The 57,671-nt window shown below is 51.3% G+C and carries 55 protein-coding genes and 1 tRNA gene (1 of these 56 only partly in view); 25 read left to right on the forward strand and 31 right to left on the reverse strand.

Annotation, left to right across the window (positions count from 1 at the left end):
* Positions 1-343: 343 nt before the first annotated feature.
* From AC5E51_RS02960 to AC5E51_RS03010, 11 genes are all read right to left on the reverse strand, one after another.
* Entirely contained in the window at positions 344-634 is a 291-nt protein-coding gene (locus AC5E51_RS02960; protein ID WP_491778100.1) for a hypothetical protein, read from the reverse strand.
* The gene (locus AC5E51_RS02965) at positions 631-1,731 is read right to left on the reverse strand and encodes a flagellar basal body P-ring protein FlgI (protein WP_301181575.1); all 1,101 of its coding nucleotides are present in this window, start codon (positions 1,729-1,731) and stop codon (positions 631-633) included. Before AC5E51_RS02965 ends, AC5E51_RS02960 begins: the two co-directional genes overlap by 4 nt.
* 182 nt (positions 1,732-1,913) lie before the next feature.
* Complete coding sequence (gene flgH / locus AC5E51_RS02970) at positions 1,914-2,609, reverse strand: flagellar basal body L-ring protein FlgH (protein ID WP_491228264.1); 696 nt, start codon at positions 2,607-2,609, stop codon at positions 1,914-1,916.
* A gap of 12 nt (positions 2,610-2,621) precedes the next feature.
* Entirely contained in the window at positions 2,622-3,407 is a 786-nt protein-coding gene (gene flgG / locus AC5E51_RS02975) for a flagellar basal-body rod protein FlgG (RefSeq protein ID WP_068438825.1), read from the reverse strand.
* Positions 3,408-3,419: 12 nt separating this feature from the next.
* Complete coding sequence (locus tag AC5E51_RS02980) at positions 3,420-4,166, reverse strand: flagellar basal body rod protein FlgF (protein WP_068438827.1); 747 nt, start codon at positions 4,164-4,166, stop codon at positions 3,420-3,422.
* 286 nt (positions 4,167-4,452) lie between these two features.
* Complete coding sequence (locus AC5E51_RS02985) at positions 4,453-8,082, reverse strand: flagellar hook-basal body complex protein (RefSeq protein WP_491778101.1); 3,630 nt, start codon at positions 8,080-8,082, stop codon at positions 4,453-4,455.
* Between the two features lie 21 nt (positions 8,083-8,103).
* Complete coding sequence (locus AC5E51_RS02990) at positions 8,104-8,892, reverse strand: flagellar hook assembly protein FlgD (protein WP_301388111.1); 789 nt, start codon at positions 8,890-8,892, stop codon at positions 8,104-8,106.
* An 11-nt stretch (positions 8,893-8,903) separates the two neighbouring features.
* Entirely contained in the window at positions 8,904-9,353 is a 450-nt protein-coding gene (gene flgC / locus AC5E51_RS02995) for a flagellar basal body rod protein FlgC (protein WP_068441483.1), read from the reverse strand.
* A gap of 2 nt (positions 9,354-9,355) precedes the next feature.
* Positions 9,356-9,757, reverse strand: coding sequence for a flagellar basal body rod protein FlgB (gene flgB, locus AC5E51_RS03000; RefSeq protein WP_068441480.1), 402 nt, complete (start codon positions 9,755-9,757; stop codon positions 9,356-9,358).
* A 172-nt stretch (positions 9,758-9,929) separates the two neighbouring features.
* Complete coding sequence (locus tag AC5E51_RS03005; protein ID WP_068441491.1) at positions 9,930-10,763, reverse strand: CheR family methyltransferase; 834 nt, start codon at positions 10,761-10,763, stop codon at positions 9,930-9,932.
* Between the two features lie 5 nt (positions 10,764-10,768).
* Entirely contained in the window at positions 10,769-11,692 is a 924-nt protein-coding gene (locus tag AC5E51_RS03010; protein WP_068441477.1) for a chemotaxis protein CheV, read from the reverse strand.
* A 76-nt stretch (positions 11,693-11,768) separates the two neighbouring features.
* On the opposite strand from AC5E51_RS03010, the gene flgA reads away from it, so the two are divergent.
* The 7 genes from flgA to AC5E51_RS03045 all read left to right on the forward strand — a co-directional run bounded on the left by flgA (position 11,769) and on the right by AC5E51_RS03045 (position 15,002).
* Positions 11,769-12,491: a flagellar basal body P-ring formation chaperone FlgA gene (gene flgA / locus AC5E51_RS03015; RefSeq protein ID WP_491778102.1), complete on the forward strand. Its 723-nt coding sequence runs from the start codon at positions 11,769-11,771 to the stop codon at positions 12,489-12,491.
* A gap of 77 nt (positions 12,492-12,568) precedes the next feature.
* Positions 12,569-12,898, forward strand: coding sequence for a flagellar biosynthesis anti-sigma factor FlgM (flgM, locus tag AC5E51_RS03020; protein WP_245820069.1), 330 nt, complete (start codon positions 12,569-12,571; stop codon positions 12,896-12,898).
* A gap of 11 nt (positions 12,899-12,909) precedes the next feature.
* Positions 12,910-13,380 carry a flagellar export chaperone FlgN gene (gene flgN, locus AC5E51_RS03025; RefSeq protein WP_308790148.1) on the forward strand — a complete coding sequence of 157 codons (471 nt, stop codon included), beginning with the start codon at positions 12,910-12,912 and terminating at the stop codon, positions 13,378-13,380.
* 13 nt (positions 13,381-13,393) lie between these two features.
* A complete protein-coding gene (locus AC5E51_RS03030) occupies positions 13,394-14,146 on the forward strand; it encodes a flagellar brake protein (protein WP_488045596.1) in 753 nt (250 codons plus the stop codon).
* Between the two features lie 60 nt (positions 14,147-14,206).
* Positions 14,207-14,282 (forward strand) — tRNA-Arg (locus AC5E51_RS03035).
* Between the two features lie 247 nt (positions 14,283-14,529).
* Positions 14,530-14,718 carry a helix-turn-helix transcriptional regulator gene (locus AC5E51_RS03040; protein WP_068441009.1) on the forward strand — a complete coding sequence of 63 codons (189 nt, stop codon included), beginning with the start codon at positions 14,530-14,532 and terminating at the stop codon, positions 14,716-14,718.
* Complete coding sequence (locus AC5E51_RS03045; RefSeq protein ID WP_491778103.1) at positions 14,715-15,002, forward strand: winged helix domain-containing protein; 288 nt, start codon at positions 14,715-14,717, stop codon at positions 15,000-15,002. The genes AC5E51_RS03040 and AC5E51_RS03045 overlap by 4 nt, the downstream gene beginning before the upstream one ends.
* A 58-nt stretch (positions 15,003-15,060) precedes the next feature.
* Here the strand turns inward: AC5E51_RS03045 and AC5E51_RS03050 are convergent, their stop codons facing one another.
* Positions 15,061-15,495, reverse strand: coding sequence for a hypothetical protein (locus tag AC5E51_RS03050; protein ID WP_068441003.1), 435 nt, complete (start codon positions 15,493-15,495; stop codon positions 15,061-15,063).
* Position 15,496: 1 nt separating this feature from the next.
* On the reverse strand, positions 15,497-16,090 hold the full coding sequence (locus AC5E51_RS03055; protein WP_068441466.1) for a DUF6036 family nucleotidyltransferase: 594 nt from the start codon (positions 16,088-16,090) through the stop codon (positions 15,497-15,499).
* 114 nt (positions 16,091-16,204) lie between these two features.
* Between AC5E51_RS03055 and AC5E51_RS03060 the strand changes: the two genes are divergently transcribed.
* The 4 genes from AC5E51_RS03060 (at position 16,205) to AC5E51_RS03075 (ending at position 21,974) form a co-directional block, all read left to right on the forward strand.
* Complete coding sequence (locus tag AC5E51_RS03060; RefSeq protein ID WP_068441463.1) at positions 16,205-17,305, forward strand: endonuclease NucS domain-containing protein; 1,101 nt, start codon at positions 16,205-16,207, stop codon at positions 17,303-17,305.
* Between the two features lie 263 nt (positions 17,306-17,568).
* Positions 17,569-18,774 (forward strand): MFS transporter, encoded by a 1,206-nt coding sequence (locus AC5E51_RS03065; RefSeq protein WP_491778104.1) that lies wholly within the window; start codon positions 17,569-17,571, stop codon positions 18,772-18,774.
* 178 nt (positions 18,775-18,952) lie between these two features.
* On the forward strand, positions 18,953-21,133 hold the full coding sequence (katG, locus tag AC5E51_RS03070; protein ID WP_491778105.1) for a catalase/peroxidase HPI: 2,181 nt from the start codon (positions 18,953-18,955) through the stop codon (positions 21,131-21,133).
* Between the two features lie 175 nt (positions 21,134-21,308).
* The gene (locus AC5E51_RS03075; RefSeq protein ID WP_068441456.1) at positions 21,309-21,974 is read left to right on the forward strand and encodes a hypothetical protein; all 666 of its coding nucleotides are present in this window, start codon (positions 21,309-21,311) and stop codon (positions 21,972-21,974) included.
* 29 nt (positions 21,975-22,003) lie between these two features.
* On the opposite strand, the gene AC5E51_RS03080 is transcribed toward AC5E51_RS03075, so the two are convergent.
* From AC5E51_RS03080 to AC5E51_RS03090, 3 genes are all read right to left on the reverse strand, one after another.
* Positions 22,004-22,411, reverse strand: a complete 408-nt coding sequence (locus AC5E51_RS03080; protein WP_301387699.1) for a hypothetical protein — start codon at positions 22,409-22,411, stop codon at positions 22,004-22,006.
* A 72-nt stretch (positions 22,412-22,483) separates the two neighbouring features.
* Positions 22,484-23,152 (reverse strand): hypothetical protein, encoded by a 669-nt coding sequence (locus AC5E51_RS03085; protein WP_491778106.1) that lies wholly within the window; start codon positions 23,150-23,152, stop codon positions 22,484-22,486.
* Between the two features lie 395 nt (positions 23,153-23,547).
* On the reverse strand, positions 23,548-25,710 hold the full coding sequence (locus tag AC5E51_RS03090) for a membrane dipeptidase (RefSeq protein ID WP_491778107.1): 2,163 nt from the start codon (positions 25,708-25,710) through the stop codon (positions 23,548-23,550).
* A 194-nt stretch (positions 25,711-25,904) separates the two neighbouring features.
* Between AC5E51_RS03090 and AC5E51_RS03095 the strand changes: the two genes are divergently transcribed.
* Positions 25,905-26,762 carry an LEA/WHy family protein gene (locus AC5E51_RS03095; RefSeq protein WP_491778108.1) on the forward strand — a complete coding sequence of 286 codons (858 nt, stop codon included), beginning with the start codon at positions 25,905-25,907 and terminating at the stop codon, positions 26,760-26,762.
* Positions 26,763-26,771: 9 nt separating this feature from the next.
* Here AC5E51_RS03095 and AC5E51_RS03100 read toward each other — a convergent pair whose 3' ends face one another.
* Genes AC5E51_RS03100 through AC5E51_RS03110 form a run of 3 tightly spaced genes read right to left on the reverse strand, consistent with a single transcriptional unit; the run spans position 26,772 to position 29,187 of the window.
* Complete coding sequence (locus tag AC5E51_RS03100; RefSeq protein WP_068441445.1) at positions 26,772-27,230, reverse strand: hypothetical protein; 459 nt, start codon at positions 27,228-27,230, stop codon at positions 26,772-26,774.
* Positions 27,227-27,943 carry an OmpA family protein gene (locus tag AC5E51_RS03105; protein ID WP_491778109.1) on the reverse strand — a complete coding sequence of 239 codons (717 nt, stop codon included), beginning with the start codon at positions 27,941-27,943 and terminating at the stop codon, positions 27,227-27,229. The genes AC5E51_RS03100 and AC5E51_RS03105 overlap by 4 nt, the downstream gene beginning before the upstream one ends.
* Before the next feature lie 2 nt (positions 27,944-27,945).
* Positions 27,946-29,187 carry a hypothetical protein gene (locus tag AC5E51_RS03110; RefSeq protein WP_491226626.1) on the reverse strand — a complete coding sequence of 414 codons (1,242 nt, stop codon included), beginning with the start codon at positions 29,185-29,187 and terminating at the stop codon, positions 27,946-27,948.
* Positions 29,188-29,537: 350 nt separating this feature from the next.
* On the opposite strand from AC5E51_RS03110, the gene AC5E51_RS03115 reads away from it, so the two are divergent.
* The 4 genes from AC5E51_RS03115 (at position 29,538) to AC5E51_RS03130 (ending at position 33,765) form a co-directional block, all read left to right on the forward strand.
* Complete coding sequence (locus AC5E51_RS03115; protein ID WP_491226625.1) at positions 29,538-32,036, forward strand: acyl-CoA dehydrogenase; 2,499 nt, start codon at positions 29,538-29,540, stop codon at positions 32,034-32,036.
* A gap of 92 nt (positions 32,037-32,128) precedes the next feature.
* Positions 32,129-32,449, forward strand: a complete 321-nt coding sequence (locus AC5E51_RS03120; protein WP_068434926.1) for a YbjQ family protein — start codon at positions 32,129-32,131, stop codon at positions 32,447-32,449.
* Positions 32,449-32,916, forward strand: coding sequence for a YbjQ family protein (locus AC5E51_RS03125; protein ID WP_491226624.1), 468 nt, complete (start codon positions 32,449-32,451; stop codon positions 32,914-32,916). Before AC5E51_RS03120 ends, AC5E51_RS03125 begins: the two co-directional genes overlap by 1 nt.
* 3 nt (positions 32,917-32,919) lie before the next feature.
* Positions 32,920-33,765 (forward strand): M48 family metallopeptidase, encoded by an 846-nt coding sequence (locus tag AC5E51_RS03130; RefSeq protein WP_491226623.1) that lies wholly within the window; start codon positions 32,920-32,922, stop codon positions 33,763-33,765.
* 10 nt (positions 33,766-33,775) lie between these two features.
* On the opposite strand, the gene trxB is transcribed toward AC5E51_RS03130, so the two are convergent.
* Entirely contained in the window at positions 33,776-34,726 is a 951-nt protein-coding gene (trxB, locus tag AC5E51_RS03135; protein WP_297530302.1) for a thioredoxin-disulfide reductase, read from the reverse strand.
* Positions 34,727-35,009: 283 nt separating this feature from the next.
* Between trxB and AC5E51_RS03140 the strand changes: the two genes are divergently transcribed.
* The 3 genes from AC5E51_RS03140 to AC5E51_RS03150 all read left to right on the forward strand — a co-directional run bounded on the left by AC5E51_RS03140 (position 35,010) and on the right by AC5E51_RS03150 (position 37,186).
* Positions 35,010-35,732 carry a cyclic di-GMP-binding domain-containing protein, MshE-related gene (locus tag AC5E51_RS03140; RefSeq protein ID WP_491778110.1) on the forward strand — a complete coding sequence of 241 codons (723 nt, stop codon included), beginning with the start codon at positions 35,010-35,012 and terminating at the stop codon, positions 35,730-35,732.
* 347 nt (positions 35,733-36,079) lie between these two features.
* Positions 36,080-36,472 (forward strand): hypothetical protein, encoded by a 393-nt coding sequence (locus AC5E51_RS03145; protein ID WP_491778111.1) that lies wholly within the window; start codon positions 36,080-36,082, stop codon positions 36,470-36,472.
* 246 nt (positions 36,473-36,718) lie between these two features.
* Positions 36,719-37,186, forward strand: coding sequence for a hypothetical protein (locus AC5E51_RS03150; RefSeq protein WP_068434910.1), 468 nt, complete (start codon positions 36,719-36,721; stop codon positions 37,184-37,186).
* An 84-nt stretch (positions 37,187-37,270) separates the two neighbouring features.
* Here the strand turns inward: AC5E51_RS03150 and AC5E51_RS03155 are convergent, their stop codons facing one another.
* From AC5E51_RS03155 to AC5E51_RS03165, 3 genes are all read right to left on the reverse strand, one after another.
* Entirely contained in the window at positions 37,271-39,397 is a 2,127-nt protein-coding gene (locus AC5E51_RS03155; RefSeq protein WP_068434908.1) for a TRAP transporter large permease subunit, read from the reverse strand.
* A gap of 112 nt (positions 39,398-39,509) precedes the next feature.
* Positions 39,510-40,499 (reverse strand): putative solute-binding protein, encoded by a 990-nt coding sequence (locus tag AC5E51_RS03160; RefSeq protein ID WP_068434906.1) that lies wholly within the window; start codon positions 40,497-40,499, stop codon positions 39,510-39,512.
* A 9-nt stretch (positions 40,500-40,508) separates the two neighbouring features.
* Complete coding sequence (locus tag AC5E51_RS03165; protein ID WP_301378109.1) at positions 40,509-41,522, reverse strand: hypothetical protein; 1,014 nt, start codon at positions 41,520-41,522, stop codon at positions 40,509-40,511.
* A 753-nt stretch (positions 41,523-42,275) separates the two neighbouring features.
* Here AC5E51_RS03165 and AC5E51_RS03170 point away from each other — a divergent pair.
* Positions 42,276-43,655: a PhoH family protein gene (locus tag AC5E51_RS03170; protein WP_491778112.1), complete on the forward strand. Its 1,380-nt coding sequence runs from the start codon at positions 42,276-42,278 to the stop codon at positions 43,653-43,655.
* A 123-nt stretch (positions 43,656-43,778) separates the two neighbouring features.
* The gene (locus tag AC5E51_RS03175; protein WP_491778113.1) at positions 43,779-44,165 is read left to right on the forward strand and encodes a hypothetical protein; all 387 of its coding nucleotides are present in this window, start codon (positions 43,779-43,781) and stop codon (positions 44,163-44,165) included.
* 63 nt (positions 44,166-44,228) lie between these two features.
* Here AC5E51_RS03175 and AC5E51_RS03180 read toward each other — a convergent pair whose 3' ends face one another.
* The 3 genes from AC5E51_RS03180 to AC5E51_RS03190 form a co-directional block, all read right to left on the reverse strand.
* Positions 44,229-44,474, reverse strand: a complete 246-nt coding sequence (locus AC5E51_RS03180; protein ID WP_068434898.1) for a hypothetical protein — start codon at positions 44,472-44,474, stop codon at positions 44,229-44,231.
* Between the two features lie 160 nt (positions 44,475-44,634).
* Complete coding sequence (locus tag AC5E51_RS03185) at positions 44,635-46,200, reverse strand: cation:proton antiporter domain-containing protein (RefSeq protein WP_491778114.1); 1,566 nt, start codon at positions 46,198-46,200, stop codon at positions 44,635-44,637.
* Between the two features lie 38 nt (positions 46,201-46,238).
* A complete protein-coding gene (locus AC5E51_RS03190) occupies positions 46,239-49,022 on the reverse strand; it encodes a hypothetical protein (protein WP_491778115.1) in 2,784 nt (927 codons plus the stop codon).
* 117 nt (positions 49,023-49,139) lie between these two features.
* Here AC5E51_RS03190 and AC5E51_RS03195 point away from each other — a divergent pair, with 117 nt between their 5' ends.
* The gene (locus AC5E51_RS03195; protein WP_491778116.1) at positions 49,140-49,952 is read left to right on the forward strand and encodes a pseudouridine synthase; all 813 of its coding nucleotides are present in this window, start codon (positions 49,140-49,142) and stop codon (positions 49,950-49,952) included.
* A 783-nt stretch (positions 49,953-50,735) separates the two neighbouring features.
* Here the strand turns inward: AC5E51_RS03195 and AC5E51_RS03200 are convergent.
* The 5 genes from AC5E51_RS03200 to rpsP all read right to left on the reverse strand — a co-directional run bounded on the left by AC5E51_RS03200 (position 50,736) and on the right by rpsP (position 53,679).
* Positions 50,736-51,593: a DsbC family protein gene (locus AC5E51_RS03200; protein ID WP_491778117.1), complete on the reverse strand. Its 858-nt coding sequence runs from the start codon at positions 51,591-51,593 to the stop codon at positions 50,736-50,738.
* A gap of 130 nt (positions 51,594-51,723) precedes the next feature.
* Entirely contained in the window at positions 51,724-52,077 is a 354-nt protein-coding gene (gene rplS, locus AC5E51_RS03205; protein WP_301180663.1) for a 50S ribosomal protein L19, read from the reverse strand.
* A gap of 10 nt (positions 52,078-52,087) precedes the next feature.
* The gene (trmD, locus tag AC5E51_RS03210; RefSeq protein WP_491778118.1) at positions 52,088-52,846 is read right to left on the reverse strand and encodes a tRNA (guanosine(37)-N1)-methyltransferase TrmD; all 759 of its coding nucleotides are present in this window, start codon (positions 52,844-52,846) and stop codon (positions 52,088-52,090) included.
* 36 nt (positions 52,847-52,882) lie between these two features.
* Complete coding sequence (rimM, locus tag AC5E51_RS03215) at positions 52,883-53,404, reverse strand: ribosome maturation factor RimM (protein WP_068434883.1); 522 nt, start codon at positions 53,402-53,404, stop codon at positions 52,883-52,885.
* 23 nt (positions 53,405-53,427) lie between these two features.
* Positions 53,428-53,679: a 30S ribosomal protein S16 gene (gene rpsP / locus AC5E51_RS03220; protein ID WP_068434880.1), complete on the reverse strand. Its 252-nt coding sequence runs from the start codon at positions 53,677-53,679 to the stop codon at positions 53,428-53,430.
* A gap of 283 nt (positions 53,680-53,962) precedes the next feature.
* On the opposite strand from rpsP, the gene AC5E51_RS03225 reads away from it, so the two are divergent.
* From AC5E51_RS03225 to AC5E51_RS03235, 3 genes are all read left to right on the forward strand, one after another.
* Complete coding sequence (locus tag AC5E51_RS03225) at positions 53,963-54,787, forward strand: ion transporter (protein WP_068434879.1); 825 nt, start codon at positions 53,963-53,965, stop codon at positions 54,785-54,787.
* Between the two features lie 127 nt (positions 54,788-54,914).
* Positions 54,915-56,639 (forward strand): Na/Pi cotransporter family protein, encoded by a 1,725-nt coding sequence (locus AC5E51_RS03230; protein WP_491778119.1) that lies wholly within the window; start codon positions 54,915-54,917, stop codon positions 56,637-56,639.
* Positions 56,640-56,749: 110 nt separating this feature from the next.
* Positions 56,750-57,671, forward strand: the 5' portion of a protein-coding gene (locus AC5E51_RS03235) for an alkene reductase (RefSeq protein ID WP_068434878.1). It continues 173 nt past the right edge of the window; the window shows 922 of its 1,095 coding nt (coding positions 1-922); its start codon is at positions 56,750-56,752; its stop codon lies off the right edge, out of view.

The following is a 57,671-nucleotide window of genomic DNA, read 5'->3' on the forward strand; positions in this document are numbered from 1 at the left end:
GTCATTTTCCATGTAGGAGCTATTCAGCCAGCTTGCCTGGCTAATAGCGATGGGGGTATCGCGAATAGCCTTCGGCTGATTCGCTCCCACAGGGTAAAAAAGCTGATTTGCTCCCACAGAGTAAAGAGCTGGTTTGCTCCGGCAAGATTAGATGAAGCGACTCACTTCCACGACACGGTGGTCATTTTCCATGTAGGAGCTATTCAGCCAGCTTGCCTGGCTAATAGCGATGGGGTTTATCGCGAATAGCCTTCGGCTGATTCGCTCCCACGGGGGGGGTAAAAAAGCTGATTTGCTCACACAAGGTTAGATGAAGCGCCCCCTCCTACAAAACCCAGCAACTTCACATCAAATACTTTTTGACGTTCTTCTGGCCTTGCTGTTGTGAGCCCACTTGCTTCTGCTCAGCTTTTAATTGCTCAAGCAATTCCTGTTCTTCTTTCAACAGGTCTTCAAGAAACACTTGCTGTTCGTTAGTCAGGTCGATGAGGTCACTGACTTGAGAAAACCACTCACGCATCAGTTCGTTTCGTTTTTGAATGCGTTCTTCGACGCCTTCTTTTACGCCCTGGCGTATCAGTGAGCGAAGTTCGAGCGAGAGGTTTTTTACCTGGCTAAATAGGTCGTTATTCATATGACGATTAATTCTGCTTTGAGGGCACCGGCTTGTTTCATGGCTTCGAGTATTGCCATGAGGTCTCCGGGGGCGGCGCCAATTTCATTTACGGCTTTGACGATGTCGTCGAGCGTGACGCCAGGGCCGAACTTAAACATGCGGCTGTCGCCGCCATCATCGATGTTGATGTTAGTTTGCGGAACCACAACCGTCTCACCTTCAGCCAGCGCGTTGGGTTGTGCCACTTCGAAATCTTCGGTGATGGTGACGGTCAGACTACCGTGTGTCACGGCCACTGGTTCTATCTGTACTTTTTGCCCCATGACTATGGTGCCGGTACGGGAATTAATAATAATTTTCGCGCGCTCGGTGCCGGTTTCTATTTCAAGATTTTCGATCACCGACAGGTATGCGACGCGCTGACTTGTGTCTCGCGGAGCACTGACCCGGATACTGGTAGCGTCGAGTGCTTCGGCGGTGCCCGGCCCCAGTAGTTCGTTGATTTTATCGGTCATTGAGCGTGCTGTAGTAAAGTCGGGCTGGTCCAGGTTGAAGATCAGGCTGTCGCCACGACCGAAGCTGCTCGGTACTGCTTGTTCTACCGTTGCGCCGTTGGGGATACGGCCAACACTGGGAACGTTGACGGTAATACTTGAGCCGTCGTTGCCTTCGGCACCAAAACCACCGACGACGAGGTTACCCTGCGCAACCGCGTAAATGCCGCCATCAGCGCCTTTTAATGGGGTAAATAACAGTGAGCCGCCGCGCAGGCTTTTGGCATTGCCCAGTGACGATACTGTAACGTCGACCCGCTGGCCGGGTTTGGAGAACGGCGGCAGTTCAGCGGTAACGGATACCGCGGCGACGTTTTTCAGTTTCGGGTCGGTGCCTTGCGGTAAGGTGATCCCGAATTCGTTCATCATGTTGCGGAAGGTCTGTGTAGTAAACGGGGCTTTATCGCCCGTCCCGTCGAGACCAACCACCAGCCCGTAACCGATCAGTTGGTTTGAGCGCACGCCTGATATGCTGGTGATGTCTTTGATTCGCTCCGCGTGGGCCAGAGCTGGAATCGTGCTGACCAGCATTATGACGAGTAATTGACGCCAGTTTTTCATCATTTAATCCGTAGTTGCGCAGTTTTTGCCGTTACAGGAGCGTTTGGAAGGGAATGATGCGAAGGGTGTGCCAATTGGTTTGAAAGCTGTAGGAGGGAAGCTTCTTCCCGACACCGTTGAAGCCTGGAAGATATTCGGGGATATGATCCCCTCCTACAAACAGTTGTTCATCCCATCAAATGTCAAAACGGCCAGAGCGGTGACATAAAGATGCGGTCAGCCCAACCTTGCTTGGTGCTGTTGTTGAGGTTGCCTCGGCCACCGAATGAGATGCGGGCATCTGCGACTTTGCTTGAGGCTATGGTGTTTTCTGGTGTGATGTCTTGCGGACGGACCAGCCCCATGATGCGGATATATTCGTCGCCTTCGCTCAGGGTCAGCCATTTCTCACCGCGTATCTGTAGCACGCCATTGGGCAGTATATCTGAGACCGTCACACTGATCTGACCTGTCAGGCTGTTTGAGCGGTCAGCCTCACCTTTGCCCGAGAACTGACGGTCGTTGGTGGTTTCTGAATCCATGGTCAGGTTTTTCCAGCCGGGGACTGTCCCCATCAGGGACGGTACAGCCATGTTATTGTTCGATGACTTATCGGCCACGGTTTCCGCTGATTTCGACGATTGATATTCCTCGTCGAATATCACGGTAATGATGTCGCCGATCCGGTTAGCTTGCTGGTCGGTATATAGCCCTACGCTGTATCTTGGTTGAAACAGCGAACCGTCGTTGGTCGGCGGTGCTTCAAGGCTTTGTGCCGATACAGGAGCGTAGGCCGGATCATCCGGGAATACGTCGCGCTCTTGTTGAATACTGCTGCATGCGCTCAACAGACCAGTGCTTGTAAGTGCGATTAATGCGTTAACTAACAGGCGTTTCATATCACACCTCCATCAGGTGTTCTGTGTCAGGAACTGCAGCATCTGATCGGCTGCTGACACGACTTTTGAGTTCATTTCGTAGGCGCGCTGAACGGTGATCATTTTCACCAGCTCTTCAACCACTTCGACGTTGGAGTTTTCGAGTGCGCCCTGCACTACCCGACCAAAACCATCTTCACCCGGAACTCCACCCTGAGGAGCACCACTGGCTGCAGTTTCCAGGAAGAGGTTGCCACCGGCTGCCTGAAGGCCTGCTGGGTTAATAAAGTCGACCGTCTCAATCTGGCCTAGCTGCTGCGGATTCGGGTCACCGAACATGGTCGCCTGGACAATACCGTCTTCACTGATGGTAAGGTTGTTGGTCTGCTCAGGGATAACAATCTGCGGCTCCAACGGATAGCCATTGACGTTTACGACGGTGCCTTCGTTATTGATGTGGAAGGTACCGTCACGCGTATAACCGATATTGCCGTCAGGCATCTGAATCTGGAAAAAACCGCGACCGTTAACCGCGATATCCAGCGGCTGATCGGTAATTTCGAGCGAGCCGGTGGTAAATACTTTCTGGGTACCTGCGGTACGTACACCGGTACCGAGTTGCAAACCAGACGGCAGGCGACTGTCAGCTGAGCTGTTGGCCCCAGGCTGACGTTGAATCTGGTAGATCAGATCTTCGAATACCGGACGGTCTTTTTTAAAGCCGGTGGTCGCTACGTTGGCGAGGTTGTTTGATACGGTGGTCAGCGCGAGGTCTTGTGCTTCGAGCCCGGTCTTACTGACCCAGAGTGCGTTCATCATAGTGCTGACTCCTTATTGATTCGACATGATCTGTGTCGTGGCGGCTGCCAGCTCGTCGACACGTTTCATCATTTTCACCTGCATTTCATACTGACGGTTCAGCTGAATCAGGCTGGTAAGTTCGGTGACGGCATTGACGTTACTGCTTTCAGTAAAGCCACCAACAACGCTGACATTAAGGTCTGGCTGAGCCGGTGGGGTGCCCTCTTCACGAAAACGGAAAAGACCATCCTCGCCTTTTTCTAACGTTTCAGGATCTGGATTCACCAGCTTCAGCTGCACTGGTTCGGCGACGCCCGCAGGCACTTCACCGAGAGGCTGGATCGTAATAATTCCGGCCTTTGAGATATCGATTTTTTCGAATTCGGGTAATACCACAGGGCCGCCGTCACCAATGAGCTGACGACCACTGCCATTCACCAGTCGGCCCAGTGGATCAACACTGAGGTCTCCGGCGCGGGTATAGGCTTCCTGACCATCCGGGCCGACGACCGCAAACCAGCCTTTCCCTTCAATCGCGAGGTCCATGTTGCGACCCGTCTCGACCAGTGAGCCCATGCTCATATCGCTGGCGGGACGTTCGGTCATGGCGTACGCACGCGATGGGAAGTGTTCGCCGAACACGCCTTGCGCCCGGCTTTGGGTGTAATCAGAGCGGAAACCTGTGGTCGCAACATTGGCCAGGTTGTTGGCGTGTGCGGTTTGCCCGTAGGTGTTCTGTTTGGCCCCGGACATGGCGATGTAGAGTGCGCGGTCCATAGTGGTTGCCTTTCAATAGTTCAGTTACATGAAGTATTGCGAAGGCTGTGCCAACTCTGATTTTTCATTTTAAATCAATCAGTTAGATAAATTTCGGACGGATTTTGAGTGTCGATATGCCGGTGGTTGGGTGTGGAAACGGCAAGCGGTTGCCAGGGTGGCAACGATAGAAAGGAAATAATTTTGTTGTAGGAGCGCAACGCGGAGCTTGCGCGAAAGAAGCCCAAGCAGCATTCGCGCATAGCCAGACAAGCTGGCTGAAGCGCTCCTACAGGGTTACACGTTATCAGATATTCAGAATCGCCTGCGTTATCTGGTCGGTGGTTTCAATGGTCTTGGCGCTCGCCTGGAAGTTACGCTGGGCGATGATCAGGCCCACCAGCTCTTCTGACAGATCGACGTTTGAGTCTTCTAATGCAGATGACCGTATCTGGCCAAACGACGCCGTTCGCGGTGAGCCAATGGTCGGAATACCTGATTCAAAAGACTCAGCCCAGCCCGTGTCGCCGACTGGTGTCAGGCCTTCCGGGTTACGGAAGTTGGCCATGGCCACCTGCCCCAGTGTCTGTGCCTGACCGTTGGTGAATCGGGCGAAGATGATACCTTCTTCATCCACTTCGAGGCCGGTCAGTCGACCTGTTGCATAGCCGTTCTGGTTTACTTCGTTCACCGAGAACTCGCTACCAAACTGGGTCGAACCATTAAGACTGATCTGGAAGTTTGAGTTTGTGGGTGGATCGCTCAGGGGCAAGCCACCTTCCAGTACGTTTGTTGATGTCAGAGCCCCTGTCGAATCGCCATTTTCGTCCACTGGGTCCCAGTTGGTGATGTAGATATCGCCGGTCGCGACTTCGTCTAATGTCCCGTCCTGGTTGAAGAAGAGTTCAAACCGTGAACGCGTCGGGTCCAGGTTTTCCGGAAATGGCAGTGAAGGATCAGGGTCGCCAATGTCGTTACCATCAATCAAGACGTACATAGCCCAGACGTTCTGCTCGTTCGGACGTGTTGGGTCCAGCGGCTCTTTCACAAAGTACTGAGTCATCACATGGGAGTTACCCAGGCTGTCGTAGATGGTGGTCGATGTTGCGTGGTTGTAGGTTTCCTGATTATCTGGGTCGAATGAGTTCAGAGTGAAGTCTGAGTATTCGTCATCGGTCAATGCACCAAAGATACCCGATATGACTGGCTGAGGATCACGTAATACGTAGTTTTCATTGAGAATGAAATTCACGGTGCCGCCTACCGCTGCAGCCACATCAGCCGCCGTGGTGCCACCCAATACCACTGGGCCAGTTCCGGATGCACCCTGAACTACCAGTGAGTCTGTTACGACAGGACTATCAATCGAGACTTTGATATCACGGCCAATTTCGTTAGTGATGACCAGATCCCCGGCATCACTGACTTCTGCACGGAAGCCCGGCAACGTCGTTGCACGGTAAGCATTGATCTCTTCTGCGAGTTCTTCGAGGCTGGTTGATTCCAGAATTTGACCGTTCAGGGTCAGAGACATGTCATTACCCGGGGTGTTGTAGCCAGAAGATGGAATCGTCATTACCGTTTCAGCGGAGGCGGTTACCCCTGGCTGCTGATTGAATAGCGAGACGATTTCGTTGGCTTCGGCATGCTCAGGAATAACAATTTCTGTTTCCTGGCCGTCTGGATCAATCAGAGTGACACGTTGCTCTGGGTACTCGTTAGTGACACCTTCGATGCCTGTGGTCAGTAGAGTACCGTCGTCTGGGTTGACCTGAAGAATACCGTAGAGATCAGACTCAGAAACCTCCTGACCACCTGCGGTAATATTCGTGATCGAGATGATCGAGGCTTCGCCCGCTTCTACTGCCGAAAGCTGCAGCTTATATTGCGGTGGTACGGTTTGCGGTTCTACCTCTACAGCGGCCGCCTGCACACCAATGTAATTATCAGCATCCTGACTGTTCAGCTGGCGGTTAATGCTTGCCGCCAGCTGCTGCACAGAGCGGTATTCTTCATCCAGAGTCACCACGACGGAGCCACTGCGCCCCTCATCATCCGGCGCTGGGACAGTCAGATTGATTCGGAAGCTGTTGGTACGATCGACCTCATCCTGACCCGTCACGATGAACATGCTATCGAAGCCAAGTTCCCCTAACGCTTGAGACTCAGCGACAGTCGGCGTCAGCGAAATGCCTTCACCTGCACCAACTAGAGTGTTGGTAAACACCAGCTGACCACCTACGGCGTCGACGTTCACTTTACCAGCCAGGCCACCCGCACCAATATAGATATCAATCTGTTGTTGAATGGCGACTGCCAGAGCCTCGAGATTGGCATAGTTTGCAGGTGGGATCGTGATAGTAAATGGACCACCCGCGTTACCGGTAGAACTGGTCACTTCAAGGTTGAACTCGTTATTGGCCAGTACAGGCTCGACACCTCCATCAATCCGGTTGTTACTTAGGAAGCCCAGATTAATCAAGTCATAATTGACCGAGCTGGTGGGGTTATCAGCAATTTGTACGAAATCACCACGTGATGCAGGAGCCTGTACCTGAAACTCAATTCTGCCGCCGTTATTCACCGCCAGAACTTCTTCGTTACCGGCGCCGGCGGTCGCGGTTATCTGAGCATTAATTTCTGCCACGATTTCAGTCGTCGATACGGCCGCGTAGCTGGTCGGTGCTGCACCAACCCAAGCTGCCTCACTCAGATTTATGGGGTAGCTCGCTCCCCCCTCAGTAACAACCCGGAAAGCTAAAACGTTATCTACAGCTGGAGCGACTTTGTCTTCAAGATCGAGGGCACTGTAGGTGTTGTTTGCCGTAAGTACGGCGAACTCGCCCGGATCACTCGCTACAATATTCAGAGGCGGAGTTGCTGTTGTCCGCGTAGTCGTTTGAGTACCGGGGATAGAACGAAAATCGGCGGTAACCGGGCTAGCACCAACAAAGAGCTGCTGACCAGCAACACCCGCAGATACTGCACCCGCTACACCAAACACACCATCCCAACCCGGTGTGGTAGTGATGGAGAATGAAGTACCGTTCGTCGCATTGTACCCTGCGCGCTCGATAATCAGGTTACCCGTACCTGGATCTTCAACTGCGCGTAATTGTTGAGAACCGAATGTCGCATCCAAGGCGGATTGTATGTCGTTAAGCACCTCCTGAACGGTGGCACCTGCGGCAACACCGGCCAAGGTAATGGTCTGACTGCCATTACCGTCACCGATATCAAAGTCCATCGACTCAGTACCGTAGCCCGCCGCCGCGACTGCCGCGACTGTATTCGGGAACAATACCTGTGCAGGAATGCCTGCATCCGTTGGCTGACCCGCTGAATCCAGTACGGTTTTGGTGGATTCAAGAATGCCCGCGTCTGCCGCACCAACAGACAAACCGTTGGTGGTTATTTGCAGACCCTGCTCCTGCAGAACCTGCTCACCGGCATCCAGGTTTACGATGGCGGTGGCAAGAGTCGTCAGGCGTGGCGGCTGGTTAGCAATCTGAATATTGATGTCGCCCAGCACACCGCTGACCACACCGTTTTCGTTGGCTTCATAACCCTGCAGACGTGAGCCGTTGTTTGCCACGACAAATCCGTTTTTGTCGAGCGAGAATATCCCTGATCGGGTGTAAGACACACTGCCACGGTCATCCAGTACGAAGAAACCGTTTCCGTCGATAGCAAGGTCGAGGGCATTTTCAGTTCCACTGATGTTACCCTGCGAAAATTCCTGACGGACGTTATCAACCAGTACACCACTACCGACCGGCTTTAAGCCTGTGCCGAGAAGTGTGCTGGTGTAGACATCGGCAAATTCTGCACGGGATTCTTTGAAGCCAACGGTACTGGCATTTGCCACGTTATTACCTGTGACTTCCAGATCCGTAGAGGCTGCACGGATACCACTTAAACCAATATTAAAAGCCATATTTGTACTCCTCTCGCCGGATCAGGCGTCAAGAATCTGTTTAATCTGATCAAGGTTGGCGCGTTCGCCACCGGTTAAGTTCAGGGTCACTTCGCCACCTGCACTCATGGTGACGCTGTCGACACGTGAACTCATCTGCATATCCAGTTGTTCACTCTCACCGGCAATCGTGCCGCTGAGTTTGAAAACGTATTGACCTGGTGGGTAGACGTTTTCAATAGGATCTCCGTTATCGTCCAGTACGATCTCGCCATTTTCATCGCGGAGGTACTGGTCAAGATTCATCTTGCTGCGGTCGAGGTTGACGATGTCACCATCGACCATCAGGTTGTAGCCATCCCAGCGCACAGACATGGCGCCCGCGTCATGTGAACCGAGTGAAATCTGCTCCAGAGTCTGACCATTTTTGTTTTCGATGGTCAGCATCATGTCGCCTGTCGCCGCAGGTACCTCAGTGAAGCCGCTGACCACACCGCCGTTCGTGAGCAGGCCTGTGGTATTACCATCAACAATCACACTCTGACCGACGAGACTTGACGCCTGTAAAGCGGCATTGGAGGTAAACTGTGCCGCCATGCTCTCTGCCGTATCGTTGAGGTTGTCGATCCCTTCAACCGATGAGAACTGAGCCAGCTGAGCAACGAACGCCTGGTTATCTGTCGGCTCCAGTGGGTTCTGATTATTCAGCTGCGCGACCATGAGTTCGAGGAAGGCATTACGACCCAGTTCGTTTTCTTTGGCTTCGGTCTGCGTCGGCGTACGGTACTGATCCAGTACGGCGGCGTTGTTGTTTACTTCGTTAATCGCCATTTATCGCCCCCTTACTGGCCAAGTGTGAGTGTGCGTTGCAGCATCTGCTTCGCGGTTTTAAGAACTTCAACGTTCATTTGATAGCTGCGCGATGAAGACATCATGTCGGTCATTTCTTCAACGATGTTCACGTTCGGGTAGTACACGTAGCCGTCGTCGTTCGCCATTGGATGATCTGGCTGGAAACGTGCCTGTAGCGGTGAATCTTTTTCGACGATGCCGTCGATTTTTACGCCAGCACCCATGGCCGCATCGGTATCCATAAAACCGTTCACATCCCGGCTTTTTGAATTCACTTCGCTTTCGAGCACGGAAAACCAGGGCTTGCGTGCGCGGTAGGTTTCATCCACAGAGCTTGAAGCGCTGTCGGCGTTGGCAATGTTACTGGCGGTGGTATTCAGTCGGACTGACTGGGCAGTCATACCGCTTCCGGCAATGTTAAGTACGCTGGTCAGTGACATAATTATTCTCCCCGGATCGCGTTACGCATGCCTTTGAACTTACCGCTCAAAAATTCGAAGCTGGCGTTGTAGTCCATGCTGTTGCGGGCAAATAAGGCTTGTTCGGTCTGGGCGTCGACCGTGTTGCCGTCGATGGAAGGCTGCAGAGGGTTACGATATTTCAATTCGTCATCGGCAAAGCCGCTGGTACCGCTCAGGTGAGCAGAATGCGTCGCTGACATACCGAATGAGTTATTACTGTGAGTTTCTGCTTCGAGGATGGCTTTAAAATCAAAATCACGGGCCTTGAATCCTGGGGTGTCTGCATTGGCAAGGTTGTTTGCCAGTACTTCAGCGCGTTGCGCACGAAGCTGCATTGCGTTGTCGTGGATTCCGAGTGCGTTGGTAAAGTTGATTGCGCCCATTCTGTACCTGCCTGTTTGCCATATGTGTTCGTCTGCAGAGATACAGCAAGAGCTGGGCCAATTTATTTTTTACTTATTTTTCAATAAGTTATAAAAACAGAGGGCATTTAAAGGAGAGTTTCGCAGAGGGGAACGGCAAGCCCTTACCTACCAGCGGCAAGGGCTAAAACGATTACTTTTTCCGGTAAAGGATACCGGGGTTACAACTGACCATTTCATAGTGATCCGGCATACCGCTCAAGGCTTCCGATGCCCCCAGGATCAGATAACCACCGGGCTTAAGTGCGCCGTGCATCTTCAGCAGGATCTCGCGCTTGCGTTCGGCGCTGAAATAAATCAGTACATTGCGGCAGAAGATAATATCGAAGGTGCCGAGACGCGAGTAGCTGTCGTTCAAGTTAAAGTTTCTGAACTCCACGCCCTGGCGCAGTTCTTTGCCGACGTGCCAGGCATCGTCTCCGGTTTTTTCAAAGTACTTCGCCAGCTGGTCTTCTGGCATGCCACGCCGTATCGCCATCCATGGGTACGTCCCTTCTTTGGCGGCGCTCAAAGCACTTTCTGATAAATCGGTAGCCAACACTGACACAGCAGGCAGACGTTTCGAGCTCGTTCGGCGGAATTCCAGTTCAGTCAGTTTGATAGAGTAAGGTTCCTGCCCTGTTGAGCAGGCCGAAGACCAGATACGTATGGGCGATGATTGTTCAGCGAGCGCAGGGAACACGCGGTTTCGGAGTATTTCAAAAGGATGACTGTCACGCAGCCAGAGTGTTTCGTTGGTCGTCATGGCATCAATGACGTTATTTTTGAACTGACGGTCACGCTCCATGCAGTACATCAGCTCGGTCAGACTGGGTAAATTGCGGTCGGCCATGAGCTTTCGCAAACGGCTGGCGACCAGGTATTCTTTGCCATCCCCCAGCAGAATGCCGGAGAGTCCCTCAAGGTAGTCGCGGAACTGGTTATACTCCGCAGCAGTTACCACGACTTCCTTCTTGTTATGCGTCATCAATTTCAACCGTGGTTAATTCGGCTCACAATATTGTCGGCCAGTACGTCGGGGTCAAACTTTGCAATAAAGTCATTAGCACCCACTTTTTCAACCATTGCCTGGTTAAATACACCACTCAGTGATGAGTGCAGTACTACATAAAATCCCTTCATCGCATCGTTACTACGAATGTGAGTGGTCAGCGTGTAGCCATCCATCTCTGGCATCTCAATATCGGATACCAACATCATGTAACGGTCCTGCGGTCGCTCACCCTCTTCCACGATTCCTTTCAGGTGCTCCCAGGCTTGTCTGCCATCTTCGAGAGCGACAACCTCTACGCCAACGTTCTCCAGACAGCGGGTAATCTGCTTACGCGCAATCTTAGAATCATCCACGATCAGAACTTTCTTTTTACCGGCCTCAGTACGGACGTCGTCACTGACGATGCCTTCACTGATGTCCTCTTTCACCGGCGATACTTCAGCAAGAATCTTCTCTACGTCGATGATCTCGACGATGTGATTCTCAACTTCAGTGACTGCTGTGAGGTAATGCTCGCGGCCCGTGCCCTTGGGCGGTGGATGAATATGTTCCCAGTTCATGTTGATGATTTTGTCGACCGAAGCCACCAGGAAGCCCTGAGTCGCACCGTTGTACTCAGTAATAATCACGAACGAGCCATTCACTTCATCCAGCGGAGGACCACCCGTTGCCAGGCTCATATCGAGAATCGGTGTGGTTCCTGAGCGGATGTGAACAACCCCACGGACAACACGATTGCTGCCAGGCAGGGACGTCAGTCGCGGACACTGTATGATCTCTTTTACTTTGAATACGTTAATGCCGTACAACTGTTCACCGCGGACGCGGAAAAGCAGCAGCTCCAGACGGTTTTCGCCGACCAGCTTGGTACGTTGGTTTACGGACTCAAGAACACCAGCCATGTGTGCCTCTCTTTCAGATCAATTCCGGCATGACCTTTGCTCAACCTGAGGTATGAGTAATAAAAGTGCCGGAATCATGACATCATTTTCGTTAGCTTCATTGAGCATAGTAGAGAACCAGAGAAGCGCAGGCGTTTTATTTGGTTTTTTCATCTGGTCGTTGTCGACCGTTGCTCAGGCCGGAAGCTCTCTGGATGATGTCACCGCTGAACTGAAAAATCGCTGGATTGCACTGGGGGGAGACGCCGGTGTATCGGAGTTTGAGTATCCTTCTGTATCACCGGGATATGAGTTGCCTGACTGCAGCGCTTCGCTAGAGGTGAATGTTATCCGCCACCTGCAACCTGGGCGCAACGGTGTTGAGGTCAGCTGTGCAGCGCCCTTCTGGCGCCAATCGTTCGCGGTTGAACTGAAGGTGTTCGCAGATGTCGTCACCGCTGATACCGATATACGCCGGGATACTGTTATCAATGCAGGTCAACTCAGAATCAGTCGCCTTGACACCTCTGATCTGCACAAAGGGTATTTCAGTAATATTGACGCCGTCAGCGGAATGCTGAGCAAACGAACTCTGCGACAAGGAACACCTGTCACACCTGACATGGTCGACTTACCCGACCTTGTTCAACGCGGGCAACTGCTGAAAATCCGATTGGTCAGGCCGGGCATACAGGTCGAAATGAAGGGCGAAGCTCTGGCCCGTGGTCACTTAGGTGAACATATACGGGTCAGGAATACTCAGTCTGGAGCCACCCTGTTTGCTGAGGTCATCGGCGATGGCTTAGTACAGGTCCAGTGAGTTTTCAAAAAAACTGACACTTTTTCCTAAAGTAATGAAATCTGCTGCCGTTAACTACAATGAAGAGGTACATCTGAATGAAGCTCGGAGAAATGATGATGAACATCAGTAAATTCACTAACGGCAACAGTGTCGACACGAATCGTAGTCGTACTGAACCCGTTAAGGCCCCAGAGACGAATGCTGAAGGCAAAGCCAGGGAGTCCGCGCCACTGACCGACCAGGTCAAGCTTAGCGCGAGCAGCAAAAGCATTCAGCAGATAGAAGCTGAGATTAAAGAGATGAAGGACGTCGACGACGCAACCGTTGAGCGCATCCGTAGCGCCATTGATAACGGCGAATACAAAATCGATTACGACAGACTGGCAGGGAAAATGCTTGATTTTGAGGACCGATTCAACTTCTGAGGTCCTCAGGTATGCTTTTAGATACCTCTCCCCTTGCCCGGCTGATGTCATCCGAGCTCGACGCCAGCCGGCAGCTCTTCACCCTGCTAGAGCAGGAACTGGAGGCCGTGAGCCACCACCGTACGTCTGAACTGGATACTCTGAACCCTGCCAAAGAACATCAGGTTAAGTTGCTGAAGCAGCAAGCAGGCACGCGTTTAGAGTGGATGAAAGACCACCAATTACCGCTCAGTGCAGAATGTCTTCAGCACGAAGCTATCCAGAGCAATCCCGAAATTCACCCCTTGTGGCAGCAGCTTGCCGCTCAGTATGAGGCCAACCGGCAAATCTCTGAGCGCTTGAGTGAAATGGTTCTGGCGTTGCGATTCCGCGCCGAGCAGAAGCTTCGTATCTTGCATGCCCGACAGAATGATCCACACTTATATAATGAATATGGAAAAACTTCCGGAGCGAATCCGGGACTTAATAGTATCGAAGCGTAGTGGATCGTCAGACATGCCAGAGGCAAGTATCAATCAGGAATTTCTGCTGAACACCCCAGAAGACGTATACGGCGCTCTGCGCAAGGTTGTGCTTCTGGAAACCCCTGTGACCCTGCGTATAGACGGCGACGACACCGAATACAAATCGGCAATTACGGAAACCAGCTTCAAGTCCCGCAGCTTCTTTATGGACCGGGTTATCCCGATGCAGGGCAACGATCTGATCAGGAGCGGTAAGCGATTTTCAGTGGAGTGCGACACCCAGGGGGTGCGCATTGAATTCCGAATGACGGGTCGCCTGCGCTATCAGCCGGATCAGGAGCAGTATCGCGCCGAATTTCCCGAAGAAGTTCTCTATCTGCAGCGTCGCACTGCCTACCGTGTCATGGTGCCACCTGCACACCAGATCTTAGTAACACTGCGCTTCGAAGACGATGATGAAGACAGCGATGGACTCACAGGGCGCCTGGTAGATCTGTCTTCGAGTGGTTTTAAGGCCAAGTTCAAAGGCGACATCACTGACATACTGCACAACCACAAGGACATCCCTATGGCCCGGGTTCGCTTTAACCGCGATAACTCGATGGATTGCAGCCTGGAAGCCCGCCATATTCAGCTGAGTGACAACGGCAATACACAATGTGGCTTCTCCTTCACCACGATCTCACCTCAAGGCCAACGCTTCATTGACCGACTGATCACGGAGTTTCAGTGGGAAGAACGTCGCCTGAAGGAACAACAGAAAAACGAATTAGACAACATCTGAGTGCGCAGCCCCTGCCGGGGCTGACAATCACGACACCAACCGTTAGAATCCTCAGCCTTCCTCCCTATAGCTCAACAGGATAGAGCTTCCGCCTCCTAAGCGGACGATTGGGGTTCGAGTCCCTATGGGGAGGCCATTCCTTCTTTCAAAGTCTTCCAATACCAACAAATTCCTCGCCACAAGCCTCGTAAATACTGGGTTTTCGTTCCAACAACATCCAAAGACATCCATTTATATCGCAGATAGTTCTGGGGTAACTTTCGGGGTAACTGAGTTCGGGTGGGTAAAAGTTACCCCAGGAGATAGGAATGCCTCTGTCAGCGGTAGCGGTATAGAACGCACAACCCAAGGCCAAGAACACCCAACCTCAACAATCACGTCTACTGCGCTGGAAAGACGTTCAACCACGCGTAGGTATCTGCCGCTCTCAGGCACACGCCATGATCAACGAGGGCACCTTCCCTGCTCCGGTTAAGCTCGGTGCCCGTGCTTCAGCCTGGGTCGAATCTGAAATCAACGACTGGATCGAAAGCAGGATTAGCGCCTCTCGCAACGAAGGAGGTGCAGCATGAAGAAATTCAAGAAGAAGGAATACATCATCTGCCATCTGCTGACAGTCGGACATATCTCCAGCTTTGAGGCTATCAGCAAATACAGACACGCACGCCTCTCTACCGTCATCCATGAGCTGCGCACTGCTGGCGCAGCTATTCGAACGGTCGATGAGCCTCACGTCGGCGGCACCCATGCGCGCTACCACGTCATCGACAAGCAAACAGTCCTCAACACTCTTACGCCTGAGATGTTGACAAATGCTGACCTCCTGATGAACGCAGTAAACGACCCGGAGTACTGAGTTATGGGTCAGCGAGCAGACAAAGCAGGGAAGCTTAGCTCTGGAGAGGACTCGCGAGCTATCCAGCCTGGCGATTAACTCGCCGCTGCAAATCCAGCAAACCCTTTACTTTTTTGGGGTGGAATCCTGCACTAAAGCCCCATTTGCGCGACAGAGCGTCGCGGTTAGTTAGCGGTGGAGTTTCGGCTTGGTAAAACGGTTCAGCCTGCCAAGGCATAGCCATAAGCTGTGATTGCAGACTCGATAAGCACTGACGCAGGCGCTTGCTACGCTCTGCTGGCATGGCTGCATTCATAGCAAAGAAATCGAACAGATAGGCTGCTTTGCGACATTCGTCCAGATCGAAGCCATCCAGAGCAAAGCCGTCCAGATCAGGTTCCCACCCTTTGTTCCAGGCAGCATCGGCAAGTAGGCACAAACCGTCAGCAGCGCTCTCTAATGAGGCGCTGCGTACAACCTGCAGTAATACTTGCCGATACTCTTGATCTGTCATTTCAACTCTCCAGCTCCTGCAGCTGGTTTACCATAAACTCAATATTACCCTTGAGTCTTCGCTCATTGCCAACGGCGCCAATCAGGGCTTCTTCTGCGTGCTTACGCAGCTCTTCTGCAGTGAACTTACCCGCCTGATGAAGCGATATTATGTCAGCCTGGTCGTCAACTGCCAATCGATCCAACTTACTTACAGCCAGGTCAAGTGCTGTTACTACATACGCAACCAGAGGGTCAGAATCAGAGCCAAAAAGCGGTATGGCATCATCCTGATAGTACTCAGGTAGTAAACCAGAAATGGTCGGAGAGAAGGTATCATCCACAATTAGGGCCTTCTCAAGCCCATCATCGTCTGTATAAATAATGGTAATATCATCCAGCTCGAGCGCCTGTGCAGCCTGTATCTCAACATCAATATCGCTTGAACCACGAGCATTTGTATGGATATGCAGAGCAGCACCACCAAAGATGTAAGCCCTATAAGTTCCTGGCTCAGCATCTGCCACTTGCTCAGATATTGCAGCGTTCACCTCCAACATGGCGTCTATAATGGCGCGCCCCATTGGAGTATTGGTGAACAGTTTTTCCTTACTCATAGCACGGCTCTTTCCGACGTTATGTAGACCACTATAACAACCTTAAAAGCAGCCCCCCAACCTGTTATATCCCGAATCTATCCGATATATTTATCAAAAATAGCAGGGATGAGTATGGCGATCCAACAAGGCATCTGGCGCATTAACGCCGGCAACAGTACCACCAGTACACCACTGCGGCTCCAAACTGCCCGCCTGGACGATGAAAACCAGCTGGAAGAGTTGATTGTGCAGGATGTGTCGATCATCAACTCCGACTGGCTGCTGATCGGCCGGCAAGTGCGCACCAGTTTTGATAAGCGCATAGACTTGATGGCGCTGGATGCCAATGGCAGCGTCATCATAATTGAACTTAAGCGGGATAAGACTCCCCGTGATGTGGTGGCGCAGGCCATCGACTACGCCTCGTGGGTGGAAACACTGGAAGACAATCAGCTGGTAGATTGTTACATCGATTTCGCAAGTAAACACAAATTACCAAATCAAAGCCTCGACGTGGCATTCAAGGCTAAGTTTGGCCTGTCGTTAGCCGATGTCACCCTAAACGACTCACATCAGATGGTGATAGTGGCATCTGAACTGGATGCCAGTACTGAGCGCATTATCACCTACCTGAACAACCGCCATGGCGTAGGTATTAACGCAGTGTTTTTTTCCGCGTTCAGCGATGGTAGCAACCGTTACCTGTCCCGCGCCTGGATGATAGACCCACAGGAAACCCAACAGCTCGTAAGCACCCGAGGTGCGCGCGAACCGTGGAATGGCGAGTTCTATGTATCCTTTGGCCATGGCGAATGCCGTAACTGGGAGGATGCTCGCCAGCACGGTTTTGTCGCTGCAGGCGGTGGTCAATGGTATTCCAACACTCTGAATATGTTGGCCGAAGGAGACCGGATTTGGGTGAATATCCCTAAAACCGGTTACGTTGGCGTGGGTATTGTGACCGGAGAACGACAGCGCATCAGTGAATTCTGTATCGCCGGACAACCACTGACCAGCCTACCAACTCAATTGGACTACAGCAGTTTCTCAGCAGCGCCTGACGACAGTGCAGAGTACGTCGTGCCTGTTAAATGGCTACACACCGAAGCCAACAGCAATGCCTTCAGTGAGACCGGGCTATTCGGCAATCAGAATACCGTGTGTAAACCTACGACAACCAAATGGCGTCACACGGTTGAACGACTAAAAGCAATTTGGAAAATCGATAGCTGAGAAATATGTTTTAGCGATAGTTATCACCGGCTCTCAATTCTTTCTACCACCCCAAAAGTAGGGGTAACTATCGGGGTAACCAATTCCGTTAACAATTTAAATATCTATATTTTTCAAATAGTTGAAAATGAAATTCGGCCTCCTATGGGGAGGTCATTTCTGAATATCACTGTTTCACCTCTCACACCTCGCCGATGACGCTAAATATACGATAAGCTCCGTGTTCAGGAACGTCAGGTTCAGGGACTTTAAGGCACTCATCCATGCAACTCAGTGAAGCTCAACAAACCAATAATATCTGGCGTCTGGCAATTGCTCAGGCACTGGCGGGTGCAAACTCGGTCGTGATTTTTGCCACCAGCGCGGTCATAGGTCATCAGGTGGCTCCTGATCCGGCACTGGCGACACTCCCGATTTCTCTGTTTGTTGTAGGCATGGCACTTTGCATTCTGCCCTCGGGGCTCATAGCACAGCGCTATGGGCGCCTGATTGCATTTCAGGCCGGTACTGCTCTGGGGGTACTTTCGGGGGTATCGGCGATGGCTGCAATGATCTACAGTTCATTCACTCTTCTGTGCCTGTCGACAATATTCGGCGGCGCGTATGCTGCGGTGGTTCTGTCCTTTCGTTTTGCGGCGACCGATGGCGTAGCGCCTGACAGGCAGCCACGAGCATTGTCTATGGTGATGGCTGGCGGAATCGCGGCAGGTGTCGTTGGCCCCCAGCTGATTACGCACACGATGAATCTCTCTCTGCCCGGGTTAGATACTCCACCCTTTGCGGCGTCTTTCCTGATTCAGGCGCTTACTGCAGCCCTTGCCGGCGCAGTTCTGTCGGGTGTTAAGTTGCCACGCCCTAGCGTTGAAGAAGTTGCTGGAGGTCGCGCGCTGGGTGACATTATTCGCCAGCCCCTCTTTCTGCCTGCCGTTGTTTGTGGTGCCGTCTCTTACCTGGTGATGAACTTCCTGATGACGGCCGCTCCGCTTGCGATGCATTTTCATGGACACTCGCAGGCCGATGCAAACCTGGGAATTCAATGGCATGTGATTGCCATGTATGGGCCCAGCTTTTTTACCGGGCACCTGATTGCGCGTTTCGGAGCCATCCGTATTTCAGCTCTAGGATTGATACTCACTGCCATTGCAGCCGGAATTTCTCTCCATGGTGTGGATGTACTCCACTTCTGGTCCATGCTGATCGTACTGGGCATAGGCTGGAATTTTGGCTTTCTCGGAGCGTCAGCGCTGATCCTACAGTGCCACCGATCAGAAGAGAAAAACCGTGTGCAATCACTGAATGATTTCATCGTATTCTCGCTGATGGCAATCGGCTCTTTTGCCTCGGGGGGCATACTCAGCTACTGGGGGTGGGATATCGTGCTCTGGGTATCATTTGTTCCTGTCATTGTTGCCTCTGTCATTATGCAGTTGGTTCAATTCAACCGGTCAGCCGCTGTGGCCGAAAGCTGAAGTTTACTGCGGGCAATGCGTTCATACATGCACCCGCACACGCCTGAATAGCAGGTAATCAATTATTACTATCACACCGATATATTTAATATAATTTTAATATCAACCTATCGCGCTACTCTGTATCTTAGTAATCACAAGCAACGCTAATAACGATAGCAATTGATGAGGTGCGACGATGGACAACAACTCTGCGGGCAAATGCCCGGTTATGCACGGCAGTGTCACGCAACACGGAAATTCGAACACCGACTGGTGGCCGAACAACCTGAACCTCGACATTCTGCATCAGCACGACACCAAAACGAATCCACTCGGCGAAGACTTCAACTACGCCGAAGAATTCAAAAAATTGGACCTTGAAGCCGTTAAGAGTGACGTTAAGGCGCTTCTGACAGACAGCCAGGACTGGTGGCCAGCCGACTGGGGCCACTACGGTGGCTTGATGATCCGTATGGCCTGGCACGCTGCGGGTTCATACCGTCTTGCCGATGGTCGTGGTGGTGCGAACACCGGCAACCAGCGCTTCGCGCCGCTGAATAGCTGGCCGGATAACGCGAACCTTGATAAGGCGCGTCGCCTGCTTTGGCCAATCAAGAAAAAATACGGCAACAAGCTCTCGTGGGCAGATCTGATGATTCTGGCCGGTAACCTGTCGTACGAGTCGTTCGGCCTGAAAACCTTTGGTTTCGCCGGTGGTCGTGAAGATATCTGGCACCCTGAAAAAGACACCTACTGGGGCTCAGAGAAAGAATGGCTGGCACCGAGTAACAACGATAACAGCCGTTATTCCGATGATCACGAGATGGAAAACCCACTCGCTGCGGTAATGATGGGCCTGATCTATGTGAATCCGGAAGGCCGCGATGGCAAACCTGACCCACTCAAGTCAGCAGCTGATGTACGCGATACTTTTAAGCGTATGGCGATGAACGATGAAGAAACCGTAGCCCTGACTGCAGGCGGCCACACCGTGGGTAAATGTCACGGTAACGCGAACGCGGATGATCTCGGCCCTGAACCTGAAGCCGCGGACGTGAATGAACAGGGTCTTGGTTGGAACAACCATAAGGGCCGTGGCATTGGTCGCGACACACTGACCGGCGGCCCTGAAGGTGCCTGGACAACCAATCCGACCAAGTGGGATATGGGCTACTTCGATATGCTGCTGAATCACGAATGGGAACTGACCAAAAGTCCTGCGGGTGCGTGGCAGTGGAAGCCGGTGGATATCAAGGAAGAGGATATGCCGGTAGACGTTGAAGACCCGAGCATCCGCACCATGCCGATGATGACAGACGCCGATATGGCGATGAAAATGGACCCGGAATACCGCAAAATCTGCGAACGTTTCCATAAAGACCCTGAGTACTTCTCAGATGTGTTCGCCCGTGCCTGGTTTAAGCTGACCCACCGCGATATGGGGCCGAAGAGCCGTTACCTGGGTGCAGATATACCAGCAGAAGATCTGATCTGGCAGGACCCGATTCCTGCAGTGGATTATGAGCTGAGCGATTCAGAGGTTGGTGACCTGAAAGCGCAGATTCTGGCAACCGACCTGACTGTCGCTGAACTGGTCGCGACTGCTTGGGACAGCGCTCGTACTTTCCGTGGTTCGGATTTTCGTGGTGGTGCGAACGGTGCACGCATCCGCTTAGCGCCTCAGAAAAACTGGGAAGGTAATGAGCCTGAGCGCCTGCAAAAAGTTCTGGCTGTTCTTGAAGGCATTCGTGCTGGCTTCGGTAAGCCCGTCAGTATTGCCGATATGATCGTACTCGGCGGTACGGCTGCGGTAGAGAAAGCAGCGAAAGATGCGGGCGTGGACCTTACTGTCCCATTTGCGCCGGGTCGTGGAGACGCCACTGACGATCAGACCGATGCTGAGTCGTTTGATGTCCTTGAGCCTCTCGCCGACGGCTTCCGCAACTATGCCAAGAAAGAGTACGTCGTTGCGCCAGAGGAAATGCTGCTCGACCGCGCTCAGTTGATGGGTCTGACAGCCCCAGAAATGACGGTTCTGATCGGTGGTATGCGTGTGCTGGGTACCAACTTTGGCGACAGCGAGCACGGCGTATTCACAAATAATGTCGGTGTATTGAGCAACGACTTTTTCGTTACCCTGACCGATATGGCGTACAAATGGGAACCCGCGAGCAAGAGCCACTACAACATTGTTGATCGTAAGAGCGGCGAAACCAAATGGACTGCTACGCGTGTCGACCTGGTATTTGGCTCCAACTCGATTCTGCGCTCATACGCTGAGGTGTATGCTCAGGACGACAACAAAGAGAAGTTCGTTAATGACTTCGTGAAGGCCTTTGTGAAGGTGATGAATGCGGATCGTTTTGATCTGAGCTAATTACTTCGCTGGGTTTCAGGCCCGCATCCGCGCCGGTCACAGCGGCGCGTCGTGCGGGCCTCTTTCGTTCTGCAGCCTCAGAACTCTGTTGATAATCCGGGCAGTTTCTGTACTATCGGGCATAATAATAATTATCAGAAACGGGCGCTGATGCGCTGCGATTACGGAAAACACTATGCCCTCGTTCAAGTCTGCTGTCCTGGCTGCGGCCGTTGCCCTTCCTACTCTGTCATTTGCCGACTCGGCGATAAACTATGATTACGTTCAGGCTAGCTTCGCAAAGAGCAAGCTGGATTCTCCTGCTTCGGGAGAGCCTGAAAAAACAACAGCAACGGTCCTTAAGCTCCAGAAAGATCTTGGATATCAGGTAGTCGCCAGTGTTTCCGCGGGATTTGTTGAGCTGAAAGACCGCTATGAGACAGATGAAGCCAGATATGGTGCCGATGTTGATCAGCGGACATTACGGATTGCTATCGATCGCTACTTCCAGATCACCCCTACCCTGCACTTCATCCCAGGACTGTCGTACAGCGAAATTAAGTCTGATGTAGAAACTAAGTTTCAGCGCACTGATGTGAATTTCTTTTTCAGCGAATCCACGGTGACCTATACCGACAGCTCGGCGCTTAATCTTGAAACCCGCTATCGTCTATCTGAATACTCACCTCTGGAATTATCAGGCACTGTGTCTTATGCGACCGGTGAAGAGGAAGATTCGATTATCGTCGACCTGTCTGCGGAGCTGAATATTTCAGACATTCTGTCTGGTCGTTTTTCTTACCAGAAAGATATTGAGCACTCTGCCCCAACCTACGTTTACGGTATCCGTGTTTACTTCTGATTCATGATCAACGCGTTTATTTCAGACACTCAGCGATATGTGGAACAATCCTGAGTGTCGTCACAAATCGAAAGCCGATTATTGTCCCGCTCGTACGTCCCAGTGTGATTAGAAGAATTACAGCCAGGGTCTCCGCCTGAACTTCCTACCCGATACGTGCACTGCTTAAGAACATAGGAACCTGATGTTTCGTCACCCAGAAACGTCAGACTGCAATCACAACGTGATCCGTCTTCTTCGACAAAGTAATAGGCGAGGTTACTGTTTAGTGCGCCGCCGGTGAGATCAAGAAGGAAACCGCTATCGGTTTCTGTCCACTCACGGAACAGCCCTTCGTCAGTTTCTTCATCTGTACCGCTGCTTAACGTAGTGGCGGGAGAGCCTCCTCCACAGGCGAGGAGAGCGATAGTTAGTAGCAGAATCAGGAAAGGTTTCATTCAACGTCCTTGTCGTTTTTTTTCACTATTCAGGGGCACAATTCCGCTTGCACCCCTGACTATTAATCAGGCTCAATAATACAGGAACATACCCGTACCGAAAGCACGATAGTCAGAATCAAGATACGTCGTCATATCGATATAAGCTTCCATCGTGCCGACTAAACGTGTGCTGACCCGACCACGAAAGTAAGCGTCGTTGGTATCTTCTGTCACAATGACACCGAGCAAGGGCTGAATATCGATGCTGTTGTAGTCATCCAGGAACCAGCGAATACCCGCAGATATGTCCGCAAAGGGCTCAGAGCCTGACTCATCGACCACGGTCGTGGTGGCATCACCATCCACTTTCAGGCTCGAGTATACATCATAAAACGCATATCCAAGCTTGACTGTACCCACCGCATCCGCTTTTGCCGTGAACGGGATATGAGTTCCTAAGCTGACACCCAGATCGATAGAATCCCGCTCGTAGAAGTAGGAATCTCCAGAGTTCATCAACTCGTCATCGGTAAATTCGGTGGTACCGAACGCCTGATAGATGAGCCCTTGCTTCAGCTCTTCGGAGTATATTGCCGTAACCCGATGCCCTTCCAGTTCTTCACTGAAGCCATCAACGCCAATACGCTGGTAATCGTAAGTGATACCCAGATAGTCGTAATTAAACGGTTCGGCGGCAATTGCAGACAAAGCGCAGGTCATTCCTAACAGCGCACTGACTGAAGCGTATATTGGTCTCATTCTTGAGCCTCTCACAGGTTGTTAACTACCCAGGAGTTGTGGTGAATGCCACCTCTGCGGGCAGCTTCGTCAAGATTACCACCGGGTGCTTTTGGCCTGCAAATCCAAGTCTCATTATCTTGATCTGGCGCCATAATTCGATTATCCGGGCTTAGCCCTGAGACTGCGCCAGAAAAGCGCGAAGCCCCCCAAGCACAAACACTCTTGCAGCATTATAGGTTTCAGAAAAGGCCGAGCTCTGAACTTCGCCTCGTGTCACGCTGTTGACCCTGAAGTTGTCCGCAAAGACGCTGAAGTATGTCAATCGGCTGGTACTAGGGGCTCGCTGGTGTTCTGAACAGCAGCGGCATACCCCTGGATTCTTCCCTGGAAAATGTTCTTACCAGATTACGTAATTAATCAATGTCTTTCAGACCAGTCGGTTCATAATGCTCGGTGACACCCGCGGCCGTTGATCGCTCCCAGGTCTGCAGATACGCCTCTGCAGACGTCATGACAGCTTCATAGGTTCGCACTGGCGCCTGTTGACGCAGGTCTTCTATAAAGTCGGCCAGCATGCCGTAATGCGCCATTCCATCCTGATTAAAATCAAAGGTCCGGTTACCTGATACCTGGCGGTTAAACTCGATACCGAACTCCGATATAAATGGATAAAGTAATGGGTTCGTTGCCACATCCGATCTCGGACCCGGCTGTCCACCCAGGCCGCTCATGTCGGTACCAATACCGACACCGTTGAGATATTCGGTATCTGCCAGAATATCCAGATAACGATCAACACGACGAACCATGTCCGTCGCGTCGCTATTATAAGGGGCTACGAATCCGCCCGCTTCGATCAGACGCTCAGTATTACGGTGCACAGCTCCTCCGGGCGCATTAAGCATCCAGCTGTGCGTCGAGAGAACACCGCTGTAACCTCTGGCTTCGGCAATATCCATGACCGCTGTCGCGGTTGCGTCACTCATATGGTCCAGTTCAACCATCATTTTCAGGTCAATCATGCGGTTCACGAGGTAGCTTCCCAGAGGACTCAGGCCGTGTTGATTGCAGTGCGGACGAGATTCGTCGTATTCCGGATTAAGGTGCACGGCATCAAGAATTTCCCGAATAACAGGGATATCTCCGATAAGAGGAAAGCCGGACGTCATTGGCTTACCGTGGGTATGTGCTGCACATTCTTCTGTTTCAAAAAAGCGCCCCGTAGACAGCAGCTGCCCGATATTAATAAAACCACTTTCAACAACAGATCCGGCCAGTTGATTATCGAATTTATGAGTCGGGTACAAAGAGCGAACCCCAAGGTCGTATACTTCCTGAAGTTGAGCCTCTATGGTTTCACGGGTGCAGTAGTCATTCAGTCCGCAGTTAAAGGTTTCCGAGGCTTCAATACCCAGCACCACGGCCATCCGCCCTTCGGCGATTGTTTCACGGGCTTCCTGAGGTGTGGTGACAATATGGAAAAAGCCTTTACCCGGCCCTCCCGCCTGCGCATCGACATACTCTTCGAGTTCACGAAGCCGCTGTGCCTGCAAGCGGATTGAGTCCATAACATTGCAGCTGTTCGGGTTTATCCATGATGCAGGATTGATCCGGCTCTGAGCCCAGCAGAGCACTTCATTTTCAACCAGGTTGGTAACCATAATGCGTAGCCCCGACAGGTAAGCACGCTCCATCCATTTATAGTAGTAGCCCGAGTGACTCATCTGCTGATGGTTTGGCCACCATGGGAAATCTGGCCAGCCACGTGTGTCGTACCGGTTATTGATGTCGTTAAAGGTATATAGATTTCCAATAAGGTCGAGCGATCCATCTTTACCGTGGAGGTGGGCCGAATCCTTCAATGCTTCTTCAACACCGAAGCGATGGAAAGGCTCTCCCGCCATGAATTTTCCGCCCATAAATTCGTAGGACGAAATATGAGTATGGGCATCAATGTAACCGCGCACAGGCAAACCTGGATCACCTTTTAAAGCATCACGGTTCCCTTGTGCATTAACAGCAACCTCAGGAAATTGACGACAGCCGTCCAGCTCAACGAAATTCAGAGCGGTTTCTTTATTCAGAGATAATAAGTCGAGGGCACTGGTGAAGTAGAGTTCACCATTGCGGATACGATGTGCCAGCTGCAAACCGGTTTTCGCATTATAGAGTGCATAACCATCACCACTGGATTCCAACTTCCATTCGGTACGATCATTGGCTGACTCTGTTGCTCTGACTATCGTGGTTACACTTGCGCCCAGGTAGCGGCTGGAGGCATCGCGCAGCAAAAAGTGCTGATGTCGACTGGGTTTCATATAGAAAAGACTGGCACTGGTGACTGATTCGCCAGAGAACGAATAAGACGGCAAGCCATCTGCCCAGCCGGGGCTCTCCTCAAAACGAAGCCACTTGCCCGTTCCCGGAGACTGAATACCTATGCACCTTTGAGCCAGGCTCGCTACACTGCCCTGATAGGGATCATCAAGTTCAGGAGCAGGAGGAGAAGACATCGCAAATGCGTTGGTCGACGACAGCAGAAAACCCACTGCAACCCATGAGCGTAACTCAGACATAACATCACCTTTATTATTTTTATTTTTGCTTCGTATTTTCGTTTTAAGGTTCCAAACTACGTGTAGTGTGCGCCATGGCCAAGGAGTAAATCCGGTTCGGCCCGAAAAGAACCAGATCAGGCCCTCTGGAACCTTCCTTTATCAGGCGGTACAGTAGCGCCTGACTTTTTTACTCTGACATCCAGGCCACACTGATGAATTCACGATCACTTATACGACTGACGAGCACCACTCTGTTTGTTACTTTCCTTGCATCCTGTGCAACCTTAAAAGGTATCGTGGATGTCAAAAAGCCTACCGCAGAGGTTGCGGGCGTTTCTCTGGGTAGCCTGTCCCTGGAACAAGCAACCCTGCTGGTCGATGTTGCCGTCAGTAATCCGAATGGGTTTGCACTGGATGCCGCTGGCTTTGACCTTGATCTGGGCGTCGGAGGATCGCCTCTCGCCTCAGTAAATCAACCCGACGCAACCGTGACTGTACCCGCCAATGGTACTGAATCTGTGCAGCTGCCAGTGACTCTGAAATTCACCGACCTGGCCAACGCGATTGGCGGCCTGAGCGGTAAAAATTCTGTTGATTACACGCTCGACGGCAATGTGCTCATGGATGTTCCAGTCATGGGCAATATCAGTATTCCCGTTAATTTCGCAGGCAACCTGCCGATACCGCAGCTTCCGGAGATTACATTCAGTGATATCAGCCTGTCGGATGTCAGCTGGAGCGGAGCCAAACTGATGCTCAGCCTGGACGTAGAAAACCCAAATGCTTTCGGACTGGATCTCAATTCTTTGGCCTATATCCTTCAGGCTGAAGGAAAGTCACTGGGTAAAGGTGCACTCAGCAGCGTTAAACTCGAGGAAGGCCAATCGCAGAAAATTGATATTCCTCTGGAGGTCAGTCTGACTAACCTGGGAATCAGCCTTTTCCGCATGCTGTCTGGTGGAGAAGCGGTCAAAGTGGGGATCGACGGCAGTGCAGACGTCACGCCTGACATTGGTCTCTGGAAGCCCGAGCCTCTTAAATTCAAGGCGGAGCGTACGCTGAATCCTTAACCGGGCGATTTATACCGGGTAGAAGGGATAATCCTGTCGGAAACGCTCCATAGAGAAGAGTTCGTCCAATTGCTCAGACAAACGACGACTCTTGCGGCCGTCCAGGCCCAGATATTTGAGTTCTGCCAGACAGTCGGGGCATATGCTGAGTGTTTTTTCAGGATCACGTGTGCTGACCTTGATGCTGTCAGCGTCCCGAAGCCGGTGGAGTTCGTGACAAGCAGCGAGGTGAATCTGCCCCTCCCCTTCAATCCATACCCGGGAATTCTTTAGTGCGAGTGTACGGTCAGGGAGGATGCGTAATTGCCCGGGGAGCGCGATCAGTACCCCTCTGGCCAATTGGTCACGTTCGCCGAATGTCAGCTGATGTTCAGGGTCGAATTCGACAAAATGTCCATAGCCATCCGCTCCCATACGATGCTTGAGCGCGTTGAATTCCGACGCCTCAAGAAAGTTGTAGAGTTTCATGGCTGAACCCGGTCGAGTATCGTAGCAATGCGCCCTTCAGCATCGGTACGCACCCGGAACTCAACCCGCCGGGAAGCAGAGCCAAGCTCACTGCCCTCATCATCCCGTACGACCTTGGCAGAAGATAGGCCATTGGCCGTGAGGTGCGCCTTCAACCAGTTTTTATCGCCGGCAACGGGTTTCAGTCCGAGCACATAGGCAAGCGTTGAGCGCGTGCGCTCCTGCGACAGATTCATATTAAGAATATAAGCTTCGTCCTCCGAACGTGCACCAAACCAACCACTGGAGGTATGCCCTTCAATGCGCACTTCGAGAATATCGTCGCGGTACTGCTCCTGAGTGATAATTCGCACATAGCGAGGGAAGAAATCATCAAGGATGGCCTGAAACTCTGGTTTGAGTTCTGCCTCTCCCTTATCGAACAGAACATCGGTGTTATTAAAACGGAAAGCCAGATCTTCATCGAGCTCAGCCCCCCATCGTGGCATGTCGTCAGCGAATTCGGTCTCAAGATCCTTGTACAACTGGGTGCGGAGCTGATCGTACAGGATCGCCACATCACGAATTTTATCGCGCTCAGTTTCGACGTTAATCATAAAGACCACGGAGACCAGCATGAACACCATCATCAAGCCCGCCATTAAGTCAGAAACAGCCACCCAATGACCTTCGTGATCCTGCGAGTCATCCAGCTTCTGAGAGTCATCCAGCATGGTCAGTCCTCAACCTGTCTGGCCATATTCACCAACTCTGTGAGCTTGTCAGTGAGTGGGCTGTAATCAGAGACAAATTTCTCAGACAGTGCCGTTAACTGAAGACCGAATGCACGAAGCGCTTTATTCAGTTCTTCCTCCATGCCCGTATCCAGTTGAGCTACCTGACGCTCCAGGCGCTCACCCAGTTTCTGCATATGCTGCTGACTCTGCTGCTGTTGAGCCAATAGCTGCTCCTGGCTTTCCAGCATCATGCTGTGTAACTGGGACGTGAGTTCTTTTTGTGTCTGGCTCAATTCTTCTGTCGCCCATCTCTGCTGCGACTGGACGGCATCCGACATGCCCTGGGTAAGAACAGACAATCGCTCTTCAAGCTTCGGCAACCCTTCAGCCGCGTTATTTACCATATCCGCCAGGCTGCCGAGCTGGGAGTGAATGTTCATACGCTGAGTTTCGAGGCCTGTCAGAAGCTCTTGCAGGGACTCCGAAATACCGTTGAACGCATTGGCGTTGCGAACCATGTATTCAAACGAGTTGCTCGCCTCTTTCATCAGATTGGATGAGCGTTCCTGCTCTGAAATCAAGTCGTCGAGTTGCGTCCGGTAAGTTTGCTGCCACTCCAGCATAGCCACAACGGATTCATTCAGCTGACGGAAGTTTTCTCCATACTGCTCATTAATCTTGGTATTGAATTCATTCATGACGGCGCGAATGGCTTCAACCAATGCTTTGGCATTCGCATCAGCCATCTTCTGCTGATAATTCGTCAATACATCAACAAGCTGGTCAAAGCGCCGCTGGGAAGATTGGTGTTGCTTCGTCAGTTCAGTGCGAAGGCTCTGTTCAGAGCCATCGTGTAATTGCTTCACCAGCGCCTGGAGAGAAAGATCAAGATCATCAATTGTGGCAGCTCGATGCTGGCTGGCCGCACGACGGCCAGCCTGCTCGACCGCTGCTCGGATCTTAAGGGTCAGGGCGGCGAACAGACCCGCGATCGAAGTCCAGAAGGCCGTTTTCAGACCATCCATCAGTCTAGGGACGCTGCCCTGAATATCTGCTGTATCGAAATGCCAGAGGCCAAGCGCAACGCCAAGAAACGTACCGAAAATACCAATACTGGTCAGAATCGCGGGCGCGACCTCCGCAGTCTTCGAAGAGTATCGGAACAAATGAAAGAAAAGGCCAAGAGCAAGGACACCGCCAATAAGCACTAGCGTCCATACCGAAAATTGTTCCAACACCATAATACGCAGCCTGACAGGTTATTTATTGCATCACACAGAGTCAGTTTAGTCGTTATTTACGCTTTCGCCGGGAAGCTCTTTCGCGACACTTAAGCCGCCATTAAAGGGCATATGCGCCAAACCACCCATAAAACAGCACAGGCTAGCTGGCGAATCAGCGAAATTATTGAAAACAAAGAAAAAATCATACGCCGTCGCACCCTAAGAAATTTACATTTGGGTTTGCGAAGCAGTGATTTTACTGGTTAGAATGCCAGCCTCACGCGCGAGTGAGTAACCGCCTCGTGCGCTGGAAGTATGAAAAAACAGAAATAATAACGGCCCAAGGGCCACCTTATTGAGGTACTGATATGACTACGACAATCTGGAGCCTGCTCCTTGTTGGCGCACTGGTCGCTCTGACTTACAAGCGTAGCTCGCTGAAAGTTGCAGCCGGTGCTATGGCTGCTTTCACAGTAGCTGCTTTCGTTTTCGGCGCAGCAACTGCTGTTACCGTAATCTCTCTGATCGTTGCTGGCGCACTGGGTGTACTGAGCCTTGATGGTTTCCGTACTAACACTGTGACTAAGCCGATCTTCAACTTCTACAAGAAGATTCTGCCACAGATGTCCGACACTGAGCGTGAAGCTCTGGAAGCCGGTACTGTATGGTGGGATGGTGAACTGTTCTCTGGTAAACCTAATTGGCAGATGCTGCTGAACCACCCTAACCCGACTATTCCACAAGAAGAACAGGACTTCCTGGACAACCAGGTTAAGACTCTGTGCTCTATGGTAGACGAGTGGGAAATCAGCCAGAACGGTGACCTCTCTAAGGAAATCTGGGAATACATCAAGAAAGAACGTTTCTTCTCTATGATTATCCCTAAAGAGTACGGTGGCCTTGGCTTCTCTGCTCAGACTCAGTCTGCTGTTCTTCAGGCTCTGACTGTATCAGGTGCGACCTTCTCTACCGTAGGTGTTCCTAACTCTCTTGGCCCAGGTGAACTGCTGCTGAAATACGGTACTCAAGAGCAGAAAGATCACTACCTGCCACGCCTGGCTGATGGTCGTGAGATCCCATGTTTCGGTCTGACTGGCCCACGTGCTGGTTCTGACGCGACCTCTCTGCCTGACGTTGGTGTTGTATGCAAAGGCACTTGGGAAGGTAAAGAAGTTCTGGGTCTGAAACTGAACTTTGAAAAGCGTTACATCACACTGGCTCCAGTTGCGACTGTTGTTGGTCTGGCGTTCCGTATGTTTGACCCAGAAGGTCTGCTGGGCGACAAGAAAGACGTTGGTATTACCGTAGCACTGCTGCCACGCCACCTCGAAGGCATGGATATCGGTAACCGCCACAAGCCAATCGGTTCTCCGTTCATGAACGGCCCGATCTTCGGTAAAGACGTATTTATCCCACTGGACTTTATCATCGGTGGTGCTGACATGGCTGGTCAGGGCTGGCGTATGCTGGTTGAGTGTCTGTCTGTTGGTCGTTGTATTACTCTGCCAAGCTCTGGTGCTGGCGGTGGTAAGTACTCTATCGCGGCTACTGGCGCTTACTCACGTATCCGTCGTCAGTTCAATGTGCCGATTGCTAAGCTGGAAGGTGTTCAGGAGCGCGTTGCGCGTATCGCTGGTAACACTTACACCGCTGGCGCTGCTGCACGTGTAACTGCCATCGCTATTGACGAAGGCCACAAGCCATCTGTTCCTTCTGCGATCCTGAAGTACAACCTGACTGAGATCGCTCGTGCCGTTGCTAACGACACGATGGACGTTCACGGTGGTAAAGCCATTATCCGTGGTCCTAAGAACTATGTTGAGTCTGGTTACTCTTCTGTTCCTGTTGCGATCACTGTTGAAGGTGCAAACATCCTGACCCGCTCTATGATCACCTTTGGTCAGGGCGCGATCCGCTGCCATCCTTTCGTACTGCCAGAAATGGAAACTGCGAAAGCGAACGATCTGAAAGGCTTCGATAAAGCTCTGTTCGGTCACTTCGGATTCATCTTCTCTAACATGAGCCGTGCACTGGTTCTGAACCTGACTAATGCTGCCTTCACTGGCGTGCCTGTGTCTGGTCCTACCAAGTCTTACTACAAGCAGCTGAATAAGTACGCAGCTTCTTTCGCAATCTGTGTCGACATCGCTATGTCTACTCTGGGTGGTGAGCTGAAGTTCCGCGAGCTGATCTCTGCACGTCTGGCAGACATGGTATCTAAGATGTACCTGGCTTCTATGGTTCTGAAACACTGGGCTGACCAGGGTTCAAACAAAGAAGATCTGCCACTGGTTCAGTACTCTATCGAGAAGCTGTTTTTCGAATTTGAAGAGGCACACGAAGCCTTCCTGCAGAACCTGCCAGCACGTCCTGCTGCATGGCTGCTGAAAGTGCTGACTATGCCACTGGGCCGTCGTGCTAAAGCGCCTAACGACAAGCTGGTTGCTAAAGTTGTAGATCTGGTTTCTTACCACACTGATACCCGTGAGCGTCTGATTCAGGGTGCCTACCGTGGAGAGAAATACGGCTCAGCATACGAGAATGGTCTGCGTAACCCGCTGGCTGTATACGACAGCCTGCTGGATCGCGTTGAGAAGGCTGAGGGCATCTACAAGAAAATTGGCGATGCTATCAAAGCTGGTAAGTACGACGAAGCAACTCTGTCAATCGAAGGCCGTATCAACGAAGGTGTTGAGATGGGCATTCTGACAGCCGACGAAGGCGAGTTCATGATCGCATTCGAGAAAGATGTTCTGGAAATGGTACACGTTGACCACTTCCCTCTGGAACACTTCGGTACTGTTGCTGAGAACCACGACAAAGCTAAAAAGACCTCTAAGAAGAAGTCTGACGAAGCTACTGCTTAATTGCTGACGTCGTAAGAAGAAGCCCCGCTCTGCGGGGCTTTTTTGTGCCCGCTTTTCGGGTATTATCAAAGCTCCAGTCAAAGGAGAGATCGATGCTAATCAGCAATATGGAAGTCGTTCCGGGGAAGCGCATTACCCAGCATCTGGGAATGGTACAGGGCAGCACTGTTCGTGCTAAACATGCCGGTCGTGACATCATGGCAGGCTTTAAGAATATCTTTGGCGGTGAGTTAAAAGGCTATACGGAGCTCCTGAGTGAGTCCCGGGAAGAGGCCATCGACCGTCTGAAACAGCAAGCTGCTGCGCTGGGAGCGAATGCTGTCATCAACGTTCGTTTCTCCACCTCATCTATTGCCGCCGGAGCGTCCGAAATTTTCGTGTACGGCACTGCAGTGCTCGTGGAAGATCGCTAATGGAACTGATCGTATTCCTTGTTCTCCTTGGGCTGGGTTACGTTTTCGGACGACTTTCCGAGAGTCGTCATTACCGCTCCATCGTTCAACGCGAGCAGGAACTCAGAGATATCTCAGTTGTACCTGTCAAAATCCCTCCTCCAGAATATCTCAGGCACGAATCCATTCTGGTATGTGGTAGCGTCGTCATCTCTGTCGATTACTTCAAAACAGTCGCTGCCTCTTTGCGGAATATTTTTGGCGGCCGGGTCGGTGCTTATGAAAGTCTTCTCGACCGCGCCAGACGGGAAGCAGTTTTGCGTATGCAGCAGGAAGCACGTCAACTAGGTGCCGAAACCATCTATAACGTGAAATACGAAACCTCACGCATTGGTGAAAATGCAGCGAAAGGCCTCGGCTCAGTAGAAGTACTTGCCTATGGAACCGCGTTGATGACCAACGCTGGCGCTGAGCAGCTACGAACCTGAAGGATGAATTTCCCTAAAGAAAATCCTCAACTGCCAGAGGGAATCAATAACCAACACGACAACCCTTTTATCGATTTCGCCATTATGGCAGGCGCTCTGCTGATAGCAGTGGTCAGTCTTTCCTTCCTGATCGGCTGGGGGGCTGTGCGTATCGCGCCTGCGGTGCCCTTTGAGTGGGAGCCTGATATCTCACTGGCCCCATCCGGATATAGTTCAGAGGAAGATCAGAGAATTGCGGACTACTTGCAGAGCCTGACACAGGAGTTGATTCTTGAAGATGCTGAAATTTCCTCAGTTAAAGTCCACTGGCTACCCGATATTAATGCTGCTAATGCCTTTGCGACATCAGGAGGCAATATTCACGTCACCCGGGGGCTTCTCGATGCCGTCCACAGTGAGAATGGCCTGGCGATGGTGCTCGCGCACGAATACTCTCATATAGAATTACGGCACCCCGTTGTCCTGATGCTGGAACAAATCGGCCACACAATAATCGCGCTGGTAAGTGGATTTGATAATTCTTCTGCGGGGACTATTGCCCAGCAGAGTGGCTTGATCAGCCTGATGGCCTTCAGTCGCGATATGGAACGAGCGGCGGACGCCAGAGCCGTTGTGCTACTCAGTAACCATTACGGACACTCAAGAGGCTCTGACGAGCTGTTTGAGCATATTCTCGAGTCTGATAATGAAACCAGCCATCAATGGGGGCTCTGGCAGTCTCATCCAGCGACAAAGGACCGGATTAAGTTTCTCAACTCGCACAAAAAAGGCGGAGATACCCAAGCATCGCTCCGCCCTCTTCCTTCATGGCTATCAGAATCACTGAACAGCGATTCTGAAACCCAATAGCGCCGGGTTCTTACTGGTTATCCAGGAAACGTTCCGCATCTAATGCCGCCATACAGCCTGTACCGGCTGACGTGATGGCCTGGCGGTAGATATGATCAGAGACATCACCTGCAGCAAAAACACCTTCTACGCTGGTTTGTGTGGCGTTCCCGTGCAGACCACTCTGGACGACGATATAGCCATCTTTCATCTCGAGCTGCCCTTCAAAGATGCCCGTATTCGGGGAGTGACCTATGGCTACGAAGATGCCCTCAAGGTCCAATTCTTCCGTCTCTCCGGTCTCACGGTTCTTGATGCGCATACCTGTGACGCCCATGTCATCACCAAGCACTTCGTCAAGTTCGCTATTCCAACGGATAGTCACGTTACCGTTCTCAGCCTTATCAAGCAGTTTATCGGCGAGGATTTTTTCACTGCGGAAACTATCCCGGCGGTGAACAACGACAACTTCAGATGCGATATTTGAGAGATAAAGCGCCTCTTCAACCGCTGTGTTGCCACCACCAATAACAGCAACACGTTTCTTGCGGTAGAAGAAACCGTCGCAGGTCGCACATGCCGAAACTCCCTTACCCTTAAATGCTTCTTCACTTTCAAGGCCAAGATATTTAGCACTGGCGCCGGTTGCAATGACCAGAGAATCACAGGTGTACTCGCCCGAATCCCCTTTCAGCCAGAAAGGTCGTTGATCAAGTTTTACTTCACTGATCTGATCAAACACAACTTCAGTATCGAAACGTTCTGCATGTGCCTTCATACGCTCCATTAATTCTGGACCTTGCACGCCCTGAGCGTCACCCGGCCAGTTATCTACTTCTGTCGTTGTAGTGAGCTGACCGCCCATCTGCATACCAGTGATGATGACCGGATCGAGATTGGCACGAGCCCCATACACTGCTGCAGTGTAGCCAGCAGGGCCAGAACCTAGGATTAACATCTTGATATGGCGGGGGTTACTCATCCGCTGTCTCCGTGAAAAGTGAAAAGGTAGAAGTCTTAACTGGGGCCGAAGTATAAAGAATCAAGGGTGGTGGCGTAACCCCACAATATCCCGCCCATCAAGCTGTCTAACATGGCATTACAACAAATAACAATGCTGGCTTACATTGCCTTTCCCCTTTTAAATCAATGGGATGCAACACCTTAAAATGAACAAAGGTTCATCTGTCAATTTCTGTTCGTTGTCGAAAATTTAGCCATGGGTCAGGATTACTCCACAAAGCAATAACCCGAAGGCCATGAAAATGAGTAAACAACAAGAAATTAAGCAGAAGTCGCGCCTTGGCACGCTACTTATGCACAAAGGACTCATCACCCGTCGCCAGTTAGATGAAGCACTGGATCTTCAGAGCACAAGCAAGTTGATGCTTGGTGAGATCATGGTCGAAAAGGGATGGATTACAGAGAAACAACTCGACAAGGCACTGAAAGGACAATCACGCTACCGCATGGTTGCTGCTGTAGGGGCCGTCCTCCTCGGTCCTGTACAGCCATTTGTCGCCAGCGCCAATGCCTCCATAGACACGTCTATCGACGCTGAACAATACGAAGCAAAACGTATTGCTGGCTTCGGTAATATGAAACCCATGTCCGAAGGCGATATGGCAGAAATTACCGGCCAAGGTCTCAATGAAAATGTTGCCTATCTGCAGGACGTTCTGAGTGGGGACTCAGACGGCGCAGAAGCACCAGAAACTGCCACCATGACTGCTCTGCAAAGCATCTTCCCGGGCCTGAATGTGCTCACAGATTATGAGATCACCGACGTAGAGTACTATGGTGATGGCCCTTCAGTTACGCTCCACGAAGATGGCTCCATCGAAATGCAGGGACCCAAACGTATCGGCGAGATTGCATTCAAAGATGTAAACTTCCGCGGCGCTACCGGACCCGCCATGGGAGACCTTTCTATCAAAAACCTGAGTATGTCAGAGGGTTCGACCATCACACTTCGCACCCGAAACTAAGCCTCCATTCATCAGGGCGTAAAAAGACCTATAGTAATGAGACTTTTTGCGCCTTAGATTTCAATCGCCCCATTAAAGTCCGGACAATTGAAGCCGCCATCCCCCCGTAATGTGAATTGAGTCACAATGACTGGGCATCCTCAGCCTCTTTGATGTTTGATAGCCAAACAGCTTCTCAGACACTAATAACAATATCCGAGGAACCTATGGACGCTCTGTTGAATGGACTGAAAACGCTTCGAATCCCGGTAATTGCCACAGCAATTGGCCTTAGTTTAATTTCTATATCAGCTTTCGCAGAGTCCAAAATACCCACAGACCCAGAGTCCCTGGCGGAGCGCGTAGGCATGACCGCCATATACGATGAAGGGATGTCAGAGGTTGTAGCACAAGGCTTCCAGGATGATGTCGACTACCTGATGGAAGTCGTTGAGCAAACCGGTCCGAACAACCAGGCGCCTGAAATCGCCTTAATGACCGTTCTTCAAACCGCCATCCCATTCCTTCCTGCGTTCAGTGGATATACCATTTCAGGCGTCGAATATGACGACCCGGAAGCCGAGCGGGTTATCTTTAATGCAGATGCCACGGTAACCCTTATATTGCCAGACCGTATCGGCGAGATTGCCTACAGAGACTTCAAAGCGAGAGACAGCTCCGGTGCAGCCATGGGGGACATCGTCTTTGACGAGATACGCTTGCTCGAGAACTCCACACTCAAACTGATCGGTACCGACTAGAAGACAGCCTACTGAGCCATAACTCTATAAAAGCGCAGTCTGACGGAGCGACTGCGCCACTATTCCCCTCCACTTTTTTACTGTCCAGACACATAGCGCCGTTCCCCTTAATCACCACTGATTACTCTGAACAAGGCAATACCTGACGTGGTCTGATAACTCCCCCAAAACCAATAATAAGGGAGTCACCGCGTGAATACTTGTGGAAGAACATCAGGGCTATCAAAACTAATTCAGCTCAGTGTAATGACGGTAAGCGCCTGTGCCGCTAATGCTGGTCCTAGCATGCAGGAACTGGAGCAGCGAATCGGTCTCGCAAGCATTGGCGATGACAATATGCAGAACATCTCCGCACAAGGTATCAATGAAGACAGTCAGTACCTGATAGACCTTGGCAATAATAACGGTCCTGACGACGAGGGCGGCCTGAAGACCTTGATGGTGCTCTTTCAGGCTGGGCTTCCACTACTTAACTTTGTGGGTGACTATGAAATCAGCGGCATCAACTACGACGACCCTGACGGCCCAAGAAGCATCGTCAATGAAGATGGAACTATCAGCCTCATATTGCCTTCCAGCATTGATGAAATTGCCTATCGCAACATGGCAATTGGCGACACAAGTACAGACATTCTCGGCGACCTGTACTTCAGAAATATATCGACGGTACCAGACTCTACCGTGACACTGATTCCACGCACGCTTGAGCCCTGAATCCTGCTCATATGAACGCCTGCGAACAAGCCCCAAAAAAAACGGGAGCATTAGCTCCCGTTTTTCTTTGACTGAGATGTTAGGTCAGTAAGCAATCGCAAGTGGCACAAAGGCGACGATAAGCAGTGCCGTGGCCATGGTGGCCAATGGCAGTAATATCTTCTCGTTTCTGTACCAGAAGTTCTCGCCAACCACTTCTTCCTTGGATAAGCGTACCTCTTCTTCGCCGACCACCTGCCTCGTCAACAAGTGGTTCAATGCTACCGGCGGGCTGAGATAACCCAATTCGAAGGCCACCAGTGTAACCATCCAGAAGTGAACCGGATCAATACCACTTTCATAGGCAATACTCGCGATCGTGGCACTCACCAGAATCACAGCACCGTACGGGTCCATAACCATGCCGATAACGACCAGAATACCAACCAACAGGGCCATAGCCAACCAGATAGAGCTGAACTCAGTCGGTACCATCGTCATGACCTCTGCACGCTCAATAACACCACCGATACTGACCGACATCCCCATCAGCATCAACAGCGCACCGATGTGACCCGTGGTCTCCGTAGTCGCTTCACGAATCGTCTTCTCGATAGAATCACGACCTTGTTTAAGGTCGTCGTAGCTCTCTTCAAGACGGTGACCCACGTAATCAATATTCAGATTTTCACGCTTCAGGACGTCTTTTTCCTGGTTAAGGCGCTCATAAATAAGAATAACCAGTAGCAATACAGGCAGAATGATAGGCGCTGAGAATTCGTCAAGGTACGCATTCAACAGAAGTGCATATACAACGAGCGTTACAGCGATCAGAATCACATATGGTATCAGCGGCTTTAACGCCTCTTTGAATTCAGGCCAGACATTGCCATCCGGACGTTGAATTGCAACCGGTTCTTTACGGGTGAGAAGAGCATAGGCAGCGAACAGGACGGTCGTCAGGAAGAATACCTTAACCCCCCAACCGAACAACTGGTCTGTAGTCACCTCATTATTCAGCGCTGCAACGATAACAACCAGCAGGCATGGACGCAGAACAACACCCAAAGAGCCTGACATTGCGGTAGCCGCCAGCGCCAGCTGACGTCGCGCCCCAGCACGGCGGAGCTCCATGTAGATCAAACCACCTACTGCGATAACGAAAATACCTGAACCACCAGTGTAAGCGGTTGGCACTGCAGCCAGAGCTACGACGGCAACAGCCAACATCTCAGGTGGTAACTTGAGCGGGCGGAAAATATTGAACACCTTCTGTGCCATCTCAGTACGCTTAAGAAGCATACCGATCCACACGTACAAGCCTACGTTAAGGAATAACTGAGAAAGCTCCATCATCTGATTCAGGTAAATACCAATACCCGCTGGATGCCCCGCAAGGATGAAGTAGGTACCAGAGATCAGACACATAGTGGCATACAGAGGTATCGCCAGCTGAGCCTTAAGGAAGTTACCCCCTGGCTCGGCGTCTTTAGGAATAACCACCATCTGATAGAGCGTCAATGCGAGCGGCGCTCCAAAGCCGAAGATCCACAGCCAGTGGAGCACTGCATGCTCGGTACTGACCTCAATCCCTGCCGAGAAAGCAACTTCTTTGAAGCTGTATACGGAGTAAAACAGAATGGCAAATGCAACGAATTGAGCGCCCGCTGCAACGCGATAATCCATCGCCGTTACCATAGGTCTCAGGGCGATGTGGTGACGACGGAACAGTGCTGTACCACCGCAGATCAGAACGAGAATCGCCAGCATAATCCGCTGGGTCGCCATACCTAATTCACCGAAGTTGGCGACACCCAACTCGACTGAACGGAAGATTTCAACAGCCGGAGTAATCCGGTCTTTTGTCGCATTGTACTGATCGTACTTGATCTCACACTGAGCCTGAGCGGCCTCCAGTGACTTCCGCATCACTGCGGGATCTACCGGCTCTGGCGCGAACAGGTCAAACTCGTCCATTGGCTGGTTATTTCGTTCTTCGACGATTCTGGCCAGCTCAGTATCAATATCCATATTGAGGTTACAGGACGGCTCAACCGGATCATGCCGAAGCATAAAGTATCCTTCCCAGACACTTTCACCCAATTGCAGTAATTGCGCATGCATCGTGTGGCTGGTATTCAGAATAATGACGAATACCAACACCAGGAATGCAGGAAGCGCAGCGAGCCATTCGTAAATCGTACGGTTGCCCGCACGTACGTGCTGCTCCATGAAAAACACCTCTTATATTATAAAAGAACCGAAGCCGGACGGCTTCGGTTCATCCCCCAATGTCCGCTTCCCGGAGGCAAATGCCTGGGAAGACAAGACGTGTTACTTGGTCTTACTCAAGATTTTCGACACACTCCGCTGCAGAGCCATCCGCCTTACAACGCAGGTTTTTGAGAAGACGCAGCATTTTGCCATCATATACGCCTTCATCACGCAGTGTGATACGCACCTGACGCAGCATTTCGTTATATTCTTTTTGCTGTGCTTCAGGCAGGTCTAACCAGTAATGGTCTTCGATTTCTTCTGTATGCTGCTTGATACTCTTGATCGCACGATCGAAGAGACTTGCAACGAACTCACGGGACTTCTGCGTATATTCATCGCTGAACTGCTCACGATGGAATACCAGCTGAAAGTCCAGATAAGCGAGGTTGTATCTCAGAATCGCACCGTTCTCGCCCAAGCCTTTGTACATTTCCAGAGGCTTGTATGCGATTGCTGGGGCGTAGGCGATATCAACGCTGCCGTTGTTAAACTTACCAGAGAAGTTAGCTGAGTTTGACGGAACGACCGCTGCACCCACGTGGTTCACCATTTTGATTGATGGTGCGTCATAGTCGAGTGTCGCAATCTTCTTGCCCGACATTTCTTCTACGGTATCGATGCTTCTGTCATTAACGAACAGGTACACAGCACCAGCCGGAATAACACCACCGACGGCGTAACGCTCAGTCTGCATGAACTTTGCCGCATTTGGAGCGGCTGTAGTCATGACCACCTGGCGCATGATCTCATCAGTTGGTACGGCACCAATCGCTTCGATGGTAGACGCGAACTTACTGAAAGGACGCGCACGAGCCCCCGTCATTACAACACCATCACACTGCTCTGCTTTGAAGTCATCAGAGGCAATTTTTTCATCGGTGTAAGCGTGAAGCTTGATTTCAAAACCTTCCGCGAGTGCAAACTCGCGATAGTCTTTCATCAGACCAAACATCGGCCCACTGTTACCCAGTGGGTCATAGATGCACAGGTCACGTTGTTCTACAGCGCTCGCAAAAGGCGCCAGGGTCATCGCAGCGATGGCCAATAATTTACGCATATCCAATCCTTAATCTAACAGGTCGTCAATATCCATCACGGGGGCAGCACTTTCGTCCACATCATCCCAGAAAGTACCAAACTCACCTACCGGCGTACGCGAGCCAGTAGCATCAGTCCACATACGGTCAGAAACCGCACGGATCTGACGACTTGCTACAACATCAAGCAGGCGGTAGTCGCGATGGCTAGGGTTAGTTTTAAGTGAGGCTGCGTGACGACGGATAGCTTCCTTCACACGATCCGTGTGACCACCACCATCAGCAACAAGAATTTCTACAGCATGAGCGAGACGAACACCGTTTTCGGTAGCGGTGCGCGACGCAGTTTCCAACTCGACCCAAGGGTCAGTTGCGTTTTTGTCTGAGCTGTCTGGCATGAGGATTTTCAGACCGGCTGATGCAGCAGCAGGAACACCCCAGTACTCTTCGTTATCGAGACACTGAAGACCACGTACCGCCTTCATAGCGATATCTTTAGGAACGTTCACAACGCTTTGTGCCTTCAGATCATTCAGTACAGACTGGAGGCCAGCAAGGTTACCCAGTGTCCAGTAAACACCCTCGTCATAGTTGAGTCGTGGGCACTTCTCACCCGGTTCACCAAACTCATCCACCATGTGTTGGTATGCGCGATACTGACGAGTTGCGGCGATAGCGTACTGACGCTTCTCACGAACGCGTGCATCTTTTGCTTCATTGATATTCTGATTTTTGAACGCCCGGATATAAGCAAGGCTTTCCTCGACAGCGGCTTCTTCCGCACATGCGCCCGCCATCATGTTCATCATGAGATTGGCCAGGTCATCGGTCGAAGTAACACGGGTAAATGCGTTAATGAGAGGCTGAAGGCCCTGAGTAGTGGAACAGGCAACACCTACGTCATCAATAGTCATTGTATATGGCGTTACATGACGATCGGTAAGGTCATAAACAACCCACCCCATCTGCATGTAAATGATGCTACAACCGGACAGCGTGAACAGAGTCATTGCTGTAATTAGAACGCGAGAGAGAAACGACATGACGCCCCCATCAGAATCAATGTTGTTGTTATTATTCTCCGGGTAATAAGAACCCGGAAGGTTCGTAGCCCAGAGAATATCTGGTTTACGCTACGAATACCAATGTAAACCAACCAAATTGCCTTCCCGACGTAAGCTATTGGAAAAGTTGCGCCTCAGAAAGGTTAATTGGTGCCAAGCGCCTTTTGGGCACCTACCCACTTCTGTGACATTTTTTTACAGAAAATCGCCATGAAAAAACTTGTCTGAACCAGTCCAGTAATAAAAATTGTCCGAAAGTGGTCATTTTTCGCCACCGAATAAGGTCTATTAAAGCCATTTACAAGGATTAACAACCCCACTAAATGGCATGGTTGCACTTTCCTCGCAGCAGGATTACATACAAAGATAAACAAGTGTCTATAATTGAACATCGACTGCAAGCAATGCGGACAAAGTCACACCCTTACACTCGGTAGTTGCAAATCCTGATCAGGCCGTCATATTGATAAGACAGACGACAGGATTGGAGGGAGTCTCTCTGAACGATCTCCTGATACGGCTGACCCGTTTAGCCGTAGTACACAGTAAGATCATTGACTGCACACCGCAGACGCTGGGTTCAGACCGCATCGTCACTCCCTCTACCGCTCTTCAAATACCCCCCTCGGAAGACACACGTACCGACTCTGGAATGGTTGAGCACTTATGCTATGCCCGCGGGTTTCTGTACCTCTGTGCTCCGCTCTATGACGCAATCAGGAGACTGACTCTATGGCCGCGCGTAAATCCGATACCAAACTGTACGTTATCGACACCAATGTTCTGATTCATGATCCAGCAGCGATTCTGAACTTCGAAGAACATCAGGTCGTTATCCCTATGACAGTTCTGGAGGAGCTGGATAAACTGAAGATGGGAAAGGCATCCATCGCGACCGACTGCCGGGAGGCGATAAGGCAGATAGACCGCATTATCGGAGATGCTTCTCCGACAGAGATTGCCAAGGGCATACCGATCGAGCGTCCCGATGGTGATTACCAGGGACACTTCTCAATACTGCTAGACACTTTCCAGACTCCCAGTCGCGCTCTTCCTGACGACCTCAATGACAACAAGATCATCAACAGCCTGGTGACACTGCAGGAGAAGTATCCAAACCGCGAGACCATCCTGATTACCAAAGACATTAATATGCGTCTGAAAGCGCGCGGCTGTGGTGTAGGCGCTCAGGACTACCAGAATGATCAACTCCTTTCTGATGTCTCTCTTCTTGAAACCGGTTATCACCACGTCGATGGCTCGTTCTGGGAAACACAGGAGCAGGTCGAAACTTTCCACGACGAGACAGGCACCTACCACCGGATTCCATTAAACCAGCTTCCGGATGATATGGTGATCAATCGCTTCATTACTGACGACAAAGGCTTTATTGGTAAGGTCCACCAGATTGGAGAAGAGGCAGCGCTCATCAAAGACTTCCCAAAAGAACAATTGATGCAGACAAGTGCCTGGGGGCTCAAGCCAAGAGATACCGCCCAGGCAATGGCGCTCAACCTGCTCCTCGACCCAGACATTCACCTCGTCACATTGTCGGGGCAGGCGGGCTCAGGTAAAACGATTCTGGCGTTGGCAGCAGCGATTGAGATGACAGTCGCAACCGGTCAGTTCCGTCGTATCATCGCCACACGGAGTACCCGCGGGCTCGATGAGGATATTGGCTTCCTGCCAGGTACCGAAGCAGAAAAGATGGAACCGTGGCTGGGCGCAATCACCGATAACCTCGAAGCGCTCCATTGTGATGATGAAAACGCCACCAGCAGCGTCGACTACATTCTGCAAAAGGTGCCTCTGCAGTTTAAATCACTGAACTACATCCGTGGTCGAAGCTTCCAGCACAGCCTCATCTTAATTGATGAGTGCCAGAACCTGACACCACACCAGATGAAAACCATCATCACGCGCGCAGGCGCAGGAAGTAAGGTGATCTGTCTCGGCAATCTGGCACAGATCGACACCCCCTACCTGAATCCAATCAGTTCAGGCCTGACGTACCTGATAGAACGCTTCAAACATTTTCCGCACGGAGGCACCATCCATTTGCAGGGGTCGCCACGCTCAGAACTCGCAGAGTATGCCGAAGCACATCTTTGACGCTTTCCTTACCCTGAACTATAAACAGTAGAGGGCCTTTGGCCCTCTTACTATTTATACACATTAAGGTCATGGATAAGGATTATGAGATATCTGCTCGCATGTATGTTACTGAGCGTTTTTATGCCCGCAATCGCAGCGGATGACGAACCAGTAGAGAAAATCTACGAACTTGAGTTTGAAACCGACTCCAGCTGGGCAAGTATCGAAATTCGTGACGACGCTGTGTTCGTAAACGCTCCCGCCGACAGTGCCATGAGTATTACGGCCAAAGATGGGCTACGTGCATACAACATATCCCCGAAGAAGATATATCTCAGAGCTAAATCACGTGGCGTAGTGAATATGAACCTGTTCGTGCGTTCGAAGAATAACGTGCTCGGCCTGACGTTGTGCAAAGGTTCACGTAATAGTTATAGCTGGATCAAGTCAGATGAATCCCGACAGAAGAATGACCTGAAAGAACCTGACCACTGCGAACAACATGCACTGGTACTCAATCTGTTCTGATGACAACTCATTTTCCGGACGGTCAGCGCGAATACGAATCAACTGGCCGCCCGGCAGAGTATCTCAGTGACGAAGAATGTCTTCCGTGAAATCACCTTTAAACATTGGGATTTCGTGAAGCTCCTTCTCTCCCTCCATACCGAAGTACATCCGGCTGTCTTCCGGCGGAAAGACCTTAAGGTTTGATTGCGTACTGATCAAACGCTCTCCATGCATCATGTCTTTCAATTTCAGGTAGATTTCTTCGTAGCTATCACCTTTAAGCTCGATTTCAACCTCAGTAGTAAAACGGAACGACATTTTAGCCATGGCGATTCTCCTGAATACATCTTCTTGGATACTGCCTCAGGCTAGTCGGTTTTCGATCATCCAAAAGTAAAATTTTTCTCAGTATGCCGAATTAAACTGAACGACCCTACTGCCAAAACCCTCTGGAATAAAGGATACATAAACGGCCACTACAGCGTTTTCAATCGGTCACAGACAGAAGGTGTCGTGATTCTTCAGCAAACCCGGTGCCGACTTCCGCGTAGTAGTTAAAAACAACATCTACTCCGAGGTCGAGGAGTTGATTTCTTTCGTCTTCGTAGCGGGCGACGGCCGCTGTTTTGCCCTGATAACCAGCGATCTTCATCATCTGCAGTGTCGCCAACATTTCCTGCTGGGAAGGAAGCGCCAGCATGACCAGACGAATATCGCAGAGGGATGCCTGCTGCCAGAACTCAAGGTCGTCCGCATCGCCAGAAATGATATTAAATGACTCACTACGAAGTTTTTCCGCCCGGTCTGTATCAGATTCGAGCCCCCACGCGCTTGAGGTATCACTACCATGAAGTGCCTGATAGGCTCCCTTACCTACCCGCCCCATACCGACAATGAGCACATCAAATGATGCCGGCAATTTCAGCGACTGGTGCGCCCCTTCACGTTCAAAGCGATTTATCGTTTTATACATGCGAGCGTAGATGGAATGCGCACGGCGGAAAAACACGGTGCTGATAAGAAATGAAACCGACATGGCCAGGGCAATCATCACCAGCCATTCTTCACCTAGCCAGGACTGCTTAACGCCCATATCAGCAACAATAAGACCAAACTCACTGTAATTACTGAGAGCCAGCGCAGTCAGGTATGCTGTCCGGCCCGACAATCCAAAAATAATAAACGTGAAATAGAAGAGTACGAATTTAATTACGAGCAAGAGCGTCAGCCCTGCCGTCACATACAGCATCTCAAGTGTGGGTAGCGCAGCGAAACCGATTGATAAGAAAAAACCAATAAGGAACAGATCCTTAAAACTCATCAGTGTTTTATAGAGTTCCGAAGACTTATTGTGCCCAGCGACGAGTACACCTAGGATCAGAGCGCCAAGGTCTCCCTTTACACCCAGGGCATCAAACAGCTCGTAGCCTCCTAGCGCAAGAAACAGCCCCGTCAGCGGTAGCAATTCACCATGACCTGAACGCTCCATGACCCAGTAAAGCACCGGCCGAAGCAAAGGTAACAGGAACAGCGCCAGTGCCCATTCATCCGGTACTTTACCGGTGGCTGCTACCAGAAATACTACCGCAACAATATCCTGAACAATCAGAATACCCAGCGCCAGGCGCCCGTGCCGGACTTTCAGCTCTGAGGCCTCTTCAAGCATTTTTACGACGGCCACGGTCGATGAAAAACTCAACGCAAAGGCGACCAGCGCCGCCGTTACGAGATCGACTTCAAAGACCTGGCTCAACCCCAGCCAGGTTGGCACAGGTAAGGCCGCTATACCCAGGAGGATCCAAGTGCCGCTCTGCACAAGCGTGCCACCCCATACCTCTTTGCGGATGAGAGTACGAATGTCCAGTTTCAGGCCAATAGTAAACAGCATCAAGGTGATGCCCAGAGACGCCAACTCATCGAGCAGAGGCGTAGCCTCTCGACCCAGTGCGTTAAGAACGAAACCGGCAATCAGAAATCCGATTAACGGTGGCAAGCTGAACTGTCGCGCCACCAGACCAAACACAAATGCAATCAGAATCCAGAGGAAATCCATAAGTTGTCTCTACATTTCACCGGAGAATATGGCGGTGACTAAAAAGCCGCCTGTATACCAAAATACCCCTGGGTTTCAGATCCCATGCCCTGAACCCCCTGTGCAAAACCAATCACTACTGGCACCAGCGCCCGATACCCAATAATACTGTTCAAACGCAACTCTGCCCCGGTGCCCACCATAGGATCAGGATCATCCGATTCCGTCCAGGCTCGCCCACGCTCGAGAAATACGCGCACTTCCAGATCATCCAAGCCTAACGGCCAGATGCTCCAGTTGTCATTGATGGAACTCAACTGAGCCGCATAGACCAGTCGCTCACGGTCGTAGTAACGTCCAAACTGATTCCCGGCGTCAAAGCCGCGGAGACTCAACTGCTCCCGCCCAAAGAGAGAATAGTCTTCCTGTGGCGGCAGACCACCGAGCTGCCATCCAGGTGCACCTTCGGACGCAAATCCTGCATTCAACGAGAACGTCAGCGACTGACGTCCCGGCAGATCGAACATATAGTTAAACCCGGGCTGGACGTGAACACCTGAAAAGTCGTCGTTGAGCAGAGAAAAGTCTTCTGCAACCAACTCTGCACCCGGCCCGAACCCTCCGGGAGAATGAAGTAGTCCGCGCTGATCGTTGAACGTCAGTGCGAGGCCAACACTGTGTCTCTCAGCTGCTCGATCTCCTGAAATCACGACGCCGGGCTCTACCCTGTCGATCGATATTCGCCGACTGACCAGCCCCGAATGAAGGCCTAAGCGATCACGCATCGCCTGCACCAACCAGTTTCTCTGAATACGCCACTGCTGATCTTTAAGCACGGTAAATCCGGGCACCGTTTCATTGATATCAAACAATTCATTTTCGACATCGTACCCAAAAAGCCAGCGCTGATACTGATAAATCAGAGTCATATCGAAGGCTTTCTGCTCTGTTCCATAGGCGAGATCGACCTGATAATTGTGACGTCCGAGCGCGTCAGTCCCCCCAGTACTTAAACCAACATAGGTCGTATCTTCCGTGCCATAAAACACAGGTAACCAATAGTGTGGACGAAGCGTTGACCATGGCTCATAAGCAGCAGGTTCAGATGCTTCCACCTGATTCAAGCTTATTGCCTGGGTTGTTGCCGCTTCATCATCTACACCTGCGCGCGCCAGCGGCAACTCAGTATTTCTCAACAGAAAGCCACCCGCCGTGTATTCCTGTGACCACAGCCTGTCCCCTGTAATCCAGGGATCAAATGACTTTGTGGTATTCAGGTTGTCAGAGGTCAGCGACAGTGCATTGCCGTTCTGCCACTCATAGAGACCGAAGGTACCGGAGTAGTCCGCCACAAAAAGCAGTCGGTCATCCGTTGTAAAACGCGGCTGCGCTTCGTTTGCCGCCGAATCTGTCAGCAAGGTCCAGTCGCTGTCAGCGACATCCTTACTGGCTAACTCCCAGGATCGTCCCGGAGTTTTAAAAGCTGCAATAATTTCAGTGCCGTCACTCTTTATATCAAACGCACCGACGTACTCACCGTACTCGCCACGCCAGAGCAAGGTCTCAGTGCCATCTTCCGACAGCAACAAGAGATGACTGAAGCCAGCTCTGAAACTCGTGAAGACAAAACCAGAGCCATCCGGCAGCCAGCGCGCATCCGAAACACGGGCTCCCTGTGTCAAGGGCACCCAGGTCCCCTCATCCAGCAACCAGAGGTCAGCAGAGTAGCGACCGCTTGCATACGTCAGAGCACGCACTGCGATCACACGCCCGTCGGATAGAACATCAATCGAGGTAATGTCTCTGCCGTCGGCTATGTCAGTACAGTCTGCATCAACGCCTGTACAACGCTGGAGCACCGGGCGGTCTTCGTCATCGCTGGCTACGTAATAAACCGCCTGACCATCTGATCCACTGACCTGCTGACGCAAGGTTGTCGCAGGCAGAGTTTCCGCTGAAGAAGCAAGCGACGCATTTTCGTCGCCAAACCTCTGCTCCATAGCGAGACGAAATTCAGTCCACAGCATGTCGAAGTCACGACCATAGATACGCCGCGCGGTACTGTTAAGCATCAGGTAAGGAAAAATTTCACCACTGTAGAGACTCAGCCACATCTGCAGCTTCTCTTCACCGTAGGTCTGAATCAGGTACTCGATGAAAAAAGCACCATACAGATAGTACTGACCGTATGGCCAGTCACGGCTGCTGATCGCCGCTTCACCAAGCGACGCGAATTCACCACTGCGTACTTCTTCACGCATCTGCATTTCATACCAGCTTGATGCAAGGCGACCCGTGCCCGCTTCATAATCTGTCTCCAGATAAACAGCTAAACCTTCAATCAGCATGGGAGAAATCAGAGAGTGCGGAAAAAAGAACAGTACACGTCCAAACACTGAACGAAGTTTTTCGGGCGCCCCACGGCCCATCTCCATGTGCAGGATATGCACGTACTCATGGCGGATAAGCAACGCCAGCCAATCATCGTAATTCTCAAGACCATTGAGATCATGGGGTGGTGTCAGATAGAGCCTGATTTGCGAAAAAGGAAAGAAGGTCGCCCACCCGTTTGCGATGTCCTGATCATCAGAGAGCACCAGCTGGGTTCTGGCTACGGGAGGGGTTGTAAAAAACGGCATCAAATCACGGTGCGCCTGCTCTGCAATGTTCAGCGAGTGAAGTGCCAGTGCCTCATAGGCGGGATCTGATGCAGGGTAATGAGCATCAAAATGCTCCGAACTGCGTGTCAGCCACCCCTCAGCTCCGGGGCCGTCCCAGGCAACGGGTTCTGCGATGGCAGTCAAAGGTAATAAAAGAAGTAGTAGGAGCAAACGACAAAACATAATCAGCCTTCCATGAAGAGTCACGCCATCATATCCGAGTCATGTTACTCCGCAAGGTGTATTGGCCGGGCGTGTACCGTAAACTGCGCGCTTTGACTTCTCTGCCGGAACCATGTGATGGAACTTGATATTATTTACGAAGATGAGCATCTGGTCGCAATCAATAAACCCAGCGGCCTGCTGGTCCACCGTAGCGAAATCGACCGCCATGAAACCGCCTTTGCCCTGCAGTTGGTGCGCAATCAGTTAGGCCAACGAGTCTACCCTGTACACAGACTCGATAAACCGACGTCTGGTGTTCTGGTCTTCGCACGTCAACCTGAAACCGCCAGCCTGGTCGTCGAGCAGTGGCGCCAGCGCGATGTCGAAAAGCACTACCTGGCCATCGTGCGTGGCTATATGCCAGATTTCACGCACCTCGATTACGCGATGTCGCCTCCGGTCGACAAGTACGCGAAGCATGAACGCATCAAGCCACCTCAGGAAGCCATTACAGATTTCACCTCACTCGCTCAGGTCGAGATACCCGTCGCCATTGATAAGTACCCGCAGTCGCGATATTCGTTAATTGACTGTCGTCCTCACACCGGGCGAAAGCATCAGATACGCCGGCACCTGAAACATCTGAGTCACCCTATTATTGGTGATGCCCGATACGGTAAAGGGAGGCACTCGAGATATTTCCGGGATCATATGGATGCACCACGATTGTTACTGCATGCCTGGTCATTGGAGATGTACCACCCGTACACTAATGAACTGCTAACCCTGATTGCCCCACCTGACCGGACAATGCGTCAACTTTTCGACCGCTTCGAATGGAACCTGGCCTTACCGGAATCATTGCAGTCAGAGCTCCAACACCCTCCGCACCCCTCTATGGATGCATTCTTACTCCCTCCGGAGCTCCGAAACCCAGAGAAACCGTGACCTGCGCACGGTTACCCACACTTTCTGTGGATAACTTTATGGATAAGTTTTTTAAAAGTGGCTGGAACCCGCATGAAACAAGGGGTGCTGTCATTTTGCTGAAAAAATTAACAGTAAATTTTCCTATATAAATCAGCAACTTATAGATTGACAATTCTATCGATAAGAAATTGACACTATCCTGTCAGTCCTGTGACGCCATCGCATTTTGATGTGCATAACAAGTTTTAAGTAGTTTTCCGCTGTCAACACCCGAACGCAGGTTTTGAAGCTTTTTTTTAAAAAAATGTCGTAGTTTGTCCCTGTTAAGTTTCCCACAATTTCTGTGGATAACTTTGTGAGTAATAATTTAAAAACTCATTCCAGCCCCGATAAAATGGGCATAAAGCTTAGATTGTATATTTTTTAACCAAGCAAAAAGTCTATATTTTTCAATGACTTATGAAAATCAATAGATACTTTCATATTTTCTACGCCAGATTGACACATTTATTCGGCCACTATTGAACATGTGCATAACAACGCACCAAAATAAACCTAGACGCACTGAAAAAACCCTAAAAGGATCGTTGACATTCGCTTTTCGGGTCAAACCATCGCCCTAGCCGGGAAGGGCGCATAAAGTTTCCTTTCTGGATAACTATCAGCATAATTTGTGGATAACTCGTTTAAAGCCGCACCCTGGCTGACATGAGGTTATTCACAAGAGGCACACGGCCGCGCTGAGGGTATAAAAAAACCCGCTGAAGCTGGTTTCTAAGATGGTGCATCAATTATGACGACTTATATACCGAGTCGCTCTGCGAGCTTATCTGCTTCCATGTATCCAGGAATCAGTTGGCCATCAGAGGTGACAATAGCAGGGGTACCGCCTACACCAATGGCACGCCCCAGATTGTATTGTGCTGCTACCGGAGACTCGCAGGAAGCCGTGGCCACCAAAGACTGCATTTCACCGCGCTTCTCGTCAAATGCCTTCATGGCCGACTCTCTGTCAGATCCGGAAGCATTCCGTACACGACTATATGCACCAGACAATTCGCCCTGCAATGATTTAATTTCTGTCATAGCGTCAGCACGATCACCCTTGTCCTGGCACCATACGTAGTTAATCTTATTGTAAGATTCGGTGTAACCACCGGTCTGATCAAAAATACCTGCGCGCGGATACGCGAGGTAACGGACAGTTATACCCTTCGCATTGATATCGTCCATTTCTTGATGGAGCTTCTGGCAATAGCCACAATCAATGTCCGTAAACACATTAATGACTGCCTTCTCATCTCCCTTCGCAGGAAATACGACCGTATCAGCATCGGGAATGGATGCCATTTCTTTCTTGCGTAACGTCACTTTGCGCAGGTCACTGACGTTATCCAGCCCGCCCTCACTGAATTTGTACAGGGTATTCTGATAGATGAGGTAGTTGAGGTCAGGAGTCATATGCATTAAAGACCCATCGATCATAACCACTTCATAAATCTGACCATCACCCAGTGATACCACCTCGGTGACATCAGCCCGCGGGCCAAGCACTTCCTTCATCTTGGCTTCGATGGTTTCTTTCAGCTTCGCATTGTCAGCGAGAGCCGGCGCGCTCATCAGCATGGCAGCGACCAGCGCGGTCAGTGTCTTCTTCATATCTTTGCTCTTCTGCATTCGTATGTGGCTTTCTCTCAACAGGCTGACCATAGCAGGAAACCGTATCTTTCAGGCACAAAAAAACGGGCGCGAGGCCCGTTTTTCGGTAAAGAAAGGTATTCCCGGAGGATTATACCTTTTCTTTGATACGTGCAGACTTACCGCTACGCTCACGCAGGTAGTACAGTTTCGCCTGACGCACGTCACCACGACGCTTAACAGCAATGCTGTCAACCAGTGGGCTGTGAGTCTGGAAAGTACGCTCTACGCCAACACCGTGAGAAATCTTACGTACGGTGAAAGCAGAGTTCAGACCGCGGTTACGCTTACCGATAACCACACCTTCGAACGCCTGCAGACGCTCACGGTTGCCTTCTTTTACTTTAACCTGTACGACAACAGTGTCACCAGGGCCAAACGCAGGGATAGCATCTTTCAGCTGTGCGTTTTCAATCTGCTGAATGATTGGGTTCTTGTTGCTCATTGTTCGCTCCTTAACAGTCTGACGAGTGCTCAGCCGCGTTCTCGTCAAGGTATTCTGTCAATAACTTTCGTTGCTCGGTTGTCAGTTCCAGTTCAGCCAGTAAGTCTGGTCTGCGTTGCCAGGTTCTGCCCAGTGCCTGCTTTAAGCGCCACTGGCGGATTCTTTCGTGATTCCCGCTCAGCAATACCTCAGGTACCGCTTCACCTTCATACACTTCAGGCCGTGTGTAGTGGGGACAGTCCAACAAGCCATCCATAAAGGAGTCCTGCTGCGCCGACAGTTCGTGCCCTAATACGCCAGGAACCAACCGGATCACGGCATCCATCAACGTCATGGCAGGTAATTCACCACCGCTGAGTACGAAATCGCCGACAGACCATTCTTCGTCGACTTCCGCCTCAATCAGACGTTCATCAATACCCTCGTACCGCCCGGCTACTAAGATCAGTTTGTCGTACTGAGCAAGCTCAAGCACACCTTCCTGATCCAGCTTGCGACCCTGAGGTGACATATAAATCACCTTAGCGCCTTCACCGGCCGCTGCCTTTGCAGCATGGATGGCATCCTTTAATGGCTGAATTTTCATCAGCATTCCGGGGCCACCGCCGTACGGTCGATCGTCCACCGTCTGGTAATTGTCGTAAGCGTAATCTCTTGGATTCCAACAGGTCACGCTGACTTTTTCCTGTTTAACTGCACGTCCGCTGACACCTTGTCCGGTCAACGCCTGAATCATCTCAGGAAACAGAGTTACAACACCAAACCACACCGGTCTTCACTCCTCTCTGGCCCTGTTGGCCAGGGGTTAAAAATCCGGATCCCAGTCCACCTGGATCACACTGCTGTCCAGATCGACCTCAAGAACATATTGCTCTACAAAGGGAAGTAAACGTTGCTGCTGATCGATGCTGCCCTCACAAGGCGTCACCGTCATCACCTGATTACCACCACCAGAATCAAACAGTTCTTTCACCTGGCCCAGCACCACACCTTCGGTATTTACTACCTTGAGTCCGATCAGCTGGAACCAATAATGTTCATCTTCTTCAAGCTCAGGAAGCGCCTCTTCAGGAACCCCGACCTCACACTGATGTAAGCTCAATGCCAGATCACGGTCTGTAATGCCCTGAAGGCTTGCCACCAGACCTTTACCCTGAGGTTTACCCTGAAGTACTTTGAATTCCTGCCAGCGATTATCCTTACGGATGTGCCAGACAGGGTACTCCAGAATGTTTGTCATCGGCTGCGTGTAGGAATACACCTTCACCCACCCTTTGATGCCAAACGCAGTGCTTATTTTTCCCAGAACGCGAATGTTCTCAGACACTGCTTACCCCCGGTTAAGCTGAATTACGCTTCTTTTTTAGCAGCGTCTTTCAGCAGCTTCTTAACACGGTCAGTTGGCTGTGCGCCTTTACCTACCCAGTACTCAACGCGTTCCAGATCGATACGCAGAGCTTCTTCCTGGCCACGAGCAATCGGGTTGAAGAACCCAAGGCGCTCGATAAAGCGACCGTCGCGAGGCATGCGCGCGTCAGCTACGTTGATGTGATAAAAAGGACGTTTTTTAGAGCCGCCGCGGGCTAAACGAATAACTACCATAAAGTGTGTCTACTCCGGTCGTTTTATCTAGTGGCGGGTTTTGAAATCGCCCACCGTTCAACATCCCTCAAGACCAGCGTTACGCAGTTAGCGTGCTGCCGACTTGAAGGGCCTGGGGGCCGCCGTACAGGCAACCCACACAAAAGGGCGCGTAGTGTACGCTAACTGCCCCCAAAACCGCAAGTAAAAGAGCGGCCCGGGAAGCCCGACCAATACAGCATTGTATTCAGGCGCAGGATAGATAATATTCGCGCATTCTAAGATCCTCTCCAGGCTAAGTATTATGAGCACTATCCAGACGATTCAGGACAAAGCCCTCGCCCTCAAGAACAACCGCGCTTTCGAGTTGTTTGTGGTGGGGGTCATCATTATCTCAGCGCTTCTCGTGGGGGCGAAAACCTACGCCATTCCGGATGCCGTATCACAGATGATCGTCTGGCTGGATGTCGGTATCACCTTCCTGTTCCTGTTTGAGATCATCGTCCGCTTTATTGCTGAGCCCAATAAGAAACGCTTCTTCCACAATGGCTGGAACGTCTTTGACACTCTGGTCGTGGTTGTCAGCCTGATCCCGATTGATAACAGCGATATGGCTCTGGTAGGCCGGCTTGTCAGGGTCTTCCGGGTGCTTCGTATGGTCTCGATCATCCCTGAGCTGCGCATGCTGCTGAACTCTCTGGTACGCGCACTGCCTCAGCTCGGATACGTTGTGCTGCTGATGTTCATCATCTTTTATATCTACGCAGCCATCGGCGCGACCTTCTTTGCGCCCATTAATCGTGAACTCTGGGGTGACATTACCATCTCTATGTTGACCCTCTTCCGGGTGATGACCTTTGAAGACTGGACCGACGTTATGTACGAGACCATGAAGGTCTACCCTCTGTCATGGAGCTTTTATCTGTCGTTCATTTTCTTCACCGCGTTCGCCTTCCTTAATATGGTGATCGGCATCGTCGTTAACGTACTGGAAGATGAACACGCCAAAGAGCGAGCAGAGAAGGACGAAGAAGAAGGCAACGCTTCCATGAATGATCTGCGTGACGAAATACAGGAGCTGAAGTCCATGATTGCTCGCCTCGAGCAACGCAGGAGCAGTGATCAGTAAATATTGCACTTTTATGACATGGGAATGACTTTCGAGGTCATTTCCGTCATATAATCGCGCTCTTCATCAAGACCCTAAAGTCACCGACGGACCCAGTTCCATTGTCGCGACCGGATTCAGGTAAGGTATGAACTACACTCTTTTCGACTTCCTCCAGCTCATTGGTGCCCTGGGCATCTTTATTTTCGGTATGAAGATCTTCAGTGAAGGCCTTCAGAAAGTGGCAGGGAGCCGCCTCAAGTCGGTGCTTAGCGGCATGACCCGAAACCGTGTTACTGGTGTGTTCACCGGCTTCGCTACGACCACCATCACCCAATCATCGACGACAACGACCGTGATGGCCGTCAGTTTCGTAAACGCTGGTCTGCTGACATTCGTCGAGTCAACGGGTGTGATTATGGGCGCCAATATCGGTACCACAGTGACCGCCTGGATCGTCGCTCTGTTTGGCTTCAAGATGAAGATCACCCCCATCGCCATGGCAGTGATCGGTCTCTTCTTCGCGTTCCTGTTCTCCAAGAACAGCCGCTTACGCAACATCGCCGAGACCATGGTTGGCTTCGGTATTCTGTTTATTGGCCTTGAGTTCATCAAAAATGGCGTGCCTGACATTCGCAGCAACCCGGAGATACTGGAGTTCCTCGATATGTTCACGGGGTTCGGCTACGCCTCACTGCTTATTTTTGTAGTCATCGGCACCCTGCTCACCCTTGTTATGCAATCATCTTCGGCGGCTACAGCGGTGACACTGGTTATGCTGTTTGAGGGCTGGATATCCTTTCCGCTGGCGGCTGCTATGGTTCTGGGGGAAAACATTGGTACCACAGTCACCGCCAACCTCGCCGCTATGGTGGGGAACGTTCACGCGAAACGGGCAGCCCGCTTCCACCTGATATTCAATCTGATCGGGGTTGCCTGGATGTTGGCCGCCATTTATCCGGTCATGCACCTGATTGATATGGTGGTCCAGAACTTCTCAACGGCACCGGTTTCTATTCTGAGCGATGCCCCTGAAGCCAGACCCAACGCAACCCTGGGCCTGTCGCTCTTCCATACCTCGTTCAACATCCTGAATGTCATCCTGCTGTTTGCCTTTATTCCTTATATCGTGCGCTTTATCGAACGCATTCTTCCGGAGACCGCGGGCGGGGCTGACGACTTCCGCCTGAAGTACATCAGTGCTGGTGTGATGACCTCTCCTGCACTAGCGCTGGAACAGGCCCAGAAGGAAGCTCAGCAGTTTGCCGGGATACTTAATCGTATGCATGCTGACGTCGATGAACTTCTGTTCGACAACAAGGCATCAAGATCCAGGCTACTCAAGCGCATCGCTGCGGCTGAAGAAGCCACGGATCAGCTGGAAATCGAGATTTCCGACTATCTCGTCCGGGTCAGTGAGAACACCAACCTTGAGCACGACCTGACAGAGCGCATTCGCTTTCTCCAGACCATGATCAACGATATGGAGCGCATCGCCGACATCTACTTCCAGATTTCGAAACTGTCAGAACGGCTGTATGAAGCACGAAGCCATTGGCCGGATGATGCCCGGGCTGACATGGTGCAAATGATGGAAGCACTCAGAGCGGCTGTAGAGAATATGCAGCAAAGTGCCTCAATGGAGCCTTCGGAAGTCAGTCTGGAGCGCGCTATCGAGCTTGAAAATCGTATTGACGAATTACGTGACTCTTTCCGTGACACCCACTTCCTCCGTCTCGAAAATGGCGACTACAGCCCCCGTGCCGGCGTCATCTTCATTGATGTCCTCAACCGGATTGAACGCATCGGCGACCATATCCTCAACGTCAATGAGTCTGCGGCGAACCACCGACTCAAAGCGCAGCGCGTGTAATCCCGAATGGCAGTCTGTTCACTGTGGGGAACAGACTGTCGCTGAAATTACAGGAACCAACGACCTGTCTGGCTCTCTCACAGAGACATACTCTCTGTGAGGAGCACATCATGAGCACTTCAGCCTCAACAACGAACACCCTTTTCAAGCCTCTGAATCTTGGTTCGCTTGAAATCCCCAATCGCATCATCATGGCACCGTTAACGCGCTGCCGCGCCATCGACCACCTGCCCAATGAACTGATGCGTGAGTATTACACCCAGCGTGCCAGCGCAGGCCTGATCATCACTGAATGCACTATGGTCACACCGCAGACGTCGGCCTTTGCCAGTGAGCCTGGTATCTACTCTGACGCACAGGTTGCCGAGTGGAAAAAAATCACGGATTCAGTTCATGCCGCTGGCGGGCGGATATTCATGCAGATCTGGCACGCAGGGCGCGCCGTTCACCCTGAGCTTAATGATGGAAAACCCGCGGTTTCCGCCAGCCCGATAGCTATCGAAGGTGGGTCAACAACCCCAGAAGGGCAATTCGAATATCAGAAACCAGAAGCACTCACTGAAGATCAGATTCAGGATCTGGTTAATGACTTCCGTAAAGGCGCTGAGAATGCCAAAAAGGCAGGATTCGACGGTGTTGAAGTACACGGTGCAAACGGCTACCTGCTGGATCAGTTCCTGCGTGACGGTGCAAACAACCGTGACGATAACTACGGTGGCTCATGGCACAACCAGGTACGCTTCCTGACCGAAGTACTGGACGCAGTCAGCGAAGTATTTACACCACACCGGGTCGGCGTGCGTTTCTCGCCATTGAATAGCTTCAACGACATGAAAGACAGTGACCCGGTGGCATTGGTTAAATACCTTGCGGCACACCTGAACCCGAAGGACCTCGCCTATGTCCATCTGATGCGCGCTGACTTTCTGGGCGAACAGAAAGCAGACGTGGTGACGCCGTTCCGCTCGCTCTATAACGGCCAGTTAATTCTTAATATGGGATATAGCCCTGAAGAAGCCGCTGATACCGTCG

Source organism: Thalassolituus sp. (assembly GCF_984348125.1).

Excerpts from the sequence above, each read along its gene's own strand:
- AC5E51_RS03085 (WP_491778106.1), bottom strand. The coding sequence starts at position 23,152 with ATGAGACCAATATACGCTTCAGTCAGTGCGCTGTTAGGAATGACCTGC.
- AC5E51_RS03110 (WP_491226626.1), bottom strand. The coding sequence starts at position 29,187 with ATGGTGTTGGAACAATTTTCGGTATGGACGCTAGTGCTTATTGGCGGT.
- flgN (WP_308790148.1), top strand. The coding sequence starts at position 12,910 with ATGCTTTTAGATACCTCTCCCCTTGCCCGGCTGATGTCATCCGAGCTC.
- AC5E51_RS03010 (WP_068441477.1), bottom strand. The coding sequence starts at position 11,692 with ATGGCTGGTGTTCTTGAGTCCGTAAACCAACGTACCAAGCTGGTCGGC.
- trxB (WP_297530302.1), bottom strand. The coding sequence starts at position 34,726 with ATGAGTAACCCCCGCCATATCAAGATGTTAATCCTAGGTTCTGGCCCT.
- AC5E51_RS03100 (WP_068441445.1), bottom strand. The coding sequence starts at position 27,230 with ATGAAACTCTACAACTTTCTTGAGGCGTCGGAATTCAACGCGCTCAAG.
- AC5E51_RS02980 (WP_068438827.1), bottom strand. The coding sequence starts at position 4,166 with ATGGACCGCGCACTCTACATCGCCATGTCCGGGGCCAAACAGAACACC.
- AC5E51_RS03230 (WP_491778119.1), top strand. The coding sequence starts at position 54,915 with ATGAACTACACTCTTTTCGACTTCCTCCAGCTCATTGGTGCCCTGGGC.
- AC5E51_RS02990 (WP_301388111.1), bottom strand. The coding sequence starts at position 8,892 with ATGGCGATTAACGAAGTAAACAACAACGCCGCCGTACTGGATCAGTAC.
- AC5E51_RS03200 (WP_491778117.1), bottom strand. The coding sequence starts at position 51,593 with ATGAAGAAGACACTGACCGCGCTGGTCGCTGCCATGCTGATGAGCGCG.
- AC5E51_RS03095 (WP_491778108.1), top strand. The coding sequence starts at position 25,905 with ATGAATTCACGATCACTTATACGACTGACGAGCACCACTCTGTTTGTT.
- AC5E51_RS02985 (WP_491778101.1), bottom strand. The coding sequence starts at position 8,082 with ATGGCTTTTAATATTGGTTTAAGTGGTATCCGTGCAGCCTCTACGGAT.
- AC5E51_RS03195 (WP_491778116.1), top strand. The coding sequence starts at position 49,140 with ATGGAACTTGATATTATTTACGAAGATGAGCATCTGGTCGCAATCAAT.
- AC5E51_RS03180 (WP_068434898.1), bottom strand. The coding sequence starts at position 44,474 with ATGGCTAAAATGTCGTTCCGTTTTACTACTGAGGTTGAAATCGAGCTT.
- AC5E51_RS03055 (WP_068441466.1), bottom strand. The coding sequence starts at position 16,090 with ATGAGTAAGGAAAAACTGTTCACCAATACTCCAATGGGGCGCGCCATT.
- flgC (WP_068441483.1), bottom strand. The coding sequence starts at position 9,353 with ATGTCACTGACCAGCGTACTTAACATTGCCGGAAGCGGTATGACTGCC.
- AC5E51_RS03160 (WP_068434906.1), bottom strand. The coding sequence starts at position 40,499 with ATGCGTAAATTATTGGCCATCGCTGCGATGACCCTGGCGCCTTTTGCG.
- flgH (WP_491228264.1), bottom strand. The coding sequence starts at position 2,609 with ATGAAACGCCTGTTAGTTAACGCATTAATCGCACTTACAAGCACTGGT.
- AC5E51_RS03115 (WP_491226625.1), top strand. The coding sequence starts at position 29,538 with ATGACTACGACAATCTGGAGCCTGCTCCTTGTTGGCGCACTGGTCGCT.
- AC5E51_RS03145 (WP_491778111.1), top strand. The coding sequence starts at position 36,080 with ATGACCGCCATATACGATGAAGGGATGTCAGAGGTTGTAGCACAAGGC.
- AC5E51_RS02965 (WP_301181575.1), bottom strand. The coding sequence starts at position 1,731 with ATGAAAAACTGGCGTCAATTACTCGTCATAATGCTGGTCAGCACGATT.
- AC5E51_RS03165 (WP_301378109.1), bottom strand. The coding sequence starts at position 41,522 with ATGTCGTTTCTCTCTCGCGTTCTAATTACAGCAATGACTCTGTTCACG.
- AC5E51_RS03130 (WP_491226623.1), top strand. The coding sequence starts at position 32,920 with ATGAATTTCCCTAAAGAAAATCCTCAACTGCCAGAGGGAATCAATAAC.
- flgA (WP_491778102.1), top strand. The coding sequence starts at position 11,769 with ATGACATCATTTTCGTTAGCTTCATTGAGCATAGTAGAGAACCAGAGA.
- AC5E51_RS03065 (WP_491778104.1), top strand. The coding sequence starts at position 17,569 with ATGCAACTCAGTGAAGCTCAACAAACCAATAATATCTGGCGTCTGGCA.
- flgM (WP_245820069.1), top strand. The coding sequence starts at position 12,569 with ATGAAGCTCGGAGAAATGATGATGAACATCAGTAAATTCACTAACGGC.
- rpsP (WP_068434880.1), bottom strand. The coding sequence starts at position 53,679 with ATGGTAGTTATTCGTTTAGCCCGCGGCGGCTCTAAAAAACGTCCTTTT.
- AC5E51_RS03185 (WP_491778114.1), bottom strand. The coding sequence starts at position 46,200 with ATGGATTTCCTCTGGATTCTGATTGCATTTGTGTTTGGTCTGGTGGCG.
- AC5E51_RS02960 (WP_491778100.1), bottom strand. The coding sequence starts at position 634 with ATGAATAACGACCTATTTAGCCAGGTAAAAAACCTCTCGCTCGAACTT.
- rplS (WP_301180663.1), bottom strand. The coding sequence starts at position 52,077 with ATGAGCAACAAGAACCCAATCATTCAGCAGATTGAAAACGCACAGCTG.
- AC5E51_RS03045 (WP_491778103.1), top strand. The coding sequence starts at position 14,715 with ATGAAGAAATTCAAGAAGAAGGAATACATCATCTGCCATCTGCTGACA.
- AC5E51_RS03090 (WP_491778107.1), bottom strand. The coding sequence starts at position 25,710 with ATGTCTGAGTTACGCTCATGGGTTGCAGTGGGTTTTCTGCTGTCGTCG.
- AC5E51_RS03170 (WP_491778112.1), top strand. The coding sequence starts at position 42,276 with ATGGCCGCGCGTAAATCCGATACCAAACTGTACGTTATCGACACCAAT.
- AC5E51_RS03030 (WP_488045596.1), top strand. The coding sequence starts at position 13,394 with ATGCCAGAGGCAAGTATCAATCAGGAATTTCTGCTGAACACCCCAGAA.
- AC5E51_RS03080 (WP_301387699.1), bottom strand. The coding sequence starts at position 22,411 with ATGAAACCTTTCCTGATTCTGCTACTAACTATCGCTCTCCTCGCCTGT.
- AC5E51_RS03120 (WP_068434926.1), top strand. The coding sequence starts at position 32,129 with ATGCTAATCAGCAATATGGAAGTCGTTCCGGGGAAGCGCATTACCCAG.
- AC5E51_RS03005 (WP_068441491.1), bottom strand. The coding sequence starts at position 10,763 with ATGACGCATAACAAGAAGGAAGTCGTGGTAACTGCTGCGGAGTATAAC.
- flgB (WP_068441480.1), bottom strand. The coding sequence starts at position 9,757 with ATGGGCGCAATCAACTTTACCAACGCACTCGGAATCCACGACAACGCA.
- AC5E51_RS03075 (WP_068441456.1), top strand. The coding sequence starts at position 21,309 with ATGCCCTCGTTCAAGTCTGCTGTCCTGGCTGCGGCCGTTGCCCTTCCT.
- flgG (WP_068438825.1), bottom strand. The coding sequence starts at position 3,407 with ATGATGAACGCACTCTGGGTCAGTAAGACCGGGCTCGAAGCACAAGAC.
- AC5E51_RS03125 (WP_491226624.1), top strand. The coding sequence starts at position 32,449 with ATGGAACTGATCGTATTCCTTGTTCTCCTTGGGCTGGGTTACGTTTTC.
- AC5E51_RS03175 (WP_491778113.1), top strand. The coding sequence starts at position 43,779 with ATGCCCGCAATCGCAGCGGATGACGAACCAGTAGAGAAAATCTACGAA.
- AC5E51_RS03140 (WP_491778110.1), top strand. The coding sequence starts at position 35,010 with ATGAGTAAACAACAAGAAATTAAGCAGAAGTCGCGCCTTGGCACGCTA.
- katG (WP_491778105.1), top strand. The coding sequence starts at position 18,953 with ATGGACAACAACTCTGCGGGCAAATGCCCGGTTATGCACGGCAGTGTC.
- AC5E51_RS03225 (WP_068434879.1), top strand. The coding sequence starts at position 53,963 with ATGAGCACTATCCAGACGATTCAGGACAAAGCCCTCGCCCTCAAGAAC.
- AC5E51_RS03190 (WP_491778115.1), bottom strand. The coding sequence starts at position 49,022 with ATGTTTTGTCGTTTGCTCCTACTACTTCTTTTATTACCTTTGACTGCC.
- AC5E51_RS03060 (WP_068441463.1), top strand. The coding sequence starts at position 16,205 with ATGGCGATCCAACAAGGCATCTGGCGCATTAACGCCGGCAACAGTACC.
- AC5E51_RS03050 (WP_068441003.1), bottom strand. The coding sequence starts at position 15,495 with ATGACAGATCAAGAGTATCGGCAAGTATTACTGCAGGTTGTACGCAGC.
- AC5E51_RS03105 (WP_491778109.1), bottom strand. The coding sequence starts at position 27,943 with ATGCTGGATGACTCTCAGAAGCTGGATGACTCGCAGGATCACGAAGGT.
- AC5E51_RS03155 (WP_068434908.1), bottom strand. The coding sequence starts at position 39,397 with ATGGAGCAGCACGTACGTGCGGGCAACCGTACGATTTACGAATGGCTC.
- AC5E51_RS03150 (WP_068434910.1), top strand. The coding sequence starts at position 36,719 with ATGACGGTAAGCGCCTGTGCCGCTAATGCTGGTCCTAGCATGCAGGAA.